Source organism: Kitasatospora sp. cg17-2 (genome assembly GCF_054031055.1).
Map to the genome: position 1 here is coordinate 742,152 of NZ_CM132923.1, position 57,671 is coordinate 799,822.

At 74.4% G+C, this 57,671-nt stretch carries 37 protein-coding genes and 1 pseudogene (2 of these 38 cut by a window edge); 30 read left to right on the forward strand and 8 right to left on the reverse strand.

What is annotated here, in order from left to right; translation table 11 throughout:
• From ACW14Y_RS03070 to ACW14Y_RS03105, 8 genes are all read left to right on the forward strand, one after another.
• A protein-coding gene (locus ACW14Y_RS03070) for a beta-ketoacyl synthase N-terminal-like domain-containing protein (protein WP_456985766.1) crosses the window boundary here: on the forward strand, positions 1 to 1,140 show its final stretch. Its footprint begins 3,603 nt before the window's first position; only the last 1,140 of its 4,743 coding nucleotides appear in the window; the start codon falls outside the window, past its left edge; the stop codon is at positions 1,138 to 1,140.
• Positions 1,137 to 4,637 carry a type I polyketide synthase gene (locus ACW14Y_RS03075; RefSeq protein ID WP_456985767.1) on the forward strand — a complete coding sequence of 1,167 codons (3,501 nt, stop codon included), beginning with the start codon at positions 1,137 to 1,139 and terminating at the stop codon, positions 4,635 to 4,637. Before ACW14Y_RS03070 ends, ACW14Y_RS03075 begins: the two co-directional genes overlap by 4 nt.
• The gene (locus ACW14Y_RS03080; protein WP_456985768.1) at positions 4,630 to 7,995 is read left to right on the forward strand and encodes an amino acid adenylation domain-containing protein; all 3,366 of its coding nucleotides are present in this window, start codon (positions 4,630 to 4,632) and stop codon (positions 7,993 to 7,995) included. The genes ACW14Y_RS03075 and ACW14Y_RS03080 overlap by 8 nt, the downstream gene beginning before the upstream one ends.
• Positions 7,996 to 8,028: 33 nt before the next feature.
• Positions 8,029 to 13,968 carry an SDR family NAD(P)-dependent oxidoreductase gene (locus ACW14Y_RS03085; RefSeq protein ID WP_456985769.1) on the forward strand — a complete coding sequence of 1,980 codons (5,940 nt, stop codon included), beginning with the start codon at positions 8,029 to 8,031 and terminating at the stop codon, positions 13,966 to 13,968.
• Positions 13,965 to 24,566 (forward strand): amino acid adenylation domain-containing protein, encoded by a 10,602-nt coding sequence (locus tag ACW14Y_RS03090; protein ID WP_456985770.1) that lies wholly within the window; start codon positions 13,965 to 13,967, stop codon positions 24,564 to 24,566. The genes ACW14Y_RS03085 and ACW14Y_RS03090 overlap by 4 nt, the downstream gene beginning before the upstream one ends.
• 62 nt (positions 24,567 to 24,628) lie before the next feature.
• Positions 24,629 to 25,372: a 3-oxoacyl-ACP reductase FabG gene (gene fabG / locus ACW14Y_RS03095; RefSeq protein WP_456985771.1), complete on the forward strand. Its 744-nt coding sequence runs from the start codon at positions 24,629 to 24,631 to the stop codon at positions 25,370 to 25,372.
• Between the two features lie 43 nt (positions 25,373 to 25,415).
• A complete protein-coding gene (locus ACW14Y_RS03100) occupies positions 25,416 to 25,586 on the forward strand; it encodes an MbtH family NRPS accessory protein (RefSeq protein WP_380305969.1) in 171 nt (56 codons plus the stop codon).
• 223 nt (positions 25,587 to 25,809) lie between these two features.
• The gene (locus ACW14Y_RS03105) at positions 25,810 to 26,820 is read left to right on the forward strand and encodes a chitinase (RefSeq protein ID WP_456985772.1); all 1,011 of its coding nucleotides are present in this window, start codon (positions 25,810 to 25,812) and stop codon (positions 26,818 to 26,820) included.
• A 50-nt stretch (positions 26,821 to 26,870) separates the two neighbouring features.
• On the opposite strand, the gene ACW14Y_RS03110 is transcribed toward ACW14Y_RS03105, so the two are convergent.
• On the reverse strand, positions 26,871 to 28,076 hold the full coding sequence (locus ACW14Y_RS03110; RefSeq protein ID WP_456985773.1) for an amidohydrolase family protein: 1,206 nt from the start codon (positions 28,074 to 28,076) through the stop codon (positions 26,871 to 26,873).
• Between the two features lie 192 nt (positions 28,077 to 28,268).
• Between ACW14Y_RS03110 and ACW14Y_RS03115 the strand changes: the two genes are divergently transcribed.
• The 4 genes from ACW14Y_RS03115 (at position 28,269) to ACW14Y_RS03130 (ending at position 32,781) form a co-directional block, all read left to right on the forward strand.
• Positions 28,269 to 29,465, forward strand: a complete 1,197-nt coding sequence (locus ACW14Y_RS03115) for a hypothetical protein (RefSeq protein ID WP_456985774.1) — start codon at positions 28,269 to 28,271, stop codon at positions 29,463 to 29,465.
• Between the two features lie 210 nt (positions 29,466 to 29,675).
• The gene (locus ACW14Y_RS03120; RefSeq protein ID WP_402723745.1) at positions 29,676 to 31,226 is read left to right on the forward strand and encodes a TolB-like translocation protein; all 1,551 of its coding nucleotides are present in this window, start codon (positions 29,676 to 29,678) and stop codon (positions 31,224 to 31,226) included.
• Positions 31,227 to 31,384: 158 nt separating this feature from the next.
• Positions 31,385 to 32,020, forward strand: coding sequence for a TetR/AcrR family transcriptional regulator (locus ACW14Y_RS03125; protein ID WP_380441172.1), 636 nt, complete (start codon positions 31,385 to 31,387; stop codon positions 32,018 to 32,020).
• Positions 32,017 to 32,781, forward strand: coding sequence for a glucose 1-dehydrogenase (locus tag ACW14Y_RS03130; protein WP_456985775.1), 765 nt, complete (start codon positions 32,017 to 32,019; stop codon positions 32,779 to 32,781). Before ACW14Y_RS03125 ends, ACW14Y_RS03130 begins: the two co-directional genes overlap by 4 nt.
• Before the next feature lie 80 nt (positions 32,782 to 32,861).
• Here ACW14Y_RS03130 and ACW14Y_RS03135 read toward each other — a convergent pair whose 3' ends face one another.
• The gene (locus ACW14Y_RS03135; protein WP_456985776.1) at positions 32,862 to 34,151 is read right to left on the reverse strand and encodes a cytochrome P450 family protein; all 1,290 of its coding nucleotides are present in this window, start codon (positions 34,149 to 34,151) and stop codon (positions 32,862 to 32,864) included.
• Positions 34,152 to 34,575: 424 nt separating this feature from the next.
• On the opposite strand from ACW14Y_RS03135, the gene ACW14Y_RS03140 reads away from it, so the two are divergent.
• From ACW14Y_RS03140 to ACW14Y_RS03150, 3 genes are all read left to right on the forward strand, one after another.
• Positions 34,576 to 36,213, forward strand: coding sequence for an ABC-F family ATP-binding cassette domain-containing protein (locus ACW14Y_RS03140; RefSeq protein ID WP_456985777.1), 1,638 nt, complete (start codon positions 34,576 to 34,578; stop codon positions 36,211 to 36,213).
• 185 nt (positions 36,214 to 36,398) lie between these two features.
• Complete coding sequence (locus ACW14Y_RS03145; RefSeq protein WP_456985778.1) at positions 36,399 to 38,690, forward strand: MMPL family transporter; 2,292 nt, start codon at positions 36,399 to 36,401, stop codon at positions 38,688 to 38,690.
• 229 nt (positions 38,691 to 38,919) lie between these two features.
• Positions 38,920 to 41,139 (forward strand): DUF7507 domain-containing protein, encoded by a 2,220-nt coding sequence (locus tag ACW14Y_RS03150; RefSeq protein WP_456985779.1) that lies wholly within the window; start codon positions 38,920 to 38,922, stop codon positions 41,137 to 41,139.
• Between the two features lie 38 nt (positions 41,140 to 41,177).
• Here ACW14Y_RS03150 and ACW14Y_RS03155 read toward each other — a convergent pair whose 3' ends face one another.
• Positions 41,178 to 42,233, reverse strand: a complete 1,056-nt coding sequence (locus ACW14Y_RS03155; RefSeq protein ID WP_402723749.1) for a mechanosensitive ion channel family protein — start codon at positions 42,231 to 42,233, stop codon at positions 41,178 to 41,180.
• A gap of 170 nt (positions 42,234 to 42,403) precedes the next feature.
• Here ACW14Y_RS03155 and ACW14Y_RS03160 point away from each other — a divergent pair, with 170 nt between their 5' ends.
• Positions 42,404 to 42,772 carry a PRC-barrel domain containing protein gene (locus tag ACW14Y_RS03160; RefSeq protein WP_380309689.1) on the forward strand — a complete coding sequence of 123 codons (369 nt, stop codon included), beginning with the start codon at positions 42,404 to 42,406 and terminating at the stop codon, positions 42,770 to 42,772.
• 484 nt (positions 42,773 to 43,256) lie between these two features.
• Here the strand turns inward: ACW14Y_RS03160 and ACW14Y_RS03165 are convergent, their stop codons facing one another.
• Positions 43,257 to 44,213 (reverse strand): helix-turn-helix domain-containing protein, encoded by a 957-nt coding sequence (locus tag ACW14Y_RS03165; RefSeq protein WP_456985780.1) that lies wholly within the window; start codon positions 44,211 to 44,213, stop codon positions 43,257 to 43,259.
• An 89-nt stretch (positions 44,214 to 44,302) separates the two neighbouring features.
• Between ACW14Y_RS03165 and ACW14Y_RS03170 the strand changes: the two genes are divergently transcribed.
• Positions 44,303 to 45,538, forward strand: coding sequence for an MFS transporter (locus tag ACW14Y_RS03170; RefSeq protein ID WP_456985781.1), 1,236 nt, complete (start codon positions 44,303 to 44,305; stop codon positions 45,536 to 45,538).
• A gap of 82 nt (positions 45,539 to 45,620) precedes the next feature.
• On the opposite strand, the pseudogene ACW14Y_RS03175 reads toward ACW14Y_RS03170, so the two are convergent.
• Positions 45,621 to 46,247: pseudogene (locus tag ACW14Y_RS03175) on the reverse strand (transposase); the annotation flags it as partial.
• Between the two features lie 122 nt (positions 46,248 to 46,369).
• Here ACW14Y_RS03175 and ACW14Y_RS03180 point away from each other — a divergent pair.
• The 11 genes from ACW14Y_RS03180 to ACW14Y_RS03230 all read left to right on the forward strand — a co-directional run bounded on the left by ACW14Y_RS03180 (position 46,370) and on the right by ACW14Y_RS03230 (position 54,237).
• Entirely contained in the window at positions 46,370 to 46,711 is a 342-nt protein-coding gene (locus tag ACW14Y_RS03180) for a hypothetical protein (protein ID WP_456985782.1), read from the forward strand.
• Between the two features lie 5 nt (positions 46,712 to 46,716).
• Complete coding sequence (locus tag ACW14Y_RS03185; RefSeq protein WP_456985783.1) at positions 46,717 to 47,895, forward strand: hypothetical protein; 1,179 nt, start codon at positions 46,717 to 46,719, stop codon at positions 47,893 to 47,895.
• Positions 47,896 to 48,066: 171 nt separating this feature from the next.
• Positions 48,067 to 49,437, forward strand: a complete 1,371-nt coding sequence (locus tag ACW14Y_RS03190; RefSeq protein ID WP_456985784.1) for an NUDIX domain-containing protein — start codon at positions 48,067 to 48,069, stop codon at positions 49,435 to 49,437.
• Positions 49,434 to 49,925: an NUDIX hydrolase gene (locus tag ACW14Y_RS03195; protein WP_456985785.1), complete on the forward strand. Its 492-nt coding sequence runs from the start codon at positions 49,434 to 49,436 to the stop codon at positions 49,923 to 49,925. The genes ACW14Y_RS03190 and ACW14Y_RS03195 overlap by 4 nt, the downstream gene beginning before the upstream one ends.
• A complete protein-coding gene (locus ACW14Y_RS03200; protein WP_456985786.1) occupies positions 49,922 to 50,227 on the forward strand; it encodes a hypothetical protein in 306 nt (101 codons plus the stop codon). Before ACW14Y_RS03195 ends, ACW14Y_RS03200 begins: the two co-directional genes overlap by 4 nt.
• Position 50,228: 1 nt before the next feature.
• Positions 50,229 to 50,474 carry a hypothetical protein gene (locus ACW14Y_RS03205; protein ID WP_456985787.1) on the forward strand — a complete coding sequence of 82 codons (246 nt, stop codon included), beginning with the start codon at positions 50,229 to 50,231 and terminating at the stop codon, positions 50,472 to 50,474.
• 36 nt (positions 50,475 to 50,510) lie between these two features.
• Entirely contained in the window at positions 50,511 to 51,125 is a 615-nt protein-coding gene (locus tag ACW14Y_RS03210; RefSeq protein ID WP_456985788.1) for an N-acetyltransferase family protein, read from the forward strand.
• Positions 51,122 to 51,613: an HIT family protein gene (locus ACW14Y_RS03215; protein ID WP_456985789.1), complete on the forward strand. Its 492-nt coding sequence runs from the start codon at positions 51,122 to 51,124 to the stop codon at positions 51,611 to 51,613. Before ACW14Y_RS03210 ends, ACW14Y_RS03215 begins: the two co-directional genes overlap by 4 nt.
• A 2-nt stretch (positions 51,614 to 51,615) precedes the next feature.
• The gene (locus tag ACW14Y_RS03220) at positions 51,616 to 51,807 is read left to right on the forward strand and encodes a hypothetical protein (protein ID WP_380440779.1); all 192 of its coding nucleotides are present in this window, start codon (positions 51,616 to 51,618) and stop codon (positions 51,805 to 51,807) included.
• A 38-nt stretch (positions 51,808 to 51,845) separates the two neighbouring features.
• Positions 51,846 to 53,849 carry an ABC transporter ATP-binding protein gene (locus ACW14Y_RS03225; protein WP_456985790.1) on the forward strand — a complete coding sequence of 668 codons (2,004 nt, stop codon included), beginning with the start codon at positions 51,846 to 51,848 and terminating at the stop codon, positions 53,847 to 53,849.
• 208 nt (positions 53,850 to 54,057) lie between these two features.
• Positions 54,058 to 54,237 carry a hypothetical protein gene (locus ACW14Y_RS03230; RefSeq protein WP_456985791.1) on the forward strand — a complete coding sequence of 60 codons (180 nt, stop codon included), beginning with the start codon at positions 54,058 to 54,060 and terminating at the stop codon, positions 54,235 to 54,237.
• Positions 54,238 to 54,318: 81 nt separating this feature from the next.
• Here ACW14Y_RS03230 and ACW14Y_RS03235 read toward each other — a convergent pair whose 3' ends face one another.
• Positions 54,319 to 54,636, reverse strand: a complete 318-nt coding sequence (locus ACW14Y_RS03235) for a putative quinol monooxygenase (RefSeq protein ID WP_456985792.1) — start codon at positions 54,634 to 54,636, stop codon at positions 54,319 to 54,321.
• A gap of 215 nt (positions 54,637 to 54,851) precedes the next feature.
• Positions 54,852 to 55,040, reverse strand: coding sequence for a hypothetical protein (locus ACW14Y_RS03240; RefSeq protein WP_380389464.1), 189 nt, complete (start codon positions 55,038 to 55,040; stop codon positions 54,852 to 54,854).
• Between the two features lie 220 nt (positions 55,041 to 55,260).
• Between ACW14Y_RS03240 and ACW14Y_RS03245 the strand changes: the two genes are divergently transcribed.
• Together ACW14Y_RS03245 and ACW14Y_RS03250 are read left to right on the forward strand one after the other, a co-directional pair.
• Positions 55,261 to 55,983 carry a phosphotransferase family protein gene (locus tag ACW14Y_RS03245; RefSeq protein WP_456985793.1) on the forward strand — a complete coding sequence of 241 codons (723 nt, stop codon included), beginning with the start codon at positions 55,261 to 55,263 and terminating at the stop codon, positions 55,981 to 55,983.
• 9 nt (positions 55,984 to 55,992) lie between these two features.
• Positions 55,993 to 56,160, forward strand: a complete 168-nt coding sequence (locus tag ACW14Y_RS03250) for a hypothetical protein (RefSeq protein ID WP_456985794.1) — start codon at positions 55,993 to 55,995, stop codon at positions 56,158 to 56,160.
• 419 nt (positions 56,161 to 56,579) lie between these two features.
• On the opposite strand, the gene ACW14Y_RS03255 is transcribed toward ACW14Y_RS03250, so the two are convergent.
• Positions 56,580 to 57,671, reverse strand: partial view of an oxygenase MpaB family protein gene (locus ACW14Y_RS03255; RefSeq protein ID WP_456985795.1) — the 3' portion only. Its footprint extends 72 nt past the window's final position; only the last 1,092 of its 1,164 coding nucleotides appear in the window; its start codon lies off the right edge, out of view — the gene reads right to left on this strand; the stop codon is at positions 56,580 to 56,582.

Here is a 57,671-nt window from a genome sequence, read left to right on the forward strand (position 1 = left end):
CCGACCCGCTCGGTGGTCCGGGCCCGGGCCGGGTACCTGGTCACCGGGGGCACCACCCCGGTGGCCCTGGCGGCGGCCCGCCGGCTGGCGGACCTGGGGGCCCGCAGGATCGCCCTGCTCCGCTCCGCCGGAACCGCCCCGGACCCCACCGCAGAACCGGGGCTGGCCGAACTGCGAGCCCGGGGCGTGGAGTTGCTGCTGCCGGTCGCCGACCTGTCCGACGCCGGGGCGCCGGCCGCCGCAGTGGCCGCGTTCGACATCCCGGCGGCGCCGCTGGCCGGGGTGGTGCACCTCGCGGGCGCGGAGACTCCGGCCGCTACGACGGACGGCGGCGGGCCGGAGGAGGCCGAGGACGACGACCCGCTGGGCGCCGTCGACCCGGCCGCCGACGCCTGGCGGATCCATCTCGCCACCGCCGACCGGCCGTTGGACTTCCTGGTGCTGTCCGACCCGGTCTCCGCACCCGGCCGGGGGACGGCGCTCGGCGCCTGTCTGGACGCGCTCGCCGGGCGCCGCAGGGCCGCCGGACTGCCCGCGCTGAGCGTGGACGGCGCCGGACTGGCCTCCCTCGCTCGGCTGTTGGGCAGCCCCGCCACGATCGTCCGCTCGACCGACGGCTCCCCCGAGGCCGGCTCCACCGCCGCCGACTCCGACGGCGGGGAGGCGGTCCGGCGGCAGCTGCTGGCGGTCGAGCCGGGCCGCCGCCGCCGGGCCGTGCTGGTCCGGCACTGCCGGGAGCTGGCCGCCCGGGTGCTCGACGGGCCCGGCGCGCCGGACCCGGCGGCGATCGACAGCGCGGCGCCGCTGGCCGGCCTCGGCTTCGACTCGATGCGCACCCTGGAGCTGCGGTCGCGGCTGGAGCTGTCGCTCGGCGTCCCGCTGCCCGCCACGCTGGGCTGGCAGTACCCGACGCTGGACGCCCTGGTGCCGTTCCTCGCCGAGCGGATGGGGATCCCGCTGGAGGCCGCCGCCGCTCCCGTTTCCGCACCCGAAGCCGTGGACCGACCGGACCTCGACCTCCACGGCGGCCCCGAGGACCTCGACGGGCTGTCGGAGCGCGAACTGGAGGCCCTCCTCCTCGCCAAGACCGAGCAGTTCGACACCAGTGCCGATCCGACCGACCGGGGGCAGGGACGATGACCACGCGCGAGCACACCACCCGGGGCGACACGCCCGAGGACCGCTCCGGCTCGATGACGGCGATGAAGCGCGCCTATCTGACCATGGAGCGGATGCAGCGCCGGATCGACGAGCAGGAGCGGGCCAGGACCGAGCCGATCGCCATCGTCGGTGTCGGCTGCCGCTTCCCCGGCGGGGTCACCGACCCGGACTCGTACTGGGAGCTGCTGGCCGCCGGCACCGACACGATCGGAGAGATCCCGGCCGACCGCTGGGACGTCGACGCGTTCTACGACGAGCAGCCGCGCACCCCCGGGAAGCACAGCACCCGCTGGGGCGGCTTCCTGGACCACATCGACCGCTTCGACCACGAGTTCTTCGGCATCTCCCGCCGGGAGGCGGTGTCGATGGACCCGCAGCAGCGGCTGGTGCTGGAGGTCGCCTGGGAGGCCCTGGAGGACGCCGGGCAGGCGCCGGACGCGCTGGCGGGCAGCCGGACCGGGGTGTTCCTGGGCATCTGCAGCAACGACTACGCCGGGCTGCTGTTCCGCGAGCCGCAGGACATCACCGCCCACGCGTCCACCGGCGTCGCGCACAGCATCGCCAGCGGCCGTCTCTCCTACCTGCTGGACCTGCGCGGGCCGAGCGTCTCGGTGGACACCGCCTGCTCCTCCTCGCTGGTCGCCGTGCACCAGGCCTGCCAGAACCTGCGGCTCGGCGAGTGCGACCTCGCGATGGCGGGCGGCGTCAACGCGGTGGTCGCGCCGGACGCGGCGATCTCGTTCTCGCAGTTCCCGGAGATGCTCGCCGACGACGGCCGCTGCAAGACCTTCGACGCGGCGGCGAACGGCTTCGTCCGCAGCGAGGGCTGCGGCGTGGTGGTGCTCAAGCGGCTCTCGGACGCGCGCCGCGACGGCGACCGGGTGCTCGCGGTGATCCGCGGCTCGGCCGTCAACCAGGACGGGCGCAGCTCGGGCCTGACCGCGCCCAACGGCGCCGCCCAACGCGAGGTGTTCCGCCGGGCGCTGGCCGCCGCCGGGGTGGGCCCGGAGCGGGTCGGCTACATCGAGACCCACGGCGCCGGCACCAAGCTTGGCGACCCGATCGAGGTGTCCGCGCTGGCCGAGGTCTACGGCCGCGCCGAGGGCGCGCCGCTGCACCTCGGCGCCGTGAAGACCAACCTGGGCCATCTGGAGGCGGCGGCCGGGATCGCCGGGCTGATCAAGGCGGCGCTCTGCGTGGACCGGGGGCAGATCCCGGCCAATCTGCACTTCGGCGAGCTCAATCCGCACATCTCCTTCGAGGGCACCACCTTCGCCGTGCCGACGTCGCTCACCCCGTGGCCGGCGGAGGGGACCGACGGGGCGCGGCGGCTGGCGGGCGTCAGCAGCTTCGGCTTCAGCGGCACCAACGCCCACCTGATCGTCGAGCAGGCGCCGGACGCCCCGGCTTCCGAACCGGACGCCGACCCGGACGCCGACCCGGGCGAGGGCCGTCCGCTGTCGGTGCTCGCCCTGTCGGCGCGCAGCGGCGGCGCCCTGCTGAAGCTCGCCCGCCGCTACCAGGACCGGCTGGCGAAGGCCGGTCCCGCGAGCGCGGCCGATCTGTGCTTCTCCGCGAACACCGGCCGCTCGCACTTCCCGCACCGCCTCGCCGCCGTCGGGGCCACGCCGGGCGAACTCGCCGGGCGGCTGGCGGACTTCGTCCGGGACGACCCGGGCGAGGGGCTGCTGCTGGGCCGCTCCGGGGGCGCCGCCCCGGCCGGGCCCGGGTCGACGACCGAACCGGTCTTCCTGTTCACCGGCCAGGGGCCGCAACGCGCGGGCATGGCCCGGCGGTTGTACGAGACGCAGCCCTTCTTCCGGCGCGTCCTGGACCAGTGCGACGAGATCCTGCGGGACGTCCTGCCGGCGCCGCTGCTGTCCGCCGTGTACCCGGCCTCGGCGGCGGACGGCGAGCTGATCAACACCATGGAGTTCGCCCAGCCCGGCCTGTTCGCCGTGGAGTACGCGCTGGCCGGGCTGTGGCGCTCCTGGGGCGTGGAGCCGGCCGCCGTGATCGGCCACAGCCTCGGCGAGTACGCCGCCGCCTGCTTCGCCGGCGCGCTGCCGCTGGAGGACGGCCTGCGGCTGGTCGCCGAGCGCGGGCGGCTGCTCCAGCGGCTCGCCGAGTCCGGGGCGATGGCCGCGATCGCCGCCCCCGCGGACGAGGTGGCGGCCGAACTCGCCCGCCACGACGCGGCGCTGGTCGCCGTGGCCGCCGTCAACGGTCCGGCGAACACCACCGTCTCCGGGGTGCGGGAGGTCGTCGACGAGGTCTGCGCGGCCTTCGCCGCGCGCGGCGCGGAGGTGCGGCGGCTGCGCATCTCCACCTCCTCGCACTCCCCGTTGGTGGAACCGGTGCTGGAGCCGCTGCGGGCCGCGCTGGAGAAGGTCACGTTCGGCGCGCCGGCCGTCCCGCTGCTGTCCAACCTGACCGGTGGGCTGTGGCCGTGGGACCGGCCGCTGGACACCGACTACTGGCTGCGGCACGCGCGGCAGCCGGTGCTGTTCGCCGACGGGGTTCGGGCGCTGTACGAGCTGGGGCACCGCACCTTCCTGGAGGTCGGCCCGGCGCCGACGCTGCTGGGCCTGGTCGGCGAGGTGCTGACCGGCGACGACGTGCTGATGCTGCCCAGCCTGCGGCCGAAGTACGACGACTGGGAGATCCTGCTCGGCAGCCTCGGGCGGCTGTACGCCGAGGGGGCCGAGGTCGACTGGGCCGGGTTCGACCGGGAGTACCGGCGGGCCAGGACGTCGCTGCCGCACTACCCGTTCGCCGCCACCCGCTGCTGGCACGAGCCCAGCGGCGACGGCTCCGCCGCGGCTCCCGCCCGGCGGCCCGCGCCGCAGGCCGGGCGGCCCGAACGCGTGCCGCGGACCGGACGCGCCGAACGCGCCGAGCGGACCGAACGGACCGAACGCGTCGAGCGGTCGGAACGCGCCGCGCGCACCGAGCGGCCCGTACCCGCCCAGCGGTCCGCCTCGCCCCGGACGGCCCCGGCCCGCCGGCTGGCCGGCGCCCCCGGCCGGGCGGCGGCGAGCGCGCTGCCGACCGCCGAGGAGCTGCTCGCCTCCCCCGCCGAGCAGCGGGTCGCGACCCTGGTCGCCGGGCTGACCGCCAGCGTGCGCGCCGCCCTGGGCTCGCGCGCGGCCGCCGTCGACGCCGACGCGCCGCTGTCCGCCCTCGGCCTGGACTCGCTGATGGCCGTGGAACTGCGCAACGAGATCCAGGGCCGGCTGGGCGTCAAGGTGACCGTCGCCGAGTTCCTCAAGGGCGCCACGGTCCGCAGCCTGGCCGGGCAGGTGGTCGAGGGGCTGACCGCCTCCGGGCCCGCCGCCACCGCCGGGGAGGCGGCGCCGATCCGCCGGGCGGCCCGCTCCGCCGACCGGACCCCCGACGCCGATGCCGACCCCACCGCCGAGCTGCTCGCCCTCCTGGAGCAGGTCACCGAGACGTCGGAGCGGATCGATGACTGAGCTCGACGAGCGCCTCGCCGCGCTGACCCCGGAGCAGCGGGCGCACCTGGACCGGCTGCTCGCCGAACGGCGGGCGAGCGAGCACGCGACTGCGGCACCCCCCGCCGAGGACGTCTTCCCGCTCTCGCTGTTCCAGCAGGGCATGTGGTTCCTGGAGCAGGTCCGACCGGCGAACCCGGCCTATGTGGTGCCGGGCGCGGTGCGGGTGCGCGGCCCGGTGGACGCCGGGGTGCTGCGCGCGGCGCTGCGCGAGGTGGTCCGCCGGCACGAGGCGCTGCGCACCACCTTCGCGCTGCGCGACGGCCGCCCCGTCCAGGTGGTGCGCCCGCCCGTCGAACCGGACCTGCCCGTGGCCGACCTCCGGCAGGCCGGGCTCACCCCGGCCGAGCTGGACGAGCGGATCGTGGCGGCCGCGGTCGGCGAACCGTTCGACCTGGAGGCCGGGCCGCCGCTGCGGCTGGCCCTGCTGCGCACCGGCGAGGACGAGTCGGTGCTCGTGCTCGCCCTGCACCACCTGGTCTCGGACCGCTGGTCGTTCTGGGTGCTGCTGGCCGAACTCGCCGCGCTGTACGAGGCGTTCGCGGCCGGCCGGCCCTCGCCGCTGCCCGAGCTGCCGGTCCAGTACGCCGACTTCGCGCTCTGGCAGCGCGAGCAGCACGAACAGGGGCGCTGGGCGGAGCAGTCGGCGTACTGGAAGGAGCGGCTGGCCGGGGCCCCGGCCGCGCTGGAGCTGCCGACCGACCGGCCGCGCCCGGCCGTCCAGGGCTTCAACGGCGGCACACTGCCGTTCGAGCTGCCCGAGCCGCTGCTGCGCGGACTGTCGGAGCTGGCCCACCGCCGCGGCGCGACCACCTACATGGCACTGCTGGCCGTGTTCACGGTGCTGCTGTCCCGGTCCGCCCGTTGCCGGGACGTGGTGGTGGGGGTGCCCACCGCCGTCCGTGACCGGCCCGAACTGGAGCCGTTGATCGGCTACTTCGTCAACACCCTGCCGATCCGCACCGAGCTGGACGGCGAGCCGTCCTTCACCGAGGTGCTGGACCGGGTGCGGGCGGCCTGCCTCGGCGCCTACGAGCACCAGGAGGTGCCGTTCGAGCTGGTGGTCGGCGAGCTGGGCACGGCCCGCGACCTCAGCCGGCCGCCGGTGTTCCAGGTGAGCTTCGCCTACGGCCGGGAGGCGGTGCCGGACCTCACCCTGGGCGGCGCGCGACTGGAGCCGGTGCCGGTGCGCGGCGGCGGCGCGCGCTTCGACCTGGAGCTCCAGGCCTTCGACCGGGACGGCGGCCTGAGCGGCTGGTTCGAGTACGACCGCGACCTGTTCGACGAGTCCACCGTCGCCCGGCTGGCCGACCGCTTCGGCCGCCTGGCCGAGCAGGCGGTGGCCGCTCCGGAGCGGCCGGTGGAGCAGCTCGAACTGCTGACGGAGGCCGAACGCCACCGGGTGCTGGTGGAGTTCAACGACACCGCGCGGGACTGGCCGGCCGGGGAGGGCTGGATCCACCAGGCCTTCGAGGAGCGGGCGCGGCTGCGTCCGGAGGCGGTGGCGCTGCGCTTCGAGGGCCGTTCGGTGGGCTACGGCGAGCTGGACCGGCGGGCCAACCGGCTCGCCCACCGGCTGCGCGGGCTCGGCGTCGGCCGGGACACCGTGGTCGGCGTCGGCATGGAGCGGGCGCCGGAGCTGGTGGTGGCGCTGCTGGCGGTGCTCAAGGCGGGCGGCGCCTATCTGCCGCTGGACCCGGAGCTGCCGGCGGCCCGGCTGGAGCACATGGCGCGGGACGCCCGGGTGCCGGTGCTGCTCACCCAGCGCCGGGTGCTCGGGCGGCTGCCGCGGGTCGACGCCGAGGTGCTGTGCGTGGAGGAGTTCGAGGCAGGCCCTGTCGGGGAGCCGGACACCGCCCCGGAGGTCGAGGTCGGCGGCGAGGACCTCGCCTACGTCATCTACACCTCCGGCTCCACCGGCGCGCCCAAGGGCGTCATGAACGTGCACGCGGCGATCCGCAACCGGCTGCTGTGGATGCAGGACGCCTACCGGCTGGACGCCGCGGACCGGGTGCTGCAGAAGACGCCGTTCTCCTTCGACGTGTCGGTGTGGGAGTTCTTCTGGCCGCTGGCGGCCGGGGCGACCCTGGTGCTGGCCCGGCCGGAGGGGCACCGGGACACCGGCTACCTGGCCCGGACGATCCGGGCGGAGGGCGTGACGACGGTGCACTTCGTGCCGTCGATGCTGCAGGCCTTCCTGCGCGAGCCGGTGGAGGAGTGCCGGAGCCTGCGCCGGGTGGTGTGCAGCGGCGAGGCGCTGCCGCGCGACCTCCAGGACCGCTTCCTGGCCCGCTCCACCGCCGCCCTGTACAACCTGTACGGCCCGACCGAGGCCGCCGTCGACGTGACCCACTGGACCTGCGGGCCGGACGACGACCCCCGGCGGCCGGTGCCGATCGGCCGCCCGATCGCCAACACCCGGATCCTGGTCCTGGACGGCGCGATGCGGCCGGTGCCGGTCGGGGTGCCCGGCGAGCTGCACATCGGCGGCCGGGGCCTGGCCCGGGGCTATCTGAACCGGCCGGAGCTGACCGCCGAGCGCTTCGTCCGGGACCCGTTCGACCCGGACCCGGCGGCGCGGCTGTACCGCACCGGCGACCTCGCGCGGTTCCGCGAGGACGGCGCGGTGGAGTTCCTCGGCCGGCTGGACCACCAGGTGAAGCTGCGCGGCCTGCGGATCGAGCTCGGCGAGATCGAGTCCGTGCTGACCGAGCACCCGGCGGTACGGGAGGCCGTGGTCACGGCCCGTCCGCACCGGACCGGGGACGTGCGGCTGGTCGCCCACCTCACCACGACCGACGCCGGGGCGCCGCCGACGCCCGCCGACCTGGCCGCCCACCTGCGCGGCCGGCTGCCCGGCTACATGGTGCCCGCCGTGTTCGCCGTGCTGGACGCGCTGCCGCTCACGCCGAGCGGCAAGGTGGACCGCAACGCCCTGCCCGAGCCGGGCGAGGACGGCCCGGCCGCGGGCGCGCCGTTCACCGCACCCGAGGAGGGGCTGCAACGGTCGCTGGCCGGGCTGTGGCGCACGGTGCTGGGGGTGGAGCGGGTCGGCGCCCACGACAACTTCTTCGACCTCGGCGGGCACTCGCTGCTGATGGCCGAGCTGCGGTCGCTGCTGGCGGCGGACCTCGGGCACCGGGTGTCGATGGTCGAGCTGTTCCAGCACCCCACGGTGGCCTCGCTGGCCGCCCATCTGAGCCGGTCCGGGGTGGATCCGTCCACGGCCCCCGGGGCGGCCGCGCGCGAGCGCGCGGAGAACCGACGCCGGGCCGGTGCCCGGCGGCAACAGGCGGCCGTGCGCCGTGCCCGTTCCTGAGAGCGCCATGTGAGAGAGCGACAGGTGACCCCGATGCCGGAGATGTCCGAAGAACTCGACCAGATCGCCGTCGTGGGGATGGCCGGCCGCTTCCCCGGTGCCCCCGACGTCGACAGCTTCTGGAGGAACCTGGAGGAGGGCCGGGAGTCGATCGAGGTGCTCTCCGGGGCCGCGCTGCGGGCCGCCGGGGTGGACCCGGCGGTGTCCGGCCGGGACGGCTACGTCCCGGCCAAGGGCGTGCTCGCCGGGGCCGACCGCTTCGACGCGGCCTTCTTCGGCTACAACCCGCGCGAGGCCGAGATCATGGACCCGCAGCACCGGGTGTTCCTGGAGTGCGCCTGGGAGGCGCTGGAGTCGGCCGGCTGCGTGCCGGAGGACTTCGAGGGCCGGATCGGCGTGTTCGCCGGCTCCGGGATGAACACCTATCTGCTGCACAACGTCACCGCCAACCGCCGGGTCTTCGAATCGGCGGGGCCGTACCAGACGCTGCTGGCCTCGGACAAGGACTTCCTGGCCACCAGGGTCGCCTACAAGCTGGGCCTGACCGGCCCGGCGATGAGCGTGCAGACCGCGTGCTCGACCTCGCTCACCGCCGTCCACCTGGCCTGCCAGAGCCTGCTGAACGGCGAGTGCGACCTCGCCCTGGCCGGCGGGGTGTCGATCGGCTCCCCGCTGGAGCAGGGCTACCAGTACGAGCCGGGCGGCATCCTCTCCCCCGACGGGCACTGCCGGCCGTTCGACGCCTCGGCGGGCGGCACCGTGCCCGGCAACGGCGTCGGCGTGGTGGTGCTGCGCCGGCTGGCCGACGCGCGGAGCGACGGCGACCGGGTGGACGCCGTGGTGCTGGGCTCGGCGGTCAACAACGACGGTGCGCTGAAGGCCGGTTACACCGCGCCGAGCGTCGACGGGCAGGCCGCGGTGGTCTCCGAGGCGCTGGCGATGGCCGGGGTCGACGCGGGCTCGGTCGGCTACGTGGAGACCCACGGCACCGGCACCGCGCTCGGCGACCCGATCGAACTCGCCGCGCTGACCAGGGCCTTCCGCGAGGACACCGAGGAGACCGGCTACTGCGCGATCGGCTCGGTGAAGAGCAACATCGGCCACCTGGACGCCGCCGCCGGGGTCGCCGCGCTGATCAAGACGGTGCTGGCGCTGCGGAACGAGGCCGTCCCGGCGTCCCTGCACTTCACCAAGCCCAACCCCGAACTCGACCTGGACTCCGGCCCGTTCTTCGTCAACGACCGGCTGCGGCCGTGGCCCCGGGGCGAGCGGCCGCGCCGGGCCGGGGTCAGCTCCTTCGGCATCGGCGGCACCAATGTGCACCTGGTGCTGGAGGAGGCGCCCGCGCCTGCCCCCGACCCCGAGCCGGCGGCCGCCGACGAGGACAGCGCCCCCGTCCTGCTGCCGCTGTCCGGCCGCACCGCCGAGGCCGTCGCCGAGGGCGCCCGGCGCCTCGCCGACCACCTGGAGGCCCACCCCGGCCTGCGGCTCGACGACGTCGCCCACACCCTGATCCACCACCGCCGTGCCTTCGGCCGCCGCGCCGCACCGGTGGCCCCCGACCGGGCCGGGGCGGTGGCCGCGCTGCGCGCCGTGACCGCGGCCGCTACGACGGAGGCCGCCGAGGGCGCCCGGGTGGCGTTCCTGTTCCCCGGCCAGGGCACCCAGTACGTCGACATGGCCCGCGGCCTGTACCGCCGGGAGCCGGTGTTCACCGCCGAACTCGACCACTGCGCCGATCTGTTCGCCGCCGAACTGGGCGAGGACCCGCGGGCGCTGCTGTTCCCCGCCCCCGAGGAGGCCGAGGCGGCGGCGGAACGGCTGACCCGCACCGAGTACGCCCAGCCCGCGCTGTTCCTGGTCGAGTACGCGCTGGCCCGGCAGTGGACGGCCTGGGGCGTGCGGCCGGACGCGATGGTCGGCCACAGCGTCGGCGAGTACGTCGCCGCCTGCCTGGCCGGCGTCTTCGAACTCGCTGACGCGGTAAGGCTGGTGGCGGCCCGGGGCCGGCTGGTCGCGGCGATGCCCGCCGGGTCGATGCTCACCGTGTTCCTGTCCGAGCGGGAGCTCGCGCCCTGGCTCGCCGGCACCGCCGACGGCACCGAGGGCCTCGGCCTCGCCGTGGCCGCCCTCAACTCCACCGGGCTGAGCGTCGTCTCCGGCCCGACCGACGCGGTGGACGCGCTGGAGCGGCGCCTCAAGGAGGCCGCCGTCCCCTGCCGCCGGCTGCACACCTCGCACGGCTTCCACTCGCCCGCCATGGACGGCGCCGTCGGCCCGCTGGTCGAGGCGGTCCGCGCGGTGCGGCCGAACCCGCCGCGGATCCCGTTCTGCTCCAACGTCACCGGCACCTGGATCACCGAGCAGGAGGCGACCGACCCGGAGTACTGGGGCCGCCACCTGCGGCAGCCGGTCCGCTTCGCCGACGCCGCCGCGCTGCTGCTCGCCGACCCGTCCTGGGTACTGCTGGAGGTCGGCCCCGGCCACACCCTCGGCGACTTCGTCCGCCGCCACGGCAGCTGGCAGGACGGCCGGACGGTGGTCGGCTCGCTGCGCCACCCGCAGGGGCGGGAGGACGACGCGCTGCTGCTGCGCCGGAGCCTGGGCGCGCTGTGGAGCGCGGGCGTGCCGGTCGACCGGGAGGTCCTGCGGCCGGGCGCCGACGGACGGGTGCTGCGGCTGCCCGGCTACGCCTTCCAGCGGCAGCGCTACTGGGTGGAGCCGGACCGCACCGCCGCGAGCGACCCGGCGGCCACCGGCGCCACGACCGCGGCCGGGCCGGTCCCGGTCGAGGACTGGTTCCGCACCCCCGGCTGGCGGCGCCTCGCCCCGCGGACCGCCCGCACCCCGGACACCCCGGCCGCCGCGGACGGCGGGCCGCTGTGGGTCGTGCTCGGCGACGGCACCGGCCTCGGCGCCGCGCTGGCCGAACGGCTGGCCGAGGGCGGCGCCGCCGTGGTCCGGGTCGGCACCACCGACGGTTCGGAGCGCACCGACGGGCTGCGCGTCCCCGGCCCGCACGCCCGCGGCGCGAACTCCTGGTCGCTGGACCCGGACGACCGCGCGCAGGCCGCCGAACTGCTCGGCGCGCTGGACCTCCGGGGCGCCGCCTCGCTGCGCCTGGTGCACCTGTTCAGCCTCGGTGACGAGCTGTCCGACAGCGACGTGCTGGACGGCGAGCCGCTGGACGAGGCCCGCCTGACCGCCGCCCGCCGACACGGCCCGGACAGCCTGGCCGCCCTCGCCCAGGCCCTCACCGACGCCCGCCCCACCGTCCCGGTCACCCTGGACGTGCTCTGCCGGGGCGTGCACAGCGTCACAGGCGAGGAGCCGCTGCGGCCCGAGCAGGCCCTGCTGGCCGGCCCCTGCACGGTGATCCCGCAGGAGCTGCCGGACGTCGACTGCCGGCTGCTGGACATCACCGGTACCGACCCGGCCGCCCCGGCGGAGGAGGCGGTGCGCGCCGTGCACGAGCTGCTGCGGCGCGACCCGGGGGAACGCGAACTCGCGCTGCGCGGACGGCACTGGTGGGTCCGCGACTTCGACCCGCTCCCGCTCCCGGCCGGCTCCGCCCGCACAGCCGGTTCCGCCGAGACCGCCGACGGCCCGGCCGACCCGCCGGCGCACCCCCGCGACGGCGGTGTCTACCTGGTCACCGGCGGCCTCGGCGGCGTCGGCCTGGCCCTCGCCGAGCAACTGGCCGAGGGCGTGCGGGCGCCGGTGCTGGGCCTGCTCGGCCGCTCCGACTTCCCCGCCGAGGAGGACTGGCCGGCCTGGCTGGCGGAGCACGGCGAGCAGGACCCGACCGGCGCCCGGATCCGCCGCCTCACCCGGCTCCGGGAGCGCGGCGCACGGATCGCGCTGCTGCGGGCCGACGTCACCGACGAGCGCGAACTCGGCGCCGCGCTGGCCGCCCTGCGCGCGCGGTTCGGCCCGCTGAACGGCGTGGTGCACGCGGCCGGGGCGCCGTCCACCGGCATGCTCGCCCGCCGGACCCGCGCGGACGCCGACGCCGTCCTCGCGGCGAAGACCGTCGGCACCCTGCTGCTGGACCGGCTGTGCGCGGACGACCCGCTGGACTTCCTGCTGCTCTGCTCCTCGGTCAGCGCCGTGCTCGGCGGCCCCGGCCAGAGCGACTACGGCGCGGCCAACGCCTTCCTGGACGCCTTCGCCCAGTGGCGGCGCCGGCAGGGCCGCCCGGTGACGGCGCTCGGCTGGGGCACCTGGGAGGGCGTCGGCATGGCCGCCGGACTCACCGGCCGGGCGGCCGCCGCCGGGCCGGAGACGGGCCACCCGCTGCTGCACCCGGTCCGCACCGAGGGCACCACCGTCGTCTTCGAGACGGTGCTCTCCACCGCGGACAGCTGGATCGTCGACGACCACCGGCTGATGGGCCACGGCCTGGTGCCGGGCACCGCCTACCTGGAGCTCGTCCGGGCCGCGCTGGCCGGGCAGGCCGGGGAGCGCGAGATCGAGCTGCACGACGTGCTGTTCATGACGCCCGTGGTCGTCCCCGACGGACAGCACCGGACGGTGTTCACCACGATCGAGGAGCGGGACGGGCGCCCGTACTTCACCGTCCGCAGCCGTCCGGCGCCGGACGCGCCGTGGCGCGAGCACGCGACCGGCTCGGCCTCGTTCCACGAGCGCGGCCCGGACGTCGTCCGCGACCTGGCGGAGGTGCTGGAGCGCTGCGAGGTGACGGAGGTCCTGGAGACCGAGGAGGAGATCCGCCGCCGGCTCGGGGTGGAGCGCTTCGAGGAGGGCGGCGGACCGCTGCGGTTCTGGTTCGGACCGCGCTGGCAGGTGCTGAAGACCATCCGCACCGGCGGCCGGCGGATGCTCGCCACCCTCCGGCTGGACGAGGCCTTCCTCGCCGACCTCGCGGACTACCCGCTGCACCCGGCCCTGCTGGACATGGCCGGCGGTGTGTTCCGGCTGCACGCCGAGGACCCGTACTACCTGCCGCTGACCTACCGCAGCCTGCGGATCCTGCACCCGCTGACCGGCACGGTGGAGGTCGCCGTGGAGATCAAGCACCCGGCCGGGTCGACCGGGGAGACGCTCACCTGCGACCTCGAACTGCTCGACCCGGACGGCCGGTTGCTGGTCCAGGTGACCGACTTCACGGTCAAGCGGATCAACGACGTCGAGGCGCTGCTGACCCAGATCGGACAGACCGTCGCGGAGGCCGAGGCGGCCGGCGAGGACGCCGGGGCCGCTACCGGAGCCCGTACTGCCGGGGCGCTGGCCGCGCTCGCCGAGGGCTTCGGCGAGCCGGAGGGGCGGGCCGCGTTCGCCCGGGTGCTGGCGCAGCCCGAACTCCCCGCCCACCTGGTCGTCACCCCGCAGGACTTCACCGCCCTGCGGCGGCTGGCCCGTTCGATCACCCCGGCGCTGCTGGCCCGTGAGCTGGAGCAGCTGGCCCCGCTCGGCGGCAGCCACCCCCGGCCCGAGCTGGCGACCCCGTTCGTGGCGCCCGCCACCGAGCGGGAGGAGGCCGTCGCGGCGCTCTGGCGGGAGGTGCTGGGCGTCGAGGAGGTCGGTGTGCACGACGACTTCTTCGCCCTGGGCGGCCACTCGCTGGCCGCCGTGCAGATCAACACCCGGATCCGGAGCCGCTTCGGCACCGAACTCGACCTGCGGGACTTCTTCCAGTCCCCCACCGTCGCCCACACCGTCGACCTGCTGGCCGGGGGCGGCGGTACCGGCAACGGCGACGGGGACACCATCCAGGCCCTGAGCCGCGCCGGGGACGGCGGGGCACCCGGGCACGAGGACCTCGACGACCACGACCCCGGCGGCCCGGACACCCTGGACGGCCCGGACGACCCGGACACCCTGGACGATCTCGACGGCCTGTCCGACGAGGAGGTGGAGGCCCGCCTCCAGGCCCTGCTCGCCGAGGAGGCGGCCGAAGAGGCCGCCGCGGAGTCCGCCGCGGACCGCGCCGACCGGGGGAACCAGGAATGAGCGCCCGCGACACCCACGGAACCCCCGAGGACGGACGTGCGATGACCACCCCCGACCCCGCGACGCTCTCCGCCGCCGAGAAGCGCGCGCTCCTCGCCGAACGCCTGCGCCGCAAGAAGGCCGCCCGGCCCCGGGAGCACCGGTTCCCGGCCTCCTTCCCGCAGCAGCGGATGTGGTTCCTGGACCAGCTGACACCGGGCGACACCGCCTACAACGTCTGCGGCGCCACCCGGATCCGCGGCCCGCTCGACCTGGACCTCTGGCGGCGCGCCGTCTCCGCGATCGCCCGCCGCCACGAGGCGCTGCGCACCACCTTCCGGGCGGTGGACGGCGAGCCCGTCCAGGTGGTCACCGAGGGCGCCGAGCCGGGCTTCGCCGTCGTGCCGTGCGAGCATCTGGCCGGACCGGACGGCGAGGCGGGCGTGCAGGCGCTGGCCCGGGAGGAGTTCTCCCGCCCGTTCGACCTGGCCACCGGCCCGCTGGTGCGGATGCGCTTCCTGCGCCTCGCCGCCGACGAGCACGTGCTGCTGCTCACCATCCACCACATCGCCGGCGACCTCTGGTCCACCTCGGTGTTCCTGGACGAGCTGGTCACGCTCTACGGCGCCTACGCGGGCGGCACCGAGCCCGCACTGCCCGAACTGCCGATCCAGTACGCCGACTACGCGGTGTGGCAGCGCAAGCGGCTGGACGGGGACGGCGCCCGGGCCGACCTGGAGTACTGGCAGCGCACGCTCGAAGGGGCCCCGGCTGCCCTGGAACTGCCCACCGACCGACCCCGACCGCCCGTGCAGAGCACTCGCGGCGGCTCCCGCCCCTTCGCGCTCTCCGCCGGACTCATGGACCAGGTCCGGGAGTTCAGCCGGGCCGAGGGCGTCACCCCGTTCATGACCCTGCTCACCGCCTTCCAGGTGCTGCTGCACCGCTACACCCGGGAGGAGGACGTGGTCGTCGGCGTGCCGGTCGCCAACCGGGGCCGCCCCGAAGTGGAGCGGCTGATCGGCTACTTCGCCAATATGCTGGCGCTGCGCACCGACCTCTCGGGCGCGCCGTCCTTCCGCGAACTGCTGGGCCGGGTAAAGCCGGTGTGCCTGGGCGCGTTCGCCCACCAGGAGCTGCCGTTCGAGCGGCTGGTGGAGGAGCTGCACCCGCGCCGGGACCTCTCCCGCACCCCGGTGTTCCAGGTCTCCTTCGTGTTCCAGAACATCGCGATGCCCTCCTTCGACGTGGCGGGCCTGCACCTGGAGCCGATCGAGGTGGCCGGCAGCACCGCCCGCTTCGACCTGGAGCTCCAGGTCTTCGACCGGCCGGAGGGGCTGAGCGGCCGCTTCGAGTACAACAGCGACCTCTTCGACCCGGCCACCGTCGACCAACTGGCCGCCCATCTGCGGCTTTTGGTGGAGCAGCTGATCGCCGGTCCGGACCTCCCGGTCGGCGCGGTGCCGATGCTCGCGGCGGAGGAGGAGCGGCGGCTGCGCGAGCAGGGCAACGACACCCGCCGGGAGTGGCCCGACCGGGCCCCGGTCCACCGCCTGTTCGCCGAGCAGGCCGCCCGCACCCCGGCCGCCGAGGCGGTGCGCTGCGGCGCCGAGGCGCTGGACTACGCGGAACTGGACCGGCGCTCCGACCGGCTGGCCCGGCGCCTGCGCCGCCACGGCGTGGGCCGGGACGTCCTGGTGGGCGTGTGCACCGAGCGCTCGACCGACCTGGTGGTGGCGCTGCTGGCGGTGCTGAAGTCGGGCGGCGCGTTCGTCCCGATCGACCCGGAGTTCCCGCCGGAGCGGATCGCGTACATGCTGGCCGACTCCGGCCTGCCGGTGCTGCTCACCCAGCGGCCGGTGGCGGAGCGGCTGCCCGCGAGCGGCGCCGAGGTGCTGTGCCTGGACGAGCCCTACGAGGAACCCGCCGCCGAACCGGCCAAGGACCCGGCGGTGGCCGAGGACGACCTCGCCTACGTGATCTACACCTCGGGCTCGACCGGGCGGCCCAAGGGCGTGCAGGTCCCGCACCGGGCGCTGGCCAACTTCCTGCGCTCGATGCGGGAACGGCCGGGCCTGACGGCCGGGGACACGCTGCTCGCCGTCACCACCCACTCCTTCGACATCTCGCTGCTGGAACTGCTGCTGCCGCTGGTCACCGGCGCCCGGGTGGTGGTCGCCGAGCGCGGCGCGGCCGCCGACGGCGAGCGGCTGTCCCGGCTGCTGGCCGCCTCCGGGGCGAGCGTCGTCCAGGCCACCCCGTCCACCTGGCGGATGCTGCTGGACGCGGGCTGGCCGGGCGCACCGGGGCTGAAGGCACTGGCGGGCGGCGAGGCGCTGCCCGCCGAACTGGCCCGGCGGCTGCGGGCCGGCGGCGTGGAGCTGTGGAACATGTACGGGCCCACCGAGACCACCATCTGGTCGGCGGTGGCCGAGGTCGGGGACGGCCCGATCTCGATCGGCGCGCCGATCGCCAACACCGAGCTGCACGTGCTCGACGAGCAGGGCCGGCTGACGCCGCCCGGGGTGCCCGGCGAGCTGTACATCGGCGGCGCCGGCCTGGCCCGGGGCTATCTGGGCCGGCCGGAGCTGACCGCCGAGCGGTTCGTCCCGCACCCGTTCGGGGCCGGGCCGCAGGACCGGCTGTACCGCACCGGGGACCTGGTGCGCCGTCGGCGGGACGGCGGCATCGAGTTCCTCGGGCGGCTGGACCACCAGGTCAAGGTGCGCGGCTTCCGGATCGAACTCGGCGAGATCGAGAGCGAGTTGGCCCGGCGGCCCGAGGTCGGCCACGCAGTGGTGACGGTCCGCGAGGACGTTCCCGGCGACCAGCGGCTGGTGGCCTACGTGGTGCCGGCGGCCGACGGAGGACCCGGCCCGGCGGAGGAGTGGCCGGACCAGGTCGAGGAGTGGCGCCGGATCTGGGACACCGCCTACGACGACCCGGACGACGCCGCTGCCCCGGCCCCCGCCGCTGCCCCTGCCCCTGCCGTCCCCGAGATCCCCGGCGAGGACCTGCGCGGCTGGAACAGCAGCTACACCGGCGAGCCGATCCCGGCGGCGGAGATGCGCGAGTGGGCCGACCGCACCGCCGAGCGGGTGCTCGCCCTGCGCCCCCGCTCGGTGCTGGAGATCGGCTGCGGCACCGGCCTGATCCTCCAGCGGGTCGCCCCGCGGGTCGGGCACTACTCGGGCACCGACATCTCCGAGGTCGCCCTCACCGGTCTGCGCGAGGTCGTCGACGGCGCCGGCGACACCCTCGGCGAGGTCGCGCTGCACCTCTGCGCGGCCGACCGGCTCGACCGGCTGCCCGAGCGGCTCTTCGACGTGATCGTGCTCAACTCGGTGGTCCAGTACTTCCCGGACGAGCGCTACCTGCTGCGGGTGATCGAGGGCGCGCTGCCCCGGCTCGCCCCGGGCGGCTCGCTGTTCCTCGGCGACATCCGCAGCCTGCCGCTGCTGGAGTCCTTCCACCTGTCGGTCCAGCTCGCCCACGCCGAACCGGGCCTGCCGCCCGCCGAGCTGCTCGCCCGGACCCGCCGACGGCTGGCGGAGGACGAGGAACTCGTCTTCGACCCGGCGCTGTTCACCGCGCTGCCGAGCCGCTTCCCGGCCGTCCGCGAGGTCCGGGTGCTGCCCAAGCGGGCCGCCACCGCCAACGAGCTGACCCGGTTCCGCTACGACGTCGTCCTCACCACCGGACCGGCCGCCACCGCCCCGGAGGCCCCGCCGCTGGACCCGCTGGACTGGGCCGCCGAGGGCCTGACCGTGGCCGCGCTGCGCGAGCGCCTCGCGACCCGGCGGCCCGCGCGACTCGCCGTGTCCGGCGTGCCCAACGCCCGGCTGCGCGAACTCGCCGACACCCTCGGACGGCTCGACGACGGCCCCGAACCTCCCGCCGAGCGGCCCGAGGCCGTCGACCCCGAGGAGCTCTGGGCCCTCGGCGAGGCGCTCGGCTACCGGATCGAGCTCGACTGGTCCGCGCACGGCCCGGACGGCGCGTTCACCCTGCTCGCCCACCGGCCCGACGCCGACGGCGGGCCCGCGTCGCCCGTCCCGCCGCCCGCGGCCGAACCGGACTGGGGCCGCCTCGTCAGCGGCACCCGGCGCCGCCTCGCCCGCCGGCTCGTCCCGGCGCTGCGCTCCGCCCTGGCCGAACGCCTGCCCGGCTACATGGTCCCCTCGGCGTTCGTCCTGCTGGACGCGCTGCCGCTGACCCCCAACGGCAAGACCGACCGCAAGGCGCTGCCCGCGCCCGACGGCGACCGCCGCGACCTCGACGCGGTGTACGTCGCCCCGCGCGACGAGCGCGAGGAGGCGCTCTGCCCGCTGTTCGCCAAGGTGCTCGGGGTGCCGGCGGTCGGCGTCCACGACAGCTTCTTCGACCTGGGCGGCCACTCGCTGCTCGCCACCCGGCTGGTGTCCCAGATCCGCTCCGCCCTGGGCGCCGAGGTCCAGGTCCGAGCGCTGTTCGAGACCCCGACGGTGGCCGGACTGGCCGGCCGCCTCGCCGCCGAGGACCCCGACCGGGCCCCCGCGGCGGCCCGACCGGCGCTGGCCCCCGAGGCCCGGCCGGCCGAACTGCCGCTGTCCTTCGCCCAGCGCCGGCTGTGGTTCCTCGACCGGTTGGAGGGCCCCTCCGCCACGTACAACATCCCGATGGCGGTACGGCTGACCGGCTCCCTGGACACCGACGCCCTGCGGGCCGCGCTCGCCGACGTGGTGGAGCGGCACGAGGCGCTGCGCACCGTCTTCCCCGACACCGGCGGGGTGCCGCGCCAGCACGTCCTCGACCCGGCCGACGCCCGCCCGGTGCTCACCGTCACCGAACAGCCGGAGGCCACTGCGGCCGCCGCGGCCGTGCGGACCGCCGCCCGCCACCACTTCGACCTGGCCCGCCGGATCCCGCTGCACGCCGAACTGCTGGTGCACGGCCCGGAGCGGCACACCCTGGTCCTGGTGGTGCACCACATCGCCGCCGACGGCTGGTCCGTCGCCCTGCTCGGGCGCGACCTCGCCACCGCCTACACCGCGCGCCTCGGCGGCCGCCCGCCGCAGTGGGCGCCGCTGCCGGTCCAGTACGCCGACTACACCCTGTGGCAGCACCGGCTGCTCGGCGGCCAGGACGCCCCGGACAGCCTGCGCAACACCCAACTCGCCTACTGGCACGAGGCCCTGGCCGGACTGCCGGAGCGGATCGCGCTGCCCGTCGACCGCCCGCACCCGGCCTCGGCCACCCACCGCGGCGGCACCGTCGCCCTGCGCTGGGACGCCCAGCTGCACACCGCCGTCGCCACGCTGGCCCGCCGGCACGACGCCAGCGAGTTCATGGTGGTGCACGCGGCCCTGGCCGCCCTGCTGCACCGGCTCGGCGCCGGGGACGACATCCCGGTCGGCGCGACCGTCGCCGGCCGCACCGACGCCGCCACCGAGGACCTGGTCGGCTTCTTCGTCAACACCCTGGTGCTGCGCGCCGACCTGTCGGGGGCGCCGACCTTCCGCGAGCTGCTGGCCCGGGTCCGCGAACGCGGTCTGGACGGCTACGCCCACCAGGACGTCCCGTTCGAGTTCCTGGTGGACGCGCTGCGCCCGGCCCGCTCCACCGCGCACCACCCGCTGTTCCAGGTGCTGCTGGCCTGGCAGAACGTCCCGGACGCGGTGCTCGGCCTGCCCGGTCTGGCCGAGGAGGCCGTGCCGGTGGACAGCGGCGGCGCCCGGACGGACCTGGTGTTCTCGCTGACCGGCCGCCGCGCCCCCGGCGACGGCGCGCCCGCCGGGATCGACGGCGTGGTGGAGTACAACGCCGACGTCTTCGACCCGGCCACCGTGGAGCTGCTGGCCGAACGCCTGCGGCGGATGCTGCTGGCGGTCTGCGCCGCCCCGGACCGCCCGGTCGCCGAGGCCGAGCTGCTCTCCCCCGAGGAACGGCACCGGCTGCTCACCGACTGGGCCGGCAGCGGGCTCCCCGCCCGGTCCCCCGCCACCCTGCCCGCGCTGTTCGAGGCCCAGGTGGCCCGCACCCCCGGCCGGACCGCGGTCGTCGACCCCGGGCGGGAGCTGACCTACGCCGAGCTGGACGCCGAGGCCAACCGGCTGGCCCGGCTGCTGATCGCTCGCGGCGCGGGCCCGGAGCGGCCGGTCGCGGTGGCGCTGGGCCGCTCGGCCCGGTCGGTGGTGGCCATGCTCGCCGTGGTCAAGGCCGGCTCCGCCTACCTGCCGGTCGACCCGGACTACCCGGCGGCGCGGATCGCCTTCCTGCTCGACGACGCCCGCCCGGTCCTGCTGGTGACCGACGACGGGTCGGCCGCCGCACTGCCGGAGGGCGAGGTCCCGCTGCTGCGGCTGGACCGGCCCGAGGTGCTCGCCGAGCTGGCCGCGCTGCCCGACGGCGCGCCGACCGACGCCGACCGCGCCGAACCGCTGACCCCGGCGCACGCGGCGTACCTCATCTACACCTCGGGTTCCACCGGGACCCCCAAGGGCGTGGTGGTCACCCACACCGGCCTCCCCGGCCTGGTCGCGGCGCAGGCCGAGGGCTTCGGGCTGGACGAGCACAGCCGGGTGCTGCAGTTCGCCTCGCCGAGCTTCGACGCCTCGGTGGCGGAGCGCTGCGACGCGCTGCTGACCGGCGCCGCGCTGGTGGTCGTCCCCAAGGAGGAGCTGCTGCCCGGCGAGCCGCTGACCCGGACCTGCGAGCGCTACGGCGTGACCAACGTGACGCTGCCGCCCAGTGTGCTGGCCGCCGTGCCGGAGGGCGGGCTGCCCGCCGGGCTGTCCCTGGTGGTCGCGGGCGAGTCCTGCCCGGCCGCGCTGGCCGACCGCTGGTCGGCGGACCGGCGGATGGTCAACGCCTACGGGCCGACCGAGACCACGGTGTGCGCCACCCTGACCGGGCCGCTGGCGCCCGGCGCCGGTGACCCGCCGGTCGGCCGCCCGATCGCGGGCGCCCGGGTCTACGTGCTGGACGAGGGGCTGCGGCCGGTGCCCGCCGGCGTGCCCGGCGAGCTGTTCGTGGCCGGCGCCGGTCTGGCCCGCGGCTACCTGGGCCGGCCCGGACTGACCGCCCGCCGCTTCCTGCCCGACCCGTTCGGCGCGCCCGGCACCCGGATGTACCGGACCGGGGACCTCGTCCGGTGGCGGGCGGACGGTCGGCTGGACTTCCTCGGCCGCACCGACCACCAGGTGAAGGTCCGGGGCTTCCGGATCGAGCTGGGCGAGATCGAGTCCGCGCTCTCCGCCCGTCCGGACACCGCCCGGGCCGTGGTGACGGTCCGGGAGGACCGGCCGGGGCAGCGCACCCTGGTCGGCTACCTGGTCCCCCGCCCGGGTACCGCGCCGGACCCGGCGGCGGTGCGGGCGGCGCTGGCCGCCGAGCTGCCGCCGTACCTCGTCCCGGCCGCCGTGGTGGTGCTCGCCGAGCTGCCGCTCACCGCCAACGGCAAGGTGGACCGGGACCGGCTGCCCGCCCCCGGCTTCGCCCCGGGCGCCGGGTCCGACCGGCCGCGCACCCCGGTCGAGGAGACCCTGTGCGCGATCTTCGCCGAGGTGCTCGGGCTCCCCGAGGTCGGTACCGGGGACGGCTTCTTCGACCTCGGCGGTGACAGCATCCAGGCGATCCAGGTGGTCTCCCAGGCCCGGAGCGCCGGGCTGATGATCGGTGCCCGGGACGTCCTGGCCCATCAGTCGGTGGCCGCGCTGGCCGCCGTGGCCGTCCCCGCGGACGCGACGGCCGGGCCCGGGGACGACGGCGTCGGGACCGTCGGGCCCACCCCGATCATCGAGTGGCTGCGCGAACTGGACTCCCCGATCGGCGAGTTCAGCCAGGAGGCGGTGATCGCCCTGCCGCCGTCCGGTGTACTGGACCTGCCGCGGCTCACCGCCGCGCTCCAGGCGCTGGTGGACCACCACGCCGTCCTGCGCTCCCGGCTGACCGCCGCGCCGGACGGCCGCTGGGAGCTGGAGACCGGCCCGGTCGGCTCGGTCCGGGTCGCCGACCACCTGGTCCGGACGGACGCGGCCGGAGCCGACCCCGAGAAGCTGCGGGCGCTGACCGCCACCGAGGCCGCCGCGGCCCGACGGCGCCTCGACCCGGCCACCGGAGTGATGGTCGAGGCCGTCTGGCTGGACACCGGGGAGCACACGCCCGGCCGGCTGCTGCTGGTCCTGCACCACCTGGTGGTGGACGGCGTCTCCTGGCGGATCCTGCTGCCGGACCTCCGGGCCGCCGGCGAGGCCGTGCTCGCGGACCGTCCGGTGCTGCTGGCGCCGGTCGGCACCTCGGTGCGGCGCTGGTCGGAGCTGCTGGCCGCCGAGGCGGCGGCCCCGCACCGGCTGGCCGAACTCCCGGATTGGCAGCGGCTGCTGACCGGTACCCCGGCGCTGCTGCCCACCACCGGCCCGGCCACCGGCACCGGGCGGCTGGTCCTCACCCTCCCGCCCGAGGACACCACCGCCCTGCTGGGCACCGCCCCCGGCGCCTTCCACACCGGCGTGCAGGAAGTGCTGCTGGCCGCGTTCGGCCTCGCCCTGGAGGAGTGGCGCCGCCGCCGCGCACCGCTGGACCCGCCGGCCGACGGCGTCCTCGTCGCCGTGGAGAACCACGGCCGGCAGGAGGACCTCGCCGACGGGGTCGACCTGTCCCGCACCGTCGGCTGGTTCACCAGCGTCCAGCCGGTCCGGCTCGCCCCCGGCCCGCTGAGCTGGCCCCGGGTCACCGAGGCCGGGACCGAGCTGGCCGCCGCCGTCGTCCGGGTCCGGGAACAGCTGGCCGCACTGCCCGGCGACGGCCTCGGCCACGGGCTGCTGCGCCGGCTCAACCCCGCGACCGCCCCGGCACTGGCCGAACTCCCCTCCCCGCAGGTCGCGTTCAACTACCTCGGACGCTTCGCCGACGCCGGACCGGACACCCCCTGGGCGCCCGTCACCGCCGACGCGGCGCTCGCCCTGGGCGACCCGGACGCCCCGGTCGGCCTGCTCACCCACCCCGTGGAGCTCAACGCCGTCACCTACGACAGCCCCGACGGCCCCCGGCTGGCGGCCGGCTGGACCTGGGCGCAGGGTGTGCTCACCGAGCCCGAGGTGCGCGAACTGGCCGAGACCTGGTTCGCCGCCCTCAGGGCCGTGACCGGCTGCGCGGCCCTGCCCGGTGCCGGCGGTCCGCCGCCCGCGCGGCCCACCACCCGCCGACACTCCCGGCCCGCCCGGACCGGCGGCCTGGTGCCACCGGCCGACCGCACCCACGGTGTGCCGCTGTCCTTCGCCCAGCTGGACATCGTGCACCAGCCCGTCGACCCGGAGTCCTCGCACCACAACGTCATCACCGCGACCGTCCTCACCGGCACCCTCGACCCGGCGGCACTGCGGGCGAGCCTGGACACGATCGTGCAGCGCCACGAGGCGCTGCGGACCAGGATCGTCGAGGACGGGCCCGGCGACTGGCGCCAGTTCGCCGACCCCGTCGGCGGCTGGCCGCTCGCCACCGTCGACCTGCGCGAGCAGCCCGCCGCCGACCGCCGGGAGGCGGTGCGCCGACTGGTCGCGGCCGAGGTGGACCGCCCGTTCCGGCTGGCCGAGGGCCCGTTGGTCCGGGGCACCCTGATCGCCACCGAACCCGGCGAGTGGGTGCTGGTGCTGGTGCTGCACCACATCGTGGTCGACCTGTGGTCGTACGCGCTGCTCGGACGCGAACTGGGCGAGCTGTACGCGGCCCGGGTGCTGGGCCGCGAACCGCGGCTGCCCGCGCCGACCGTGCAGTACCCGGACTGGGCGGCCTGGCAGCGGCGGCGGCTCGCGGACGGTGTGCTCGACGAGCATCTCGCCCACTGGGAGCGGCTGTTGGCGGACCTGCCGGCGCTGCCCCGGTTCGAGGCGCCGGAGCACCAGCGGGACGGGGCCGTCACCGGGTACACCAGCGGCTTCGTGCTGGAGCCCGCGATCACCGCGGCCCTCAAGGAGGCGGCGCAGCGCGAGGGCGTGACACTGTTCATGCTGCTGCTGACCGGCTTCCACCTGCTGCTGCAGAGCTACGCGCGGGGCGGGGCACCGGGGGAGGAAGCGGCCGGTGACCTCGCGGTCGGCTTCCCGCTGGCCGGCCGGGAGCACCCGCAGACCGAGCAGATGATCGGCTTCTTCATCAACCCGGTCGTGGTCCGCCCCCGCCCGGCCGCCGACGCGACCGTGCGCGAGCTGCTGGCCGCCGTCCGGGCCGGCGTCCTGGACGCGCATCTGCACCAGGAGGTCCCGCTGCGGCAGTTGCGCAAGGACGCCGGGGAGGACCACAACCCGCTGCGGCTGCTGTTCAACCTGCTGAACGTGGCCGGCGACCCGCTGGACCTGCACGGCCTCACGGCGGCGCCGCTGAGCCTGGACGTCGGCGACGCCGAGGTGATCCCGGAGCTGGTCACCGAGATGCGCCCGCACAACGCCGACCTCTACCTGATGATGCACGAGTCCGAGGCCGGGCTGCGCGGCCTGTGGCTGTACTCGCCGGACCGGATCGACCCGGAGTCGATGGCGGCCATGATGCGCCAGTGGCCGTTCGTGCTGGAGCTGTTGACGCACCGGCCGGACCTTCCGCTGGCCGAGCTGCGGCGCCGCGTGCGCGACCGCGCCACCGGCTGACCCGCCCGCCCGCCTCCCGCGCCTCCCGTGCTTCCCGTGCTTCCCCAACCGAAAGGCCTTCGATGAACCGCACCGCCAACCCCGTCGCGCTGATCACCGGCGGCACCCGCGGCATCGGCCGTGCCACCGCCCTGCGACTGGCCGAGGACGGCTACGACATCGCCCTCTGCTACAGCACCGACGCCGACGCCGCCCGCACCCTGGAGAAGGAACTGCTGGACCTCGGCCGCGCCGCCTACGTCCGCCGGACCGATGTCGCGGACGCCGAGGCCGTCCGCGACCTGGTGGACGGCGCCGAGGACGCGCTCGGCCCGATCACCGCGCTGGTCGCCTCGGCGGCGATCCTCCGCGACACCCCACTGCTGCTGATGGAGGACCAGGACTGGCAGGACGTGCTGCAGGTCAACCTCAGCGGCGTCTACCACGCCTGCCGCGCGGTCGTCGACGGCATGGTGCTGCGCCGCCACGGCGCCATCGTCAACCTGTCCTCGGTGGCCGGGATCTGCGGCAACGCCGGGCAGACCAACTACGCGGCGACCAAGGCCGGCATCATCGGCTTCACCCGCTCGCTCGCCCAGGAGGTCGGCCGCTACGGCATCCGGGCCAACGCGGTCGCCCCCGGCTACATCGACACCGACCTGGTCGCCCAGCTGCCCGAGGAGGCCGTCGAGCGGTCCCTCGAACAGGTCGCGCTGCGCCGCCTCGGCCGCCCGGAGGAGGTGGCCGACCTGGTGGCCTTCCTGCTCTCCGACCGGGCGAGCTACCTCACCGGCGAGGTGCTCCGGATCGACGGCGGCTTCCGCTGACCCGACCGGCCGCCCCGCCCCCTCCTCGTCCCTGGAGCCCCTCGTGCAATGGACCGTCCTGGTCAACGACGAACAGCAGCCCGCCCTCTACCCCGCCGACCGCCCCGCCCCGGCCGGCTGGCACCCCACCGGGTTCACCGGCACCGAGGAGACCTGCGCGGCCCATGTGGACGCGACCCGGCCCGACCTCCGCCCGCTTCCGCCGCGCTCCTGAGCAGCGCCCTTCACGCCGCCCTTCACGCCGCCCTTCACGTCTCCCTTCACGCCTCCTCGAATCATTCGGAAACTTTCCTAACCAAATCCATTGACCCCGCGGCCCGGGACCCCGATTCTGTGAGACACCCGCCGCGGGCCGTCGTCGTCCGCCGCGGGCGGTCCTCCACCTCCCCCTGAGCTGCCGTCAGCCCCGTGCGGCGGATCGACGAAAGCGAGTTGGCATGCGCAAGACCATCGGAGTCCGCCTGACCGCCCCGCTGCTGGCCGCCACCCTCGGTCCGGCCGCCCTCCTGCTGGCCCCGGTGGCCTCCGCCGCCGCAGACCCGGCGGTCGCCCTCGCGGCCGCGCCCGGGATGGCCGCCGCGCCGTACGAGTACCTCGGCTGGGGCAACCCGCAGAAGCCGACGGACGTGATGAAGGCGACCGGCGTCAAGTGGTTCACGCTGGCGTTCATCCTCTCCGACGGCGGCTGCAACCCGAAGTGGGACGGCAGCCGGCCGCTCACCGGGGGCGCCGACGAGGCCGCGATCAAGTCGATCCGGGCGGCCGGCGGCGATGTGGTGGTCTCGGTCGGCGGGTGGAGCGGCAACAAGCTCGGCGAGAAGTGTTCCAGCGCGAGCGCGCTGGCCGGCGCCTACCAGAAGGTCATCGACGCCTACAAGCTCAAGGCCTTCGACATCGACATCGAGGACACCGAGTTCGGGAACGCGACGGTCCGTCAGCGGGTGGTCGACGCCCTGAAGATCGTCAAGGCGAAGAACCCCGGTCTGGTCACCTACATCACCATGGGCACCACGCCCACCGGCCCCGATGCCACCGGAACGGACCTCATCAAGCGGGGCGCCGCGGCCGGCCTCGCCAACGACGGCTGGGTGGTCATGCCGTTCGACTTCGGCGGCCACAGCGGCACCATGGGGCAGGCCTCCGTCGGCGCCCTGGAGGGCCTCAAGGCGGCGGTGAAGAGCGCCTACGGCTACAGCGACGACGCCGCCTACCGGCACATCGGGGTGTCCTCGATGAACGGGAAGACCGACGAGGCCGGCGAGACCGTCACCACCGCGGACTTCCGCACCCTGCTCGGCTACGCCCAGCAGCACCACCTCGCCCGGTTCTCCTTCTGGTCCGTCAACCGCGACCGCGCCTGCGGCTCGGGCACCGACGCCGACGCGTGCAGCGGCGTCGCGCAGTCCCCGTACGAGTTCACGAAGATCGTCGTCCAGTACCAGGGCTGAGCCCCCTCGGCCGGGGGCGGCGGCCGGTCCGCCGGCACCGCCCCCGCCGGTCAGCCCAGGTAGCGGCCGTCCCGGGCGACCACCCGGCCGGCCCGGAGCACCAGCTCGCGCGGCGGCAGGTCGACGACGACCTGCGGCAGGCACTCGCCGGACACCAGCATGAAGTCCGCCGGCGATCCCGGCTCCAGCGTCGCCCTCGGCAGGTCGAGCAGCTCGGCGCCGCCGTCGGCGGCCAGCGCGAAGCACTCGGCCAGCTCCTGGTCCGTACGGGCGTCGGTCGTCCAGCCGAGCAGGTGGGCCCGGTGCAGCATGTCCGCGTTGCCGTACGGGCTCCAGGAGTCCCGCACACCGTCCGAACCGAGGCCCACCCGCACGCCGTGCGCCCGGAGTTCGCGGAACGGCAGGACCTGGTGCGCCGAGGGCGCCACGGTGGTGAGTCCGACACCGGACCCGGCGAGCAGTTCGGCCAGCTCGTCGAGCCGCTCGCCGCCCAGCTCCGGGACGCAGAAGGCATGGCTGACCACGACCCGGCCGGCCAGACCGGCGGCCCTGGTCCGCGCGGCGATGTCGCGCAGCGGGGCGAGTCCCCGGTCGCCCCGGTCGTGCAGATGGACGTCCAGCCGCAGCCCGTACCGCTCGGCCAGGCCGAAGACCAGGTCGAGCTGGGCCGGGCCCTCGCCGTCCGGACCGCCGTCGAAGCCGTCCGGGTCGATGCCGCCGACCGCGTCGATCAGCCCGCCCGCCGCCGCCTCGGCCAGCAGCGCCCCCGCCCCGGGGGTGCGGCGGACGCCGTGCTGCGGGAAGGCGACCAGCTGGAGGTCCAGCGCCCCGGCCAGCCGCTCCCGCACCTCGGCCAGACCGGTCACCCCGGCCAGGCCGAACGCGGGCGCGACGTCCACGTGCGCCCGCACGGCGCGGGTGCCGGAGGCCACGGCGTGGGCGAGCAGCCGGTGGGCGCGCTCGGCGAGCGGGGTGCGCTGGTGCCGGTGGAGGTCGACGTCGCCCCGCACGTACTCGGGCAGCGAACCGGCCGGGCGCCGGCTGTACCAGGGCTCGCCCCAGGCGGTCTTGTCCGGGTGGATGTGCGCGTCCACCAGGGTGGGCAGCGCGATCCGGCCCGCGCCGTCGACCACCTCCGGCTCGGCGCCCTCCGGCAGCCGGTCGACCAGCAGGCCGTCGACGGCGACCAGGTCGACGGCCCGTTCGGCACCGTACGGGCGGACGTCGCGGAACACGGTGACGGCGGGGGCGGCCATGGGGGTCAGCCTCTCGGTGCGGGGCGCTGAGGACGGGAAACTCCCAGTGTCCCGTCGATTCCCGGCCGGGGGATCGACCGATCGGACGACACGGCCGTCCACCGACCGTCGCCACCGGACGGGCCGAGCCGCCGATTCCCGACCCCGGCCCGATGACGGAGGGTGGGAGGCGGCCCAGTCCGAGGAGGAGCCGTGACCACCCGCGCCGCACGCGCCCGCACCGCTGTCCTGTCCGCTGTCCCGACCGCGCTGACCGCGACCCTGCTCGCGGCCTGCGGCGGCCCGGCCCCCGCGCCCGCGCCTACGCCCGTGCCCACGTCCGTGCCCACCGCCACCGCGACGGCCACCGCCACCGCCACGCCCAGCGCTACGACCGCCGCCACAGCCGGGACCCCCTCCCCCACACTGCTCGTCACCGACTTCGGCGCCGACACCGTCACCTTCGTCGACCCCTCCCGCCCCGGCCGCGCCGCCGACCTCGGCTCCGTCCGCGTCGGCACCGCCCCGTACGGCCTCGCGGTCGCGCCCGACGGCACCGCCTGGGTCGCCACCGCCGAGGGCGTCGCCGTCGTCGACACCCGTACCCGCACCCGCGTCGCCCTGGTGCCCCACACCACCCGCACCGGGCCGGTCACCACCGGCGAGTACCGGGGCGGCGGCATGGGCATCGCGCTCTCCCCGGACGGCACCCGCGCCTACGTCGGCGTCAACGTGCCCGGCGGCAACGGCACCCTGGAGGTCGTGGACACCGCGACCCGGGCGGTCGTCCGGGTCGTCCCGGTCGGCCGCCGACCCTTCGACGTGGACGTCTCCGCCGACGGGCGCCAGGTCTACGTCACCGACCACGACTCCTTCGACGTCGTCACGGTCGACACCGCCACCTGGGCCGCCCGCCGGACCGAGGTCGCGCCGTACGGCACCGAGGGCGGGCTCGGTTCCTGGCTGAAGCCGCACTACGCCGCCGTCCGCCCCTCCGACGGCGCCCTGCTGCTCCCCTTCGAGGGCGAGCGGCTCGCCGTCGTCGACCCGTCCACCGGCCGGGTCACCGTCGAGCCGATGACCGCCGACACCCATCAGCACGGCATCACCGCCGCCCCCGACGGCACCCTCTACATCGTCGGCACCGGCCCGATCGACCCCGCCACCGACGCCGGACCGTCCCTCACCGTCCGCGCCCCCGACGGCAGCGAGCGCCTCGTCCCGCTGGACGGCCCGCACGAGACCGTCACCCTGTCCCCCGACGCCCGCACCGCCTACGTCTCCGGCGGCTTCACCCGCGAGGGCGGCTGGGACGGCCTCACCGTCGTCGACATCGCCACCGGCCGCACCTCCCGCGTCCCCGTCGGCCACCTGCCGCTCGCCGTCGCCGTCCTCCCGGACCGCCCCTGACAGAGGATCCCGAGGGGCCGCGGAAGCGCCGACGCCGGAGCCCCGGCGATCCCATCGATCGGATGATTCCCTTGCTATATAAGTCAGTTGACGTATCTTCCGGTTCGGATCCCCCTCGATCGTTGACGACCGGCCGTCCGGAGGATTGGCTTCCCGGAAAGCCCGCCACCGGGAGGGAGCCCGGCCGGGCGATCTGAGGGGAATGCCTTGATGACACGTACCAGCCGGACGTCCCGCAACCGCTGGCTCGCGGGCGGCGGAGTGCTGGCCGCGGCCGCCGTGATCGCCGCCACCGCCGCCCCGGCCCAGGCCCTGGCCCGGCCGGTGGCGCACGGTACCGTCCAGATCAGCACCGGGGTGAACGGCACCGCGCCCGACGGACAGTCGTTCAGCAAGGGCATCAGCGCCGACGGCCGCTACGCCCTGTTCACCTCCTGGGGCACGAACCTGGTGGGGCAGCCCTCGAAGGGCGGGCGCGACGCCTATGTGACCGATCTGCGCAACGGGCGCACCGAGCGGGTGAACCTCTCCGACGCGGACGAGCCGCTGAACGGCTTCACCGACTACGTCGCGATCAACGCCAACGGCCGTTACGTCGCCTTCGACAGCGAGGCCGAGGGCGTGGCCCCCGGCGCCCGGGTGACCGGGCGCACCGAGGTGTACCTGCGCGACCGCTGGACGGGGCGCACCGAGCTGATCAGCGGCAGCGCCGCCGGGACCGACACCGACCAGTACCACTCCTCCTACGCGCCCTCGATCAGCGCGGACGGCCGGTACGTGGCGTTCGTGTCCTCCCGGACCGACCTGGACCCGACCGTGGTGGACACCGAGCCTCCCGCCGACGGCACCGACCCGTCGCTGGCCCGGCCGTACACCTGGAAGTACAACGTCTACCTCACCGACCGGCGGACCCACACCACCCGGCTGGTCTCCAAGGACTTCAACGGCAAGCCGGGCGAGAGCCTCTCGGTGCACCCGACGATCAGCGCGGACGGCCGCACCATCGGCTTCTCCTCGCTCTCCGCGCTGCGGCCGGACCAGCAGACCCCCGAGGACCCCGCCGCCGCGGACGTGGAACTCACCCCGAGCGCCGCCGAGGCCGCGCGCCGGATCACCCCGCCGGGGGCGGCGCAGTCGCTCGCCTCCCACCCGACAGCGGCCGTCTACTACGTCTACGACGTGCCCACCGGGAGGCTCACCCCCGTGAGCGTGGGCACCGACGGCACGCTGGGCTACTCCAGCTTCGAGGCGACGATCAGCCCCGACGGGCGGCGCGCGATCTACACCCTGCCCGAGCCCGGCGGCTCGACCAGCGGTCACCGCTACCACACGGTGCTCCACGTCCGGGACCTGCGGACGGGCACCGTGACCAAGGTCAGTGGCGGCCTGCCAGGCACCAGCTCGATCGGCTCCTCGGACCACGGCTCGATCACCGCCGACAACCGCTGGCTCTACTTCGAGTCCGCCGCCGACAACCTGGTGGCCGGCCCGCAGCACCCGGACTGGGACGTCTACCGCCAGGACCTGCGCACCGGCCGCACCGAGCGGGTCTCCACCGCCGCCGACGGCTCGCTCGGCAACGGCTCGTCGCGGGAGCCCTTCGTGGACGCCGCGGGCCGCACGGTGGTGTTCGGTTCGACCAGCCGCAACCTGGTGGCCGGCACCGACGCTCCGGCGGCCGAGGACTCCCAGGTCTTCACCACGTCCGTCGGTCGCCACCGGGGCGACCACGACGACCGGGACGGGAACGAGAACGGCTGACGGACCGGGAGGGGCTGTCAGTACGGGCCCGACCGGCCGCTCGCGCCGGTCGGGCCCGTTTTCGTGGCGACCGCCCCGCCCCCGCCTCCCGCCCCCGACACGCCGACCGGGCGGCGGCCTGCTTTGCGATTAATAATGCCCAGTATTAATCTTGGAGCATGGCAAGGACGTCGGCGGGCCACGAGACCCGCGAGAGGCTGATCCGGGCGGCGGAGGAACTCTTCGCCACCCGCGGTGTCGAGGCCTCGCTCACCAAGGACATCGTCCGACTGGCCGGACAGAGCAACCCGTCCGCCGTGCAGTACCACTTCGGCTCCCGCGAAGGGCTGCTGGACACGATCATGGCCGCCCGGCAGGAACGCACCGAACGCGCGCTCGCGCCCGGGCTCCCCACCCTGGCGGACCAGGACCTCCCCGGGCTGCTCGACGCCCTGGTCACCGCCGAGGCCACCGAGCTGCGCACCGAGCAGGGCCGGCACTGCCTGCGGATCTCGGCCCAGATCAGCCACAGCAGCGGCGTCCGCACCCGGACCCCGCACCCCACCCTCGCGGGCGGCGGCTACTGGCGGCTGATCGAGCTGGCCGAGCAGCGGATCTCCGGCCTGCCGGAGCCGATCCGGCTGGAGCGCCTCGACCTCGTCCTCACCGTGATCGGCGCGGCACTGGCCGACCGGGCGCAGCAGTACCTCACCGGGTCCACTCCCCTGACGGACGAGGAGACCTTCCTCGCCGACCTGGTGACGATGTCCGCCGCCATGCTCTCCGCCCCCACCCCCTCCAGGAGCACGTCATGAACGACCTGACCGGCAAGACCGTCGTCATCACCGGCGGCGCCCGCGGCCTCGGCGCCGAGGCCGCGCGGCTGGCCGTCGCCGCCGGCGCCAACGTGGTGATCACCGACCTCCTGGAGGAGGACGGCCTGGCCACCGCCGCCGAGCTCGGCGAGCGGGCCCGGTTCGTACGGCACGACGTGACCTCCGAGGAGGACTGGCAGCGCGTGGTGGACCACGCGGTGGCGGAGTTCGGCGCCGTGCACGGCCTGGTCAACAACGCCGGGATCTCCACCGGGACCCTGCTCGCGGACGAGAGCGTGGCGTACTTCCGCAAGGTGCTGGACGTCAATCTGACCGGGGTGTTCATCGGGATGAAGACCGTCGTCCCGGCGATGCGCGCGGCCGGTGGCGGCTCGATCGTCAACATCTCCTCGGCGGCCGGCCTGATGGGCCTCGCCCTGACCGCCGGTTACGGCGCCTCCAAGTGGGGTGTGCGCGGCCTCAGCAAGATCGGCGCGGTCGAGCTGGGCACCGAGCGGATCCGGGTCAACTCGGTGCACCCGGGCATGACCTACACCCCGATGACGGCGGCGGTCGGCATCCGGCAGGGTGAGGGCAACTACCCCAACACCCCGATGGCCCGCGTCGGCGAGGCCCCCGAGATCGCCACCGCCGTGGTGTACCTGCTGTCCGACGACGCCTCCTACGTGACCGGCGCCGAACTCGCGGTGGACGGCGGCTGGACCACCGGGCCGACCGTCAAGTACGTCATGGGGCAGTGAGCCGAACGCTTCCCCCGGCCTCCCGCGCGTCGCGTCCCCGTCCTTGATGGGACGGGGACGCGACGCGCCGCCGCCTACCCCTACCGCACCCCGTGGAGCAGGACCGGGAGCTCGCGGTGCCCGTTGGATATCAGCGACTCGACGGGCCGGAGGTCGGCGTCCGGGGCCAGGGCGAGGTCCGGGAACCGCTCGAAGAGCATCCGCAGCGCGGTCGCCCCCTCCAGCCGGGCCAGCGGGGCGCCGAGGCAGAAGTGCGGGCCGTGGCCGAAGGCCAGGTGCTCCTTGACCGGGCGGGTGACGTCGAAGACGGCGCCGTCCTCGCCGTAGCGGGAGGGGTGGCGGCCGGCGGCGGCGTAGGAGGCCAGGATCGGGTCGCCCTTCCGCAGGACCACCCCGCCGGGCAGCTCGATGTCCTCGATGGCGAAGCGCAGCGGCAGGTGCGCCACGGGCGCGTCGCGGCGCAGCGCCTCCTCGACCACATCGCCCCAGCCGACCTTGCCGGACCGGACCAGGGCGAGCTGCTCCGGGTGGGTGAGCAGCGCGGCGATGGCGTTGTCGATCAGGTTGACGGTGGTCTCGTAGCCGGCCGAGACGACCAGCAGCAGGGTGTCGCGCAGTTCCTCCTCGGTCAGCGCCGAGGCACCGGCGGCGGCGTCCGCCCTGCCCGACCCGCCGGACCTGCCCGACCCCTCCGACCCGTCGGCCGCGTCCTCCCCGTCGCCGGTGTCGCGGGCGGCGATCAGCAGCGAGGTCATGTCGTCGGCGGGCTCCCGGCGCTTGGTGGCGATCAGCTCGTCGAGCATCGCGTAGAAGGTCGTCATGTTGGCGACGGCCTCGTCGGTGGTGCGGGTGGTGTCGAAGACCCGGTCGACGGTGGTGCGGAAGCTGTCCGTGAGCGAGTCCGGGAGTCCGAGCAGCCGGGCGACGACCTGGATCGGCAGCCGGTAGGCGAGGTGTTCGCGCAGGTCGACGGGCGTGCCCGGCGGCTTCGCGGCCAGGTCGTCCAGCAGGGTGCCGGTCAGCTGCTCGACCTGCTCGGTCATGGCGTTGATCCGGCGGACCGAGAACGCGGTGCCGACCAGCCGGCGCAGCCGCCGGTGCTCCGCGCCGTGGGCGGTGAACATGTTGCGGGCGGCCACCCAGATCGCCAGCGGCCAGGTGGGGACGACCTCGGCGAAGTCCGGCCAGTGCTGGAGGCCGTCCTTGGAGACCCGGGGGTCCTTGAGCAGTTCCTCCAGCAGCTCCGGGTCGGCCACCGCCCAGGCCCGCACCCCCAGGAGGTCGACGGGCGTCGCCGGGCCGCGCTCGAACAGTTCGGCGGTCTCGGCGTCGCGGTTGCGACCGGTCGGGTCCAGTACGAGTCGTTCCACGGGGGCTCCTTCGCTCGGGTGACGCGGGCGCGCGGCGGTCGGGCCGGGCACGGGGTCGAGCATGCCGCCGCACGCCGGTCACGTCGAGAGGGCCTGTGCCGCACGGACGTTGACGGTGCATCAGATACTCGTCGGGCCCCGTGCCGCCCGGGCGCCGGAAATCGGGTGGCGACCGAGAATCCCGACTGTTAGCCTGCCGGGGACGTTGATCTTTTTTGTGGTCCTTCCCCGGACCACTTCCCCAAGGAGACCGGACATGGTGGTGGACGACGACATCTCCGGGTGATCACCCGGAGCCGACAGGTCGCTCGCCGGTGCATCGAAGCACCGCTGCCGCGGCCCGCTCGTCGACCCCTCCTCCCCTTCGTCCGGCCCCCGGGCGGGTGTCTGCTGCCCCGCCCCGTCACTCCACGAGGTCACCGCCATGTCCGGCGCTTCCGTCGTCTGCACCAACCTGTCCTTCTCCTGGCCCGACGACACCCCCGTCGTCCAGGACCTCTCCTTCGCCGTCGGCCCCGGCCGGACCGGCCTGGTCGCCCCCAACGGCAGCGGCAAGAGCACCCTGCTCCGGCTCCTCGCCGGTGAACTGCGCCCCTCCGCCGGGTCGGTGACCGTCGACGGCGTCCTCGGCCACCTCCCGCAGACCCTCCCGCTGACCGCCGGGCTCACCGTCGCCGAGGTCCTGGGCGTCGCCGACGTGATCCGGGCCATCGACGCGGTCGAGTCCGGTGACGTCGACGAACGGCACTTCACCACCATCGGCGACGACTGGGACATCGAGGAGCGCAGCCGCGACCGGCTCGACCGCCTCGGCCTGGGCCACCTCGCCCTCGACCGCGACCTGGGCACCCTCAGCGGCGGCCAGATCGTCTCGCTGGGCCTGGCCGGCCAGTTGCTGCGGCGCCCCGACGTGCTGCTGCTCGACGAACCCACCAACAACCTCGACCGCGATGCCCGGCACCGGCTCTACGACGCGCTGGACGACTTCCACGGCTGCCTGCTGCTGGTCAGCCACGACCGCGAGCTGCTCGACCGGACGGACCGGATCGCCGAGCTGGACCGGGGCGGGCTGCACTTCTTCGGCGGCAACTTCACCGCCTACGAGGAGGCCGTCCGGGCCGGTCAGGAGGCCGCGGAGCGCACCGTCCGCAGCGCCGAGCAGGAGCTGAAGCGGGAGAAGCGGGAGCTGCAGCAGGCCCGCGAGCGGGCCGAGCGCCGACAGAGCAACGCCGCCCGCAACCTCAAGAACGCCGGGCTGCCCAAGATCTTCGCCGGCACCATGAAGCGCGGCGCGCAGGAGGCCGCCGGCCGGTCCGGCCAGGTGCACGCCGGCCGGGTCGGCGCGGCCAGGGCGCGCCTCGACGAGGCCGAGCGGGGGCTGCGCGAGGAGCAGCGGATCGTGGTGGAGCTGCCGGACACCCAGGTGCCCGCCGGCCGCACCCTGTTCCTCGGCGAGCGGCTGCGGGTCCGGCTCGGCGGGCGGGAGCTGTTCACCGAGCCCGGTGTCGACCTGACCGTCCGGGGCCCGGAGCGGATCGCGCTGACGGGGTCCAACGGCTCGGGCAAGAGCACCCTGCTGCGGCTGATCGACGGGAGCCTGGCCCCGGACGGCGGCACGGTCCGGCGGGCCGAGGGCCGGATCGCCCGGCTGTCACAGCGGCTGGACCTGCTCGATCCGGACCGCACGGTCGCCGAGAACTTCGCCGCGTCCGCCCCGGAGCGGCCGGAGGTCGAGCGGATGAACCTGCTGGCCCGGTTCCTCTTCCGGGGCGCCGGCGCCCACCTGCCGGTCGGGCTGCTGTCCGGCGGCGAGCGGCTGCGCGCCACCCTCGCGTGCGTCCTGTGCGCGGACCCGGCGCCGCACCTGCTGCTGCTGGACGAGCCGACGAACAACCTCGACCTGGTGAGCGTCGGCCGGCTGGAGAGCGCCCTGACCGCCTACCGGGGCGCGTTCGTGGTGGTCAGCCACGACGAGCGGTTCCTGGAGCGGATCGGGGTGACCCGCCGGCTGCACCTGTCCGACGGCGGGCTGCGGGAGGCGGCGGTGCCCACCTCGTCCTGACCCGGCCGCCGGTGGTCGTCCCGTCAGCGGTACCGGGGCGACCACCGGCGACGGGGGCGCCCACCGCCGACGGGGGGACCACCGCCGACGGGGCGACTACCGGCGAGTACGGCGTGGTCCGCGCGGCGGCCCGGGGACGCTGCTCCGGATCACTGCGCAACCGCGCCGAAGACCGGGAGCCGCTCATGCCGCCGTCCGATCCGCAGCCCTACCCGCCGTCCGCCCCGAAGCCCGACCCGCGGTCCACGCCGCCGTCCGGCCGCCGCGGCCCCTCCGCCGCCGCGCCACCGGCCAAGCGCTCGGGGCTGCGGCGGCTCGGCGAGTGGTGCGCCCGCCACTCGGTGCTGGTCATCGTGCTGTGGATCGTGGCGCTGGCCGCCGTCCAGACCGCGAACAAGACGGTCGGCGGCGACTACTCGGACGACTTCTCGCTGCCCGGCTCCCAGGCGCAGCAGGGCCAGCAGGTCCTCCAGGCGCACGTCCCGGCCGCGGCCGGCACCAGCTCCCAGGTGGTGCTGCACGACGCCCAGCCCCTGACCGACTTCGCCCCGCAGGTGTCCCAGGTGGTCGCCTCGCTGTCGCAGCTGCCGCACGTGCTGGGCGCGCAGAGCCCGCTGCCGCCGGCCGGGCAGCCCGCCCCGCCCGGCGGACCGCTGGCCGCGGACGGTCTGACCGGCTACATCACGGTCCGCTTCGACACCAACCCGACCCTGCTCGACCCGAGCTACCTGGACGGTGTGGACGCGGCGGTGGCCCCGCTGCGGGAGGCCGGCGTCCAGGTCGAGTACGGCGGCCCGCTGGGCGAGCTGGCGCAGCCCGAACCCGACGACCGCCTCAGCGAGGTGATCGGCTTCGCGGTGGCGATCGTCGTGCTGCTGATCGGCTTCCGCAGCGCGATCGCGGCCGGACTGCCGCTGGTGACGGCACTGTTCGCGGCGGTGGTCGGCCTCGGCGTGCTGGGGCTGATCGCGGCGCTGTCCACCTTCGCGACCGTCGCGCCCACCCTCGCCACCATGATCGGCATCGGGGTCGGCATCGACTACGCGCTCTTCCTGCTCACCCGCCATCGACAGAACCTGATGGACGGGGTGGATCCGGTCTCCTCGGCCGGACAGGCGGTGGCCACCAGCGGCCGGGCGGTACTGGTCTCGGGCTGCACCGTGATCATCGCGCTGTCCGGGCTGTCGGTGTCGGGCATCTCCTTCATGGCCAAGCTCGGGGTCGCTGCCGCGGTCACCGTGGTGTCGGCGGTCCTCGGCGCCCTCACCCTGCTGCCGGCGCTGATGGGGCTGATCGGCCGCCGGATGGACCGGATCACCGTGGGCCGCCCGATCGCCGAGAGCAACGGCGAGGACGGTGCGGAGACCGGCGTCTGGCACCGCTACGCCCGCCGGGTCGAGGGGCGCCCCTGGTGGTACCTGATCGCCGGCGTGGTCGCGCTGGGGATCCTGGCGATCCCGCTGTTCTCCATCCAGCTCGGCCACATCGGGGACGGCGCCGACTCCAGCGACTTCACCGACCGGCGCGCCTACGACCTGATGTCCGAGGCCTTCGGTCCCGGCTCCAACGGCCCGCTGACCCTCGTGGTCGACCAGAGCGCCGTCCCCGCCGAGAACCGGCCGGCCGTCCAGAGCGCCGTGCAGCAGTCCCTCACCGGCCTGCCCGGCGCGGCGAGCGTCGGCCCGCTGCAGCTCAGCCCGGACGGCGCGGTCCTGTTCAACACCGTCGTCCCCACCACCTCGCCGCAGGACCAGGCCACCACCGACCTGGTCAACCACCTGTCGGACACCGTGCTGCCGGACTCGGTCGCGGGCACCGGCGCGAAGACCTACGTCACCGGCAACACCGCCGCCCAGGTGGACTTCCTGGACATCGTGTCGAGCCGGCTGATCCTGATCATCGCGGTGGTGGTCGGACTCGCCTTCCTGATCATCCTCGCCGTCTTCCGCGGCCTGCTGGTCGCCGTCAAGGCCGCCGTGCTCAACCTGCTGTCGATCGCCGCCTCGTACGGGGTCCTGGTGGCGGTCTTCCAGTGGGGCTGGGGCGGCCCGGCGCTCGGGGTGAACGGCACGGTCCCGATCGAGAGCTACGTGCCGATGATGATGTTCGCGATCGTCTTCGGGCTGAGCATGGACTACGAGATCTTCCTGCTCTCCCGGGTGCACGAGGCCTGGCTGCGCACCGGCCGCAGCCAGGACGCCGTCGCGCACGCCCTGGAGATCACCGCCCGGGTGATCTCCTGCGCCGCGCTGATCATGGTGAGCGTCTTCGCCGCCTTCATCGTCAGCGACAACATCGTGATCAAGATGATGGGCCTCGGCCTGGCGGTCAGCGTCCTGGTGGACGCCACCATCGTCCGGCTGCTGCTCGTCCCGGCGGTGATGACCCTGCTCGGCGCCTCCGCCTGGTGGACCCCCCGCTTCCTCGACCGGATCCTCCCCCACATCGACGCCGAGGGCGAGAGCGAGCAGGTGTAGGGCGCGTCCTTCGGATCCCGGCGTCGTCCGCCCGGCGTGTTCCGAAGGACGCGTCCCCGGCCCGGCCGGCCCCGGAACCCGGAGAGAGCACTCTGGGTAGCCGCCGGTCACGCTGCGGTGAAGGGTGGGAGCACCACCTTCCACCCGTCACCTGACGGAGAGTCGCCCCGTCGACCGGAAGGCCGGTCCCGTCGCGCGTTCCCCGCCCAGCACAGAAGGCCGACCGCCCATGCCACGTACAGGCTCCCCGTCCCACCGGCGACCGCTCCCCGCGGTCCTCGCGGTCGCCATCGGCGTCGCACTCGCCTGCGGCCTGGCGGGAACCACGCCCGCCGCGGCCTCCCCACCGGCCGCCGCGGGCAGCCCGGCCCCGGCGGGGAGCCCCGGTACCGCGGGCTCGGCCCCGCCGCGGGCGGTGCGGGCGGACTGCCCGCCGGTCCCGCTGTGGGCGAACACCGGCGGCGCGACGCAGAGCCTGATCGAGTACGACACCACCGGGACCGTGCTGGCGAGCGCCCCACTGGTCCGCGACTACGGGGACATCGCCTTCGCCCCCGACGGCTCCAAGCTCTACGGCGTCAGCTTCCCCGACGCGCCCGTCCTCTACACGATCGACCCGGCCACCGGTGCGGAGACCGCGAGCGTCGCGATCACCGGCCCGCTCGCGGAACTCTCGCCCCCCGCCGCCAACGGCCTCACCGCCCGCTCCGACGGCATGCTGATCACCGGCTCGTTCGTCACCAACCTGATCTACCTGGTCGACCCCGCCACCGGGGTGAGCACCCTCGCCCCCTACGCCTTCCCCGACGGATTCGTGTCCGCCGGCGACTTCCTCACCCTCGCCGACGGCGACGTCCTCGCCTTCGCCTCCCCGGCCGGCGCCGTCGTGGGCACCCCCTCCCCGGTCTTCCGGATCCACCCGGACAACACGGTCACCCGGATCGGCACCGTCCCGCAGACCTTCGGCGCGGCCCAGTCCGGCGGCTCGGTGTACGCGTTCGCCTCGGACGGCATGATCGACCGGCTGGACAGCGTCCCGACGGCCCCGTCCACCGACCCGCTGCCCGTGACCGCCGTCTCCGCGACCGGCTCCGGGTTCTACGGTGCCACCGCCCCGCAGGACTCCAGCAGCTGCGTCACCCCCGCCTACACGATCGCCAAGGGCGCGGCGCCGGCCGGCCCTGTCGACGAGGGCGCCACCGTCACCTACACCGTGACCGTGACGAACACCGGCACGGTGGCCGCCAACGCCGACTTCACCGACGACCTGGCCGCCGTCCTCGACGACGCCACCCTCGTGCCCGGCTCCGTCAGCGCGAGCACCGGCGCCGCCTCCGTCACCGGGACCACTCTCACCTACACCGGCGTGGTCAACCCGAGCGCGACGGCGACCGTCAGCTACCAGGTCACCGTCAACACGCCCGACACCGGCGACCGGGCGCTGACCAACAGCGCCACCCCCACCGGGCAGGGCGGCAGCTGCGCCACCCAGGGCGGCTGCACCACCACCGTCGCCGTCAACGTTCCCACCCGCGGCGTCACCGTCGTCAAGTCTGCCACCGAGCAGGTCTTCACCGCCGCCGGGCAGGTCCTGCACTACGGCTACCTGGTCACCAACACCGGCTCCCAGCCGCTGACCGGCGTCACCGTCACCGACCAGGGCCCGGGCACCCCGACGGTCACCTGCCCCGACACCGTCCTCGCCGCCGGCGCCTCCACCACCTGCACCGCCCAGTACACGACCACCGCCGCCGACGTGCAGGCCGGACGGGTCGTCAACACGGCGACCGCCACCGGCAGCGCCCCCGGCGGCACCCCCGTGACCGGCACCAGCAACCAGGTCACCGTCCCCTACGGCGGCGTGACCGTCGTCAAGAAGGCCAAGGAGAAGGAGTTCTCCGCCGCCGGGGAGACCCTCCACTACACGTTCACCGTCACCAACACCGGCACCGTTCCGGTCTCCGGCGTCACCGTCACCGACCAGGGCCCCGGCACCCCGACGGTCACCTGCCCCGTCACCGTCCTCGCCCCCGGCGCCTCCACCACCTGCACCGCCCGGTACAGGACCACCGCCGCGGACGTGCACGCCGGGAAGGTCACCGACCACGCGACCGTCACCGCCACCACCCCCGACGGCACCACCGTGACCGCCACCAGTAACACCGTCACCGTCCCGACCTGCAAGCCCGGCGAACACCCCTGGACGCCCGGCCACGGCGAGGACCCGGTCTCCGTCCAGCCCGCCCACTGGGTGACCGGCCACGACGACGGCACCCAGCCGACCGCGGCGGAGGCCCCGGACCACCCCGGCGCCCTCCCCGGCGCCCTCCCCGACACCGGCACCGACGGCGCCCGCCGCGCCGCCACCGGCGCCGGCGCGCTGGTCACCCTCGGCTTCGCGGCCCTGGCCACCCGGTACGACCGCACCCGCGGCACCGGCAGGTCGTAGCGGCCCGGCCGGTACGCACGGGTGGAGGACGGGCGGCGTCAGCGCCCGTCCTCCACCCGTCCGCCGGGGACGGCGTCGTTCACGCCGACCCGGGGCAGGGCCTGCGGGTGGTTCTCGACCAGGTACCCGATCAGGTGCTCGCGCAGCCGGCAGCGGAGCTCGAACGCGTCCTCGGCGTTCGCGGCGGTGGCGAGCGCCCGGACCACGATGGTGGTGGGCGTGGTGTCGACCACCTGGAGGGCGCTGCCCTCGCCGTCCCACAGCGGCTGCCCGGACAGGAAGGCGTCGAACTCCTCGCGCAGCTTCCCGACCGGCGCGCGGTGGTCGAGGTGGAGCAGCGCCGTGCCGGTGATCCGACTGGTCCGGCGGGACCAGTTCTCGAACGGACGGCCCACGAAGTACGACATCGGCATCACGATCCGCCGCTGGTCCCAGGTCGCGATCACCACCGCCGTCAGCGTGATCTCCTCCACCGTCCCCCACTCCCCCGCCACCACGACCACGTCGCCGATCCGGGCCAGGTCCCCGAACGCCATCTGGACACCGGCGAAGACATTGCCGAGCGTGCTCTGGGCCGCCACACCCGCGACCAGGCCGACCAGTCCGGCGGAGGCCAGCAGACTCGTCCCGACCCCGCGCACCGTCGGGAAGGTCATCAGGATCGCGCCCAGCGTCGCCAGCGCCACGACCGCCTGGCAGATCCGGCCCAGCAGATCGGCCTGCGTCCTGGCCCGACCGGCCCACGCCGGGTCCCGGCGGTGCACCGCGATCCGCACCGTGCCGTTCACCAGCAGCACCACCACCCGGGCCCCCAGCCAGCCGCCGGCGGCGATCGCCAGGATCACCACCAGGTGCCGCAGCGCGTCCCGGGCGGCGGGCGGCGCGTCGATCCACGGCAGCGCGCCGAGCAGCAGCAGACACGCCGTCAGCGCCAGCAACGGCCGCCGGCACCGCGCCAGCACACGCGGCACCCCCGTCGCCCCGCCGTCGGTGGTCACCCGCCGCACCACAGCCCGCTCGGCCCGGTCCAGGCCGTACGCGAGCAGCACCGCCGCCAGGGCCGCCACCGCCAGTCGTACCGGACTCCACCCCATGTCCCGCTCTCCTGTCCACTCGCGCCGCCGGGCCCGCCGCCCGGTCCGCGGCCTCGCCTTTCCCGACCGGGCCGGACCACACCTCCCGGCGGACAGGTGGCATGGATCCGCCGGACCGGGGCACCCGAGCGGTGCAGCACCGGCACCAACGACCGAAGGGAGAAGGACACATGAGCGAGGGCGTCAACCTCTGGCAGTTCCGCGACACCTCCGGCCACACCGCCGGCACCGACCTCATCGGATTCCACGTGGAGGCCGTGGACGGCTCCGTCGGCAAGGTGGACCGCCTCTCCGAGGCGATGGGTTCGCAGTACCTGGTCGTCGACACCGGCCCCTGGATCTTCGGCCGCCTGGTCCTGCTCCCCGCCGGCACCGTCATCCGGATCGAGATCGCGGAACAGAAGGTCTACATCGACCGCACCAAGGACGACATCAAGCACAGCCCCACCCTGGGCGTCGAGGACACCGACCGCAGCCCGGACTTCCAGGACCGCTACGCCGTCTACTACGACCCGTTCTACGGCGGCCGCCGCTTCTGACCGGCCCGCCCGACGCCCGAGGATCATCGGGACGACAGCACGGCCCCGGGCCCGCACAAGGGCCCGGGGCCGCTGTCACAGCGCTGCCGCCCCGGCGCAGCTCCGGGGGCATGACCGAACGTCCGGGGTCAGCAAAAGGTCAGCAAGTTCCCGGAGGTCGGCCGTCATGGCAACCACAGGTCTCGCCGCTCACGCTCTTGCACAGCGCGTACACGATGCCACGCGGGGCAGCACGGTCGTCCGCGGGAAGCCGCCCGGGACAGCGCGGCGCCGTGACGGACGTGGCGGCAGCGGATCCGTCCGCTCCCACAAGTCGTCAGGCACACGATCATCCGATACGTGCAGCACTCTGCCGCGCAGACCTGTCAACTGCCGACCCCTGAGCCGAACTCATTCCGAAATGATCAGTCACACGCGGGATACCGTAACGATCCACAACCGTCAGCCCCCACGACAGGACGACTTCGAGGTCAGTGACGGACCTTCAGGAGGAGTTCGGCAGCTTCTGTGCGGGCGTACAGGACTGTGCGGCCGGTGCGGTGGCGGGCGGCGAGGCGGCCTCGCGCAGCGCGGTGAGGTGGTGCGACACGTTGGCCGCCGACAGGTCCAGCCGGGCGGCGAGTTCGGCGGTGGAGGCGGGGCAGTCCAGCTCGGCCAGCAACCGGGCACGGGTGCGGCCGATCACCCGGGCCAGGCCGTCCGGGACGGCGGCGCCGGAGTTCTCCCAGAGCGTGGCCACCCCGCGCGGCGGATAGAGCAGGCCGGGTTGCCAGGGCGGGTTCTGCTGCGAGTAGACACCCGGCCAGGCGAAGACGGTGGGGGCCAGCACCAGGCCGCGTTCGCCGTCCAACCGCCGCTCCACGTCCACCCGGTGGCCGATCCTCAACGTGTCGCGCTCCCAGCTCACCTGCGGGTGCAGGTCGGCGAAGAGCGCGGCCGGGCCGCCGGTCGACATCTGGCGGGCCCGGCGCAGGATCTCGCCCTCGGTGAGGCGCTGGATGCGCGGCCAGTGCGGGGCGATCGCGGCCGCCCAGTACGCCAGGACCTCGCCCGCCAGCCGGGCCAGTCCCGCCTCCGGGTCGCCGTACAACTCAGCTACCAGGGGCGGCAGTTCACCGGTGAGCCGGGAGAGGTCGCGGCGCACCGCGGCCGGATCGGTGGCGGCCAGCGCGGCCACCGCCTGTTCGATGGTCGGCGAGGTGTCGACCGGGACCGGGGTGAGGAAGTCCGGCACGTACACCGTGGGCAGCCGGACCAGCTGGGAGAGCAGCGACCAGTCGACCCCGGCCAGCCGCTGCCTCGCCTGCCGCACCCAGGGCAGGTGGACAGCGTGTCGACCCGGCTCCTTCAGCACCTCGACGCTGGTGGCGACCTCGGCGAGCGGCGAGCAGGCGAACCTGGTCCTGGCGAGGTCCTGGGCGGAGAACTCCCAGACGAGCACGGCGGGCCCCCGGTCGGTTCAGGTCAGCTGAGGATTCGACCAGGATCGAATCCGTTTCCGACGATGATCATGTCAGTAATGCTCGTGCCATGACCACCGCAACACTCTCCCCGCTCCGCGACCGCCTCGGCCTGCCGACCACCACCGGCCGCAACCGCCTGGTCGGCGCCCACCTCATCGACAGCCTCGGCACCGGACTGGTCCTCGCCTTCACCCTGGTCTACTTCGCCCGCAGCACGGGCCTGGGCATCGCCGCGATCGGCGCCGCCGTCACCACCGCGCGGCTGCTCGCCCTGCCCACCGCGATCGGCGTCGGCCCGCTGATCGACCGGTACGGCGCCCGGGTGGTGGCGGCCGGCGGCAACGCCCTGTCCGCGGTCGCGTTCGGCGGCTACCTGCTCGCCGGGCAGCTCTGGCAGATCGTGCTGGTCTGCCTGCTCGCCCAGATCGGCCACGTCGCGTACTGGACCTCCAGCACCGGCCTGGTGGTGCTCGCCGCCGCCGAGGGAGAGCGGACCCGCTGGTTCGCGCTGGTGCAGACGCTGCGCAACACCGGGATGGGCCTGGGCGGCGCGCTGGGCGCCCTCCTCGTGGGCGACGGCGGCACCGGCGGACTGCGACTGCTGGTGGTGCTCAACGCGGCCAGCTACGTGGTCGCGACGGCACTGCTCGCCACCTGGCGACCGGGGGCCGCCCCCGCTGCCGACGCTCCTGCCGCTGCCGAGCCCGCCGCGGCACCCGGCGGCTACCTGACGGTGCTGCGCGACCGCCGGTACCTGCTCCTGGTGGCGGTCAACCTCACCTTCGTCTTCGGCTCGATGATCCTCAGCATGCTGCTCGCCGTCTACGTCACCGACGGCCTGCACCGCGAAGCCTGGCTGGCGGGCACGCTGCTGGTGCTCAACGGGCTGCAGGTGGTGCTCACCGGCAGCGTGGTGGCCGGGCGGCTGGAGCGGTTCCGCGCAACCCGGGTGATCGCCGCCGCCTCGCTCGTCAACGCCCTGGCCTTCACCCTCTTCGCCGCCGTCGCCGCCACCCCCGGCTGGGCTGTCGTCACCGGGCTCTACGCCGCGATGTTCGTCTACAACCTCGCCGAGACCATGGCCACCCCGTTCCGCGAGGAGCTCAGCGTCGCCTTCGCCGACCCGGCGCTGCGCGGCCGCTACCTCGCCGTCTACCAGCTCTCCTGGAACCTCGGCCAGGCGGTCGCCCCCGGCCTGCTCACCCTGCTCCTCAGCCGCGGCCCCGCCCTGCCCTGGCTCTTCCTGCTGCTGCTCTCACTGCTGGCGGTGCCCGGCCTGCTCAAGCTGGAGCGAATGCGCTGACGGACTGTCCACTTGGTCGGGTACCCGGGTCACGGCAACGTGACCCGGGTACCCGACTTAGACGTCGTTTTCGTCCGATGTTTCATCCTGGAATCAGCTGTTTGGTCTGCGTTGTCGGGTCACGCCAGGAGATGGTGTTCTCGCTGGTGAGGCGGCGCGCCATGAGGTCGGTCATGGCGAGGTGGATCATGGCTTCGGAGCGGGCAGGGAGGGCTTCGTAGTCGCGGGCGAGGCGGCGATGGAGCATGAGCCAGCCATAGGTCCGCTCGACCGTCCACCGCTTCGGTATCGGAGTGAATCCCCTGGTGCCGGGCTTGCGGGCGGTGATTTCCATGTCGATACCCAGAGTGGCGGCGTGCTCGACGAGGTGCTGGCGGTAGCCGCCGTCGACCCACTCCTTGCGGATGCCGGGGTGTTCGACATCGACCTTGACGCGGAGTCGGGTTCCGGCGACGGAGTCCTGCACGCTCGCTGCCGTGACCAGCACCGCGAGGAGGAGACCGAGGGTGTCGGTGACGATGCTCCGCTTCCTGCCCACGATTCTCTTTCCCGCGTCGATGCCCTGGCCGGCGGCGGGGACGCTGGTGGAGGTCTTGATGCTCCGGGCGTCGATCACGCAGGCCGACGGCTCGACGTCCCGCCCCTCCTTCTGTCGAAGCAGTTGTCCGAGCAGGCCGTTGAGCTGGGTGAACTCGCCGTGCCACCGAGCTCTTCGGCGTCCTCGACGGCGCACGCCACGAGACCTGGACCGGGGTCACCATCCCCGGCGGCACCACCTACGAGTACCAGGACCTGTGGCTGGCCCTCACCCTCCCAAACTCGATCATGCGGATGAGCGTCACCACCGCCGCACACGAACACGACATCACCCCGATGTTCGGCTGGGGCGCCATGGCCACCGTGAGCGGCGGGTCCCTCGCGTACCTCACCCTGCGCCCCGGCGAACCCGCCTCCGACGGCCGCAAGACCTACGAGACCGGCACCATCGGCCACGGCCCCGACGGCGCCGCCCTCGCCGACCTCGTCGCCGAGGAGATCCGCACCTGGAACGCCGGCTACCGCGACCGGACACTGCGCATCGAACTCCCCGACACCCCCGCCGTCCCGGACCGAGCAGCCGGCCGGTTCGTCCTGGAGCGCCCGAAACACCCCATCACCGTCTCCTGGGAGTAGCCACCGTGCACCCGACCGGACCCGTCGCCCGGCGCTTCCCGCTGGTCGCCAGGGCCCGGCCCGCGTGCCTGCCCCTGAACGCCCGTGTCGGCCGGCTCACCGAGCTGGCCGACACGGCCTCACGGCAGACCGATCCGGGCCTGGCATCCACCGTCTTCAACCAGGCGGCCCTCCTCGCCTCCGATATCGGCCTGCCCGAGTACGCCCGCGAGTTGTGCCACCGCCACGCAGACCTCTACCTGACTCGCGGCCCGCTCCCGGCGATGAGCGCCGTCGGCGGACTCGAGCCGGTCGTCAACCTCGCCCGGCTCCACATCCGCGCCGGCCACCACCAGCGCGGCCACCGACTGCTCCTCGACCTCTACCGCGCCGTCATCATCGCCACCGCCACCGTCCTCGACGGCATCACCGTTCCCGGCGAGCTGACCGAGACCGATCACCAGCGCGCCGAAGTGCGGGCGTGGCTGTGGCGGGTCATCATCGCCGACGGAACCCGCGCCCTCACCGCCGCCGGCCGCTGGAAGGACGCCCTGCGCCACATCGAGGAGCACCGCGGCATCGGCCGGCGCATCCTCGACGGCCGCCAGGTCGCCGTCCTCGCCTGCGCCACCACCGGCGACCTGCCCGGCGCGCTCGCCCTGCTGGAGGACACCGAGCCGGGCGACGCCTGGGAGGCCGAGGTCACCGCCGTGCTCACCGCACTGTGCCGCCCCGGCGACCACGACGCCGCCGACCAGGCGATCGACCACTGCCTCGTGCTCGACACAGAGGAGGGCCTCGCCGCCTTCACCACTCGCCTCACACTGACCGCCCTCGACGCCGCCGACCCGGACACCCCCTCCGCGCAAAACCTGCTGCGGCGGCTGACCAGCCGAACGAGTGAATCCGGCGACGGCTACGCACTTCGCGACCTCCTCGCCCACGAGGGCATCCGCACCCGCCTCGAACCGGACCGGTTCAGCCCGCTCGAACGGGCGCTCGCCGCCTGCGCACTGGACTCCGGCGCCCTGCCCGAGGCCCTGCGGGGCCGCCTGGAGGAGGCCCTCGACCGCGCCCGACGGGTGCTCGAAACAGCCCCGTTCGACCCAGGATCGCCCGGAGGAAACTCGCTTGAGCGACACAATCGAACAGCACCATTATCGGTCGCCACCCCGCACGCCGGGCCGCCCAACTCGACGTCTTGACAGCACACTTGCGGCGAACTTCGCTGTCGACAGCCGGTTCGGCGTGCACGGACACCACCAGCGCCCGGAGGTACCCCCTGTGGAAGGCCCGCCCATCCCGGCCCTCAGTACCCGCGCCGGGCCTCACGACCGGGTGGCCCTGCCCGCCCGCGACGCCGAGGAGCCCCTCCAGTGATCGACTTCGACACACTCACGAGCCTGGCCGCCAGCGAAGGCATCGAGCGGATCGGCGTCGGCGTCGTGGTCCGGGACACCTCACGCCGGATCCTGATGATCCGCCGATCCCCCGACGACGTCCTGCCCGGCCTGTGGGAGTACCCGGGCGGCGGCCGGGAGGACGACGAGCCCGTGGACGCCGGTGCGGTCCGCGAACTCGCGGAGGAGACCGGGATCACCGGCCTGCCGCTGGAATACGCGCGGCACCTCGACTTCACCAGCCAGTACGGCAACCGGGTACGGCAGTTCGTCTTCACCACCGTCGTGCCGGACGGCACCCCGATCGCCCTCTCCCGGGACCACGACGACCACCAGTGGGCGAGTGCGGACGCTCTGCCTGCGACCGGCGACGGGCAGCGGGAGGTCGTCGAGTGGCTCGTGCGCCGTCTGGCCGTCCCCGGCTGGCGGCCGGTCGGCGGCTACATCACCACCGTCGCCCGCCCCACGGCCTACGGCAGCTTCCTGGTCACCGACCCGCAGGGCCGCATCCTCGGCATGCGCTCGACCATCAACCCGGACGTGTGGAACTTCCCCGGCGGCAACGTCGAGCACGGCCGCACGCCGTTCGCGACCGCGCTGATCGAGGGCATGGAGGAGCTGGGCCTCGATCTCGCCGCAGAGAATCCCGAGGTCATCGCCCAGCGGCGCCTGGTGGCCGTCATCCACGAGCAGGCGGGCACGGAGTACCCGGTGCCGGTCTGCGGCTATGTCTTCGACGGTGGCGTCCTCACCCCCGAACAGCAGGCGAGGATCCACCTCGATCCGGCCGAGCACACCGAGTGGCGGTTCGAGACCGCGCACGACTGGCGCGCGCTCATGGAACCGCACCGCTACCAGCGGCTCCTGCAGGTGCTGCGCGCCCACCGCAGCGGCACGCCGCTGTACGTGGAGCGTCCGGCACCACCGAAGGACGACTTCGAAGGTGTCATGGTCCTGGTCACGGACGCCCGGGGTCGACTGCTGATGCACCACCGCGACCACAACCCGGGCATCGCGTGGCCGGGCCACTGGACGCCGATCGGAGGCTGGCGCGAGGGCCGGGAGACGGCCGAGGAGACCGCGGAGCGCGAGGTAGCCGAGGAGGCCGGGATCACCGTCTCCGGCCTACGGCCGGTACCCGACCCGCAGCACGACCTCGTACACCCGCTCACCCGCGTCCTGCACGGCGTCTGGGACGGCCCCGAGAGCGACCTGCAGCTCGGAAACGAGGGCCTGGCCGTGCGCATGGTCCCCCTCGACGAGGTACCGCTGCTCAAAGTCCCGCCCTATATGCAGCACTACCTGCCGCTACTCGCCACCGGCCGGTCTCCCGGGAGGACGGCGTGAACCCGCACGACGACCTCCGCCCCGCCGCTGCCCCGGCCTCCGGGACGGATCCGCTGACCCTGGTCGTCGGCGTCCACCTCGTCCTCACCGACGCCGACCGCGTACTGCTCGGCCGGCGCCGCAACACCGCCTACGCGAAGGGCCTGTGGCACCTGCCGGCCGGGCACATGGAGCGCGGCGAGCCGGTCACCCGCTCCATGACGCGCGAGGCCGAGGAGGAACTCGGCCTCACCATCGCCGAGCACGACCTCGCGCTCGTCCACACCCTGCACCACCTCGACGCCGACGACGGCCGCAGCCGCCTCCAGTTGTTCTTCCGCCCCACCCGCTACCACGGCCGGCTCCGCAACGCGGAGCCGCACAAGTGCGAGGAACTGCACTGGTGGCCGCTCGACTCGCTGCCGGACGACACCGTCCCCTACACCGCCCACGCGCTCACCGAGATCACCCGCGGCAACACCCTGTCCACCGTCGGGTGGGCCGCGTGAGCACCCCCGACATGCCGGCAGACGTCGACCGGCTGCTGCGCGCGACGGCCAAGGACTACAAGCACGGCAGGGGCCCGTTCCTGCTCTCGGTCTTCGCCGCGACCTCGTGGCGGGGCGAGTTGACGAACGCCGAGCCGGACAAGCACCTCGCCGTCCTGTGGATGGACACCTCCGCGCTGCCCACCACGATGTTCCCCACCTCGCACGTCGCCCTCACCGCCTACCTCGCCGGCGACGGGCGGGGGTTCTCCACCTACGGCTGGGACGCCTCGGAGGACCTGCGCGCCCTGGTCGGGGCATGAGATGGCCGGCCGCCACCGCCGCCCGCCCACCGGCGCGAAAGCAGTCCTGCCCGCGGACATCGACCTGCGGTTGCTCGCCATCACCCAGGGCCGCACCGTCACCGACGAAGGCGTCACCACGCTCCCCTGCGGACGGAACCCGTACGCCTACCGCACGCTCTACCGGCCCGACGGCAGTGTGGACCGGCTGCTTGAGCGCCTGGCTCCCGGTCCGCTGTACCCTCCCGGCCTGCACCACACCGACTGACCCGTCCACTGGAAGCCCAGACCGAGAGGAACGGAAGTGTCCGCCGCGGACCACTGGAACGACCACTACAAGCGGGGGAAGGGATTTCGTCCCGTCGCCGAGGGGGAGGTCGACCTGCTGGCCGAGCATGTCGGCCAAGGCGCCGGCCTCCGGGCGCTCGACGTGGGCTGCGGCACCGGCGAGTACGCCGCCGCCCGGCCCGCCGTCCCCGGGGACGCCGACGAACCGCTGCGCCTGTGCGTCGCCGTCCTGGACGGCGGCCCGCTCACCGACGAGTGGCGCACCACCTTCCGTGACGACATGCGCGAGCGCCTGGGCGCCGACCCGAACCTGCTCGCCTACGTCGTGCCCGCCGCCGACGGCCTCGCCGCGTGCACCATCGGCATCGTCTACCGCGGCTGTCTCGGTCCCGCGTTCCCCACCGGCCTGTGGGGCCGCGTCCACACCGTGGTGACCGATCCCGCCCACCAGGGGCGCGGACACGGCCGGGCCGTCACCACCGCCCTCGTCGAAGCCCTCAAGGACCGCGGCTGCGGGTCCGTCGAGTCGAGGGCCACCGCCGCCGGCGCCGGCCTGTACCGCCCCCTCGGCTTCGAGCCCCTCGACGGCTTCATGACACTGCGCCCCGGCCCCGGCGGGTGGGCGCGATGACCGCCTTCGACCTCGACGCCTACAACGAGCTGGCCCGCAACGGGCCGTGCTTCATCTGCTCAATGCTCGCCGGCGCCCCCGGCTACGAGCACCGGATCGTCCTGGACGACGGCATCCACATCGCCTTCCTCGACCGCTACCCCACCCTGCACGGCAAGGTCCTGGTCGCCCCGCGCACCCACGTCGAGGACACCATCGGCGACTTCACCGAGGACCAGTACCTCACCCTGCAACGCGTGGTCCACCGCGTCGCCACCGCGCTCGCGGCGACCGTTCCGACCGAGCGCGTGTACGTGCTGAGTCTCGGCAGCGCGCAGGGCAACGCCCACGTCCACTGGCACATCGCCGCCCTCCCGCCCAACACCCCTTACGAGCAGCAGCAGTTCCACGCCCTGATGACCGAAGGTGCCGGGGTGCTGCCCGACGATCCCGAGCGGGCCGACCGCCTCGCCGCCGACCTGCGCGCCCGCCTCAACGGAGGAACCTGACCGTGGCCTTCGTCCCGCCCGAGCAGTTCGTCCCCACCCGGCACGGCGGCCGCTCGGTGCGCGCCCTCGATGTGTGGTCGCGCATCGTCACCCCGTGCCAGCAGCGCACGCTGCGCGCCTCGCTCAGCGCCCGTCGCACCGGCGTCGCCGCCTACCTCGTCTCCGCGCCCCGTGTGCCGCGCGAGAACGGATGACGACGCCGCCCCTCCGCCGTCCACCCTTGGGAGAGCGCTTGAAGACCCGTCCGCCCGAGCCCGAGCCCGAGCCCGACGAAAGTGTCTCCGCCAGCGAGCAGTTCTTGTTCGGGGGCCGGCTGCGCTACGACTACAGTTTCGCCTCCCACGAGCAGACCATGCTCAGGATCAGCTTCCTCGCGGTCGCCCGCCAGATCCCTGGCCTGCTCCGCACCGCTCTGCGTCTGGGCTGGCAGGCCGACCGCACGGCGCTGACGGCCGTCGCCGCCGCCGAGATCGGACGCGCCCTGGCCGCCGCGTTCGGACTACTCGCCACCAATCGCGCGCTCACCTCCCTGTTCGCGCCGGGCAGCGCCGACCAGCTGCTGCGCGCGGCGTTGCCGGCCGCCCTGGCCGTCGGCGGCGCCTCCGCTCTCTCCGCGATCCTCGCCATCGCCTCGTCCTGGTCCGGGGACCGGCTGGAGCCCAAAACGGAGCGGGCGGCCACCGTGGCCTTCCTCGGCCGCGCGGCCAGGGTGGAGCTGGCCTCCCTGGAGGACCCGGAGTTCAGCAGGCTGGTGGAGTCCGCCCGTTTCGGCACCTCGGCGGTACGCCGACTGATCAGCCAGAGCATCTCCGTCCTCACCGCACTGCTCGGCCTGGTCGCCGCAGGCGGGGTCCTGCTCACCCTCGACCCGGTGCTGCTGCCGATGCTGGTGCTGATCGCGGCGCCGAAGGGCTGGGGCGCGGTGCGCTCCGCCCGCCGCCGCTACGGCTCGGTGATGGCCTGGCTCCAGCACCACCGGGCAGCGGCAATCCTCGCCCAGCTGATCACGCAGCCGCACTCCGCGCCCGAGGTCCGCGTCCACGCCATCGGCCCGTTCATCCTCGGCCACTACACCGCGATGGCCGAGGCGTCCGAACAGGAGCAGAACCGCCTCGCACGAGCGGCGGCCGGCACCTCCGCGCTCGCCTCCGCCATGTCCGGGCTGGCCTCCGCCGCGACGTTCGCCGTCCTGGGCTGGCTCGTCCATGACGGACAGATGGCCCTCGCCGTCGCCGGCACTGCGGTCGTCGGCATCCGCACCGGAGCCACCGACATCACCTCCCTCGTCCGCACGGCGAACGGCCTCTACGAGGAAGCCCTCTTCGTCGCCGACCTGGAGCGCCTCCAGCGCGAGGCCGAGCGCCGCGCCATCCCCACCGGCGGCACCGACCTCCCGCACCGCCCCGACGTGATCACCCTGGAGGACGTCGGCTTCACCTACCCCGGCCGCAGCATCCCGGCCCTGTCCGGCGTCACCCTCACGATCCCGCGCGGGCAGGTCGTGGCCCTGGTCGGCGACAACGGCTCCGGAAAGTCCACGCTCGCCAAAATCCTCTGCGGCCTCTACCTCCCGGACACCGGCCGCATCCTGTGGGACAGCACCGACACCGCCGACGCCGACCGCGACCAGCTGTTCTCCTCCGTCGCCGTCCTCGAACAGGACTTCCAGCGCTGGCCCTTCACCCTGCGAGCCAACGTGCTCGTCGGCCGCCCCGAACACGGAAACGACCCCGCCCTGCTCAAGCGCGCAGCCGACTACGCCGACCTGCACCCGATCGTCGAGGCCCAGGACAACGGCTGGGACACCCTCGCTGCCCGCGGCTTCCAGGGCGGTGTCCAGCTGTCCGGCGGGCAGTGGCAGCGCGTCGGCATGGCCCGCACCCACCACCGCGCCACCACCGAGGGGCCCGGAGGCCGCGCCACCCATCTGGTGATCGCCGACGAACCGACCTCCGCGCTCGACGCCCAGTCCGAGGTCGCCGCCTTCGCCCGCATCCGCGAACTCGCCGACCAGGGCCTGACCGTCATCCTGATCACCCACCGCCTCGCCGCCACCGCCGACGCCGATCACATCTACGTCCTCCACCAGGGCCGCCTCACCGAACACGGCACCCACACCGAGCTCATGGCCGACCCCGGCGGCCGGTACCGGGCCTCCTACCTCCTCCAGGCCGCCCAGTACTCCAGCGCCCTCCCCCACCAGAGCACCGACGAACCGACCACCGAACCCGCCTGACCCCCAGCCGGCGGGCACCCGGCCGGGTGCCATTCCAGCGAGCCTTCGACCGGCTCAAGCAGTCCGCCGTGTACTCCGACGACGCCCGCGCCATCATCACCACCGCCCTGCAGAACACCTGACCGCCCCCATTCCTCCCGGTCCACCACCGTCCGTGCCGCCGGCCGCGAAGCTGCCAAACCATCCGGCCTACCAACAAATCCTGGCGGTGTTCGCGTCGGCCGACGCCCCGCTGCGGGCACGGGCGGTGTGCAAGGAGATGGACGTGGAGATCGCGCCCAGCAACGTCTACAACGTCAACAACGTCCGCTTGAAGCTCAAGCGGCTCGCCGAACGCAGGATCCTGACCGAGACCGAGCAGGGACTGTTCACCCTGCCGCGGCCGTAGCCGCCCAGCAAGACCCCCACAGCCATGCCGCCTACCCCAACCGAAAGCGGCAAGACAGGCATCAGCCCACGTACCGTTCGTCTAACGTCCTGCGGGCGGGACCTCGCGAGGCTCGTCATACATCCGCACGTCGCGTGCAGTCGCCAGCGGCATCAGCCGGGCAAGGCCGATCTCGCGGAAGTGGTCGGAGTCGCGGTGAGCCGCGAATGCCGCGGAGTCGACGTACCTCTCGATGCTCACGTACCGCTCGGGTGTGTCCTCGGAGCGGAACACGTCATAGGAGAGGCAACCCGGTTCCTCGCGACACGCGGCAGCGAACTCGTTCAGGACCCGGCTGAACTCAACGGCGTTCTCCGGACTGCATGTCACATCGGCAACGACAAGCACGTTCGACTCCATAAAGCACACCCTATGTCCAACGGCTATGCCTCCGGCAGTGGGACACTGAGGTCCGGTCACATCACGAAGGAGCTTTCCACCGGTCTTGCTGCCGCCATGCCTCATGCAAGCCGCGATCCGAAACGGACGGACACGAGGCTGCCGCCGCGGGCCTCGTCGCCAGGCTTCCGAACGGGCCGGGGTGAACCGCCTGACCCTGCGGCCGGGGCCTGGCGCTACCAGGTGATCTCGACGCGGCCATCGGATCCGTTGGCGCCGGCATGGCCGCCCTTGCCCTGGAATGTGAAACCCACACCGGGCTCCATGTAGACGTCGCTGTCGCCGCCGTCGCCGCCTGCTCCCACCTTGGCGCCGTCCTTGGCGCTGCCCTTGGCCACCCCGCCGGCTCCGCCCTTGGCCATCATGTCCCCGGGCTCGTTCGGAGGCCGGTGCCCCTCGTCTCCCTTGCCGCCGGTTCCTGAAGCGCACCGGACAGGGATTCTTGGTGTCCGGGCCCAGGAGGTGATCAACATAGTGCCCGCCCGGGTACGTGCCACACGCGCGGTCCGCGATCTCGGCGAAGTTCTTGCCCTACCGACCGGCAGGACATGACAGGAACAGCTCCCACCCGTCAGCCTTATGCGCATGACTGTTCCGGTCGTCATCGGCGGATTCGCCGAGTCCGAGGCGCACGCCGTCCTCGTGGAGGCCTGCCGGCGGATCGGGGTGGACCCTGCAGGTGCCGAGATACTGCGCGGCCACACCAACGCGGTGTTCCTGCTCCGGGCCGCCGGAGCGGTGGCCAAGATCGCCCGTGCGGGTACTCCCGTGGGGGACGTCGCACGCACCGTGCGGCTGGTTCGGTGGCTCAGCCGGCGAGGCTTCCCGACTGTCGAGCTGCTGCCGGTGGAGCAGCCCGTCCTCGTCGGCGAGCACGCCGTCACCTTCTGGCAGTACCTCCCCCAGCCCGACCACCCTGTGCCGGCCGCGCATCTCGCCGTCCCCCTTCGCACCCTGCATCAACTCCCGCCTCCTCCCTTCGCGGTCCGGCCGCTCGACACGGCCGGGGCGATCCGTCGGTCGATCGCGTCGATCACGGCTCTGCCACCTGCGGACACGACGTTTCTGAGGCAGCGGTTGTCCGACCTCGAACCGGCCCTGGCCGACGTTCGTTTCGTCCTGCGGCCCGGTCTTCTGCAGGGCGACCCCCAGCACCGGAACGCCCTCCACCAAGGCGAAGCGGCGGTGCTGTGCGATTGGGACACCGCCTGCTTCGGCCCTCCTGAACTGGATCTCATCACGGTGGAGATCCACTGCCGCCGGTTCGGCCACGGCCGCAGCCACTACCAGGAATTCGCCGACCTGTAGGGCTTCGACGTGACCACCTGGAGCGGCTATGCCGTCCTGCGCGACCTGCGCGAGTTGCGGATGATCACCACGAACGCCAAGCGCGCCAGAGCGGGCAGCCCGACCCTCGAGGAGGTCCGGCGCCGGGTCGACGGGCTACGGCACGGCCAGGTCGACACCGGGTGGAACATTCTCTGACGCGCGGACGACGACGCTCGCGGGCGATCTGCTGCGCGACCGCGGGGTGCCGCGCGGCCCGCTCCCGGCGTCGCGGTCGTACGCGGCGGCCCGGTCGGTGTTCGACCAGCTGGGAGTTCCCCGTCGGCTGGCGCAGCTGGACCTGTCGCTGGCGGTGGTCCGGGAGATGTGCGGTGACCGTGCGGGTGCGGCCGAGGCGTACGGGCAGTTGGCCGGCGACGACCGGCTGAGTCTGCGCGATCGGCATCGCGCCGGGCTGTGGGTCGGCACCTCGCTGGACAAGCAGGGGCTGCACGAGGCGGCTGCTCCGCTGACGCGTGCGGCGATTGTGGGGTTCGACGCCTTGGACGAGCCGGAGGACTGGGGCACCGACTGCGGTCGTCGGGCACCGGAGGCGGCCCGGGTACCGGAGGGCCGCGTCAGAGGACCGGCGGGGGCGGGGTCCAGCGGTCGGTACGGGGCTTCGCGCTCGTGAGGCCGTAGTCGGACTTGAGCGTCTCGGGGATGGCGTACTGCATGACGCGGCCGCGGGTGAGGGAGCTGAGTTCGAGGCGGAAGGTGAGCTCCCCCAGGCGATCGAGCGCCCACGCGCCGAAGGGGGACGCGTCCTCGACGCTCTCCAGGACGCCGAGGGCGGTGGGCGCGAGGGTGATCAGACGGTCCCAGGGGGTACGGGGCACGTTCAACCAGTCGGCGCTGGTGTCGCCGATCAGGAAGCGGATCAGGGCGGCGACGACCGGGTCGAAGAAGGTGCCGGGGACGACCTCCTCGTAGAGGTCGATCAGTTGCTTGGTGAGCAGGGCGCCCTCCTCCGAGGGGCCCATGTGGCGGGCCATGTAGCGGTCGGAGAACTCCCGGGCCTGGTCGAGGTCGGCCGGCATGGCGTCCAGCTCGATGCCGAGGATCGCGCCGACCACGCGCCAGGCGTAGAAGTAGGCTTCGGCGCCCTCGTTGGACATGTGGATGCCCATCCGGTGCAGTGCGTCGAGCACCTGGACGGAGAACATCATCTGCCCGCCGATCATGTCCTCCTGGCAGATCGGCACCCCTAGCTCCTCCTCGTCCCAGCGTCCCTCGCGGCGCAGGTGGTGGCGGATCGAGGCGTGCAGCAGCCGCACCTTCTGGGCCGCGGGCAGGAAGCGCCCTCCGGCCTCGAAGGCGTCGGGGCGCATCAGGTAGAAGATGAACTGCCCGGTCTCGGCCATCCGCTTGGACGGGTAGGCGAGCGAGTGGGTGGCCGTGAGCAGTCTGGCGACGTGCGGGACGACGTAGCAGGCCGGCATCGCGGCGAAGGACAGCGCGGTGGAGATGTGCACGTTGTTGTCGATGAAGAACAGCCGGGCCTTCTCGATCTGCCCCCAGTCCACCCAGGAGGGCGGCATGGAAGTGGCTTCCAGGTAGGCCCGGGCCTCCTCGGGCACGTCGTCCGGCAGCGGCCGGCCGCTCTGGGCGAACCAGCGCATCAGGGTGTTGAACCTGCCGATCTCGCCGCGCTCGAAGAGGGCGGCGAC

Excerpts from the sequence above, each read along its gene's own strand:
- ACW14Y_RS03075 (WP_456985767.1), top strand. The coding sequence starts at position 1,137 with ATGACCACGCGCGAGCACACCACCCGGGGCGACACGCCCGAGGACCGC.
- ACW14Y_RS03080 (WP_456985768.1), top strand. The coding sequence starts at position 4,630 with ATGACTGAGCTCGACGAGCGCCTCGCCGCGCTGACCCCGGAGCAGCGG.
- ACW14Y_RS03085 (WP_456985769.1), top strand. The coding sequence starts at position 8,029 with ATGCCGGAGATGTCCGAAGAACTCGACCAGATCGCCGTCGTGGGGATG.
- ACW14Y_RS03090 (WP_456985770.1), top strand. The coding sequence starts at position 13,965 with ATGAGCGCCCGCGACACCCACGGAACCCCCGAGGACGGACGTGCGATG.
- fabG (WP_456985771.1), top strand. The coding sequence starts at position 24,629 with ATGAACCGCACCGCCAACCCCGTCGCGCTGATCACCGGCGGCACCCGC.
- ACW14Y_RS03105 (WP_456985772.1), top strand. The coding sequence starts at position 25,810 with ATGCGCAAGACCATCGGAGTCCGCCTGACCGCCCCGCTGCTGGCCGCC.
- ACW14Y_RS03110 (WP_456985773.1), bottom strand. The coding sequence starts at position 28,076 with ATGGCCGCCCCCGCCGTCACCGTGTTCCGCGACGTCCGCCCGTACGGT.
- ACW14Y_RS03120 (WP_402723745.1), top strand. The coding sequence starts at position 29,676 with ATGACACGTACCAGCCGGACGTCCCGCAACCGCTGGCTCGCGGGCGGC.
- ACW14Y_RS03125 (WP_380441172.1), top strand. The coding sequence starts at position 31,385 with ATGGCAAGGACGTCGGCGGGCCACGAGACCCGCGAGAGGCTGATCCGG.
- ACW14Y_RS03130 (WP_456985775.1), top strand. The coding sequence starts at position 32,017 with ATGAACGACCTGACCGGCAAGACCGTCGTCATCACCGGCGGCGCCCGC.
- ACW14Y_RS03140 (WP_456985777.1), top strand. The coding sequence starts at position 34,576 with ATGTCCGGCGCTTCCGTCGTCTGCACCAACCTGTCCTTCTCCTGGCCC.
- ACW14Y_RS03145 (WP_456985778.1), top strand. The coding sequence starts at position 36,399 with ATGCCGCCGTCCGATCCGCAGCCCTACCCGCCGTCCGCCCCGAAGCCC.
- ACW14Y_RS03150 (WP_456985779.1), top strand. The coding sequence starts at position 38,920 with ATGCCACGTACAGGCTCCCCGTCCCACCGGCGACCGCTCCCCGCGGTC.
- ACW14Y_RS03155 (WP_402723749.1), bottom strand. The coding sequence starts at position 42,233 with ATGGGGTGGAGTCCGGTACGACTGGCGGTGGCGGCCCTGGCGGCGGTG.
- ACW14Y_RS03160 (WP_380309689.1), top strand. The coding sequence starts at position 42,404 with ATGAGCGAGGGCGTCAACCTCTGGCAGTTCCGCGACACCTCCGGCCAC.
- ACW14Y_RS03170 (WP_456985781.1), top strand. The coding sequence starts at position 44,303 with ATGACCACCGCAACACTCTCCCCGCTCCGCGACCGCCTCGGCCTGCCG.
- ACW14Y_RS03180 (WP_456985782.1), top strand. The coding sequence starts at position 46,370 with ATGAGCGTCACCACCGCCGCACACGAACACGACATCACCCCGATGTTC.
- ACW14Y_RS03205 (WP_456985787.1), top strand. The coding sequence starts at position 50,229 with ATGGCCGGCCGCCACCGCCGCCCGCCCACCGGCGCGAAAGCAGTCCTG.
- ACW14Y_RS03215 (WP_456985789.1), top strand. The coding sequence starts at position 51,122 with ATGACCGCCTTCGACCTCGACGCCTACAACGAGCTGGCCCGCAACGGG.
- ACW14Y_RS03235 (WP_456985792.1), bottom strand. The coding sequence starts at position 54,636 with ATGGAGTCGAACGTGCTTGTCGTTGCCGATGTGACATGCAGTCCGGAG.
- ACW14Y_RS03240 (WP_380389464.1), bottom strand. The coding sequence starts at position 55,040 with ATGATGGCCAAGGGCGGAGCCGGCGGGGTGGCCAAGGGCAGCGCCAAG.
- ACW14Y_RS03245 (WP_456985793.1), top strand. The coding sequence starts at position 55,261 with ATGACTGTTCCGGTCGTCATCGGCGGATTCGCCGAGTCCGAGGCGCAC.